Annotated in this window: 53 protein-coding genes and 1 pseudogene; 28 read left to right on the top strand and 26 right to left on the bottom strand. The window is 61.9% G+C overall.

Features of this window, described 5'->3' with window-relative positions; genetic code table 11:
* The first annotated feature begins 245 nt into the window (after positions 1–245).
* Positions 246–941: a response regulator transcription factor gene (locus ACS5Q1_RS23645; RefSeq protein ID WP_473100464.1), complete on the top strand. Its 696-nt coding sequence runs from the start codon at positions 246–248 to the stop codon at positions 939–941.
* Positions 942–1,243: 302 nt separating this feature from the next.
* Here the strand turns inward: ACS5Q1_RS23645 and ACS5Q1_RS23640 are convergent, their stop codons facing one another.
* On the bottom strand, positions 1,244–1,861 hold the full coding sequence (locus tag ACS5Q1_RS23640; protein WP_473100463.1) for an ankyrin repeat domain-containing protein: 618 nt from the start codon (positions 1,859–1,861) through the stop codon (positions 1,244–1,246).
* Positions 1,862–2,300: 439 nt separating this feature from the next.
* Here ACS5Q1_RS23640 and ACS5Q1_RS23635 point away from each other — a divergent pair, with 439 nt between their 5' ends.
* Together ACS5Q1_RS23635 and ACS5Q1_RS23630 are read left to right on the top strand one after the other, a co-directional pair.
* Positions 2,301–3,152 carry a type IV toxin-antitoxin system AbiEi family antitoxin domain-containing protein gene (locus ACS5Q1_RS23635; protein WP_473100462.1) on the top strand — a complete coding sequence of 284 codons (852 nt, stop codon included), beginning with the start codon at positions 2,301–2,303 and terminating at the stop codon, positions 3,150–3,152.
* Positions 3,139–4,086 carry a nucleotidyl transferase AbiEii/AbiGii toxin family protein gene (locus ACS5Q1_RS23630; protein ID WP_473100461.1) on the top strand — a complete coding sequence of 316 codons (948 nt, stop codon included), beginning with the start codon at positions 3,139–3,141 and terminating at the stop codon, positions 4,084–4,086. The genes ACS5Q1_RS23635 and ACS5Q1_RS23630 overlap by 14 nt, the downstream gene beginning before the upstream one ends.
* A gap of 812 nt (positions 4,087–4,898) precedes the next feature.
* Here ACS5Q1_RS23630 and ACS5Q1_RS23625 read toward each other — a convergent pair.
* From ACS5Q1_RS23625 to ACS5Q1_RS23610, 4 genes and pseudogenes are all read right to left on the bottom strand, one after another.
* Positions 4,899–5,176, bottom strand: a pseudogene (locus ACS5Q1_RS23625) (transposase); the annotation flags it as partial.
* Between the two features lie 854 nt (positions 5,177–6,030).
* The gene (locus ACS5Q1_RS23620) at positions 6,031–8,070 is read right to left on the bottom strand and encodes a relaxase/mobilization nuclease domain-containing protein (RefSeq protein WP_473100460.1); all 2,040 of its coding nucleotides are present in this window, start codon (positions 8,068–8,070) and stop codon (positions 6,031–6,033) included.
* Between the two features lies 1 nt (position 8,071).
* Entirely contained in the window at positions 8,072–8,425 is a 354-nt protein-coding gene (locus ACS5Q1_RS23615; RefSeq protein WP_473100459.1) for a plasmid mobilization protein, read from the bottom strand.
* A gap of 207 nt (positions 8,426–8,632) precedes the next feature.
* Positions 8,633–8,836 carry a hypothetical protein gene (locus ACS5Q1_RS23610; protein ID WP_473100458.1) on the bottom strand — a complete coding sequence of 68 codons (204 nt, stop codon included), beginning with the start codon at positions 8,834–8,836 and terminating at the stop codon, positions 8,633–8,635.
* A 63-nt stretch (positions 8,837–8,899) separates the two neighbouring features.
* On the opposite strand from ACS5Q1_RS23610, the gene ACS5Q1_RS23605 reads away from it, so the two are divergent.
* From ACS5Q1_RS23605 to ACS5Q1_RS23590, 4 genes are read left to right on the top strand one after another with little or no spacing between them, the layout of a single operon-like run.
* Positions 8,900–9,343: a hypothetical protein gene (locus ACS5Q1_RS23605; RefSeq protein WP_473100457.1), complete on the top strand. Its 444-nt coding sequence runs from the start codon at positions 8,900–8,902 to the stop codon at positions 9,341–9,343.
* Positions 9,343–10,068 carry a P-loop NTPase family protein gene (locus ACS5Q1_RS23600; protein ID WP_473100456.1) on the top strand — a complete coding sequence of 242 codons (726 nt, stop codon included), beginning with the start codon at positions 9,343–9,345 and terminating at the stop codon, positions 10,066–10,068. Before ACS5Q1_RS23605 ends, ACS5Q1_RS23600 begins: the two co-directional genes overlap by 1 nt.
* Before the next feature lie 26 nt (positions 10,069–10,094).
* Entirely contained in the window at positions 10,095–10,709 is a 615-nt protein-coding gene (locus ACS5Q1_RS23595) for a hypothetical protein (RefSeq protein WP_473100455.1), read from the top strand.
* Positions 10,710–10,741: 32 nt separating this feature from the next.
* Positions 10,742–11,035 (top strand): hypothetical protein, encoded by a 294-nt coding sequence (locus tag ACS5Q1_RS23590; RefSeq protein ID WP_473100454.1) that lies wholly within the window; start codon positions 10,742–10,744, stop codon positions 11,033–11,035.
* Positions 11,036–11,186: 151 nt separating this feature from the next.
* On the opposite strand, the gene xseB is transcribed toward ACS5Q1_RS23590, so the two are convergent.
* The 6 genes from xseB to ACS5Q1_RS23560 form a co-directional block, all read right to left on the bottom strand.
* Positions 11,187–11,429, bottom strand: a complete 243-nt coding sequence (gene xseB, locus ACS5Q1_RS23585; protein ID WP_473100453.1) for an exodeoxyribonuclease VII small subunit — start codon at positions 11,427–11,429, stop codon at positions 11,187–11,189.
* Positions 11,430–11,460: 31 nt separating this feature from the next.
* A complete protein-coding gene (locus ACS5Q1_RS23580; RefSeq protein WP_473100452.1) occupies positions 11,461–13,020 on the bottom strand; it encodes an exodeoxyribonuclease VII large subunit in 1,560 nt (519 codons plus the stop codon).
* A 99-nt stretch (positions 13,021–13,119) separates the two neighbouring features.
* Positions 13,120–13,380, bottom strand: a complete 261-nt coding sequence (locus ACS5Q1_RS23575; protein ID WP_473100451.1) for a hypothetical protein — start codon at positions 13,378–13,380, stop codon at positions 13,120–13,122.
* Between the two features lie 299 nt (positions 13,381–13,679).
* Positions 13,680–14,252: a transposase gene (locus ACS5Q1_RS23570; RefSeq protein WP_473100450.1), complete on the bottom strand. Its 573-nt coding sequence runs from the start codon at positions 14,250–14,252 to the stop codon at positions 13,680–13,682.
* A gap of 2 nt (positions 14,253–14,254) precedes the next feature.
* Positions 14,255–14,422 (bottom strand): winged helix-turn-helix domain-containing protein, encoded by a 168-nt coding sequence (locus tag ACS5Q1_RS23565; RefSeq protein ID WP_473100449.1) that lies wholly within the window; start codon positions 14,420–14,422, stop codon positions 14,255–14,257.
* 71 nt (positions 14,423–14,493) lie between these two features.
* Positions 14,494–14,772, bottom strand: a complete 279-nt coding sequence (locus ACS5Q1_RS23560; protein WP_473100448.1) for a helix-turn-helix domain-containing protein — start codon at positions 14,770–14,772, stop codon at positions 14,494–14,496.
* Positions 14,773–14,833: 61 nt separating this feature from the next.
* Here ACS5Q1_RS23560 and ACS5Q1_RS23555 point away from each other — a divergent pair, with 61 nt between their 5' ends.
* Positions 14,834–15,193: a hypothetical protein gene (locus tag ACS5Q1_RS23555; RefSeq protein WP_473100447.1), complete on the top strand. Its 360-nt coding sequence runs from the start codon at positions 14,834–14,836 to the stop codon at positions 15,191–15,193.
* Between the two features lie 30 nt (positions 15,194–15,223).
* On the opposite strand, the gene ACS5Q1_RS23550 is transcribed toward ACS5Q1_RS23555, so the two are convergent.
* Positions 15,224–16,315 carry an HAD family hydrolase gene (locus ACS5Q1_RS23550; protein ID WP_473100446.1) on the bottom strand — a complete coding sequence of 364 codons (1,092 nt, stop codon included), beginning with the start codon at positions 16,313–16,315 and terminating at the stop codon, positions 15,224–15,226.
* A gap of 265 nt (positions 16,316–16,580) precedes the next feature.
* On the bottom strand, positions 16,581–17,057 hold the full coding sequence (locus tag ACS5Q1_RS23545) for a hypothetical protein (protein ID WP_473100445.1): 477 nt from the start codon (positions 17,055–17,057) through the stop codon (positions 16,581–16,583).
* A gap of 118 nt (positions 17,058–17,175) precedes the next feature.
* Between ACS5Q1_RS23545 and ACS5Q1_RS23540 the strand changes: the two genes are divergently transcribed.
* The 3 genes from ACS5Q1_RS23540 (at position 17,176) to ACS5Q1_RS23530 (ending at position 19,199) form a co-directional block, all read left to right on the top strand.
* Positions 17,176–17,520, top strand: coding sequence for a hypothetical protein (locus ACS5Q1_RS23540; RefSeq protein WP_473100444.1), 345 nt, complete (start codon positions 17,176–17,178; stop codon positions 17,518–17,520).
* Positions 17,521–17,642: 122 nt separating this feature from the next.
* Positions 17,643–18,590: a tyrosine recombinase gene (locus ACS5Q1_RS23535; RefSeq protein ID WP_473100443.1), complete on the top strand. Its 948-nt coding sequence runs from the start codon at positions 17,643–17,645 to the stop codon at positions 18,588–18,590.
* Positions 18,591–18,680: 90 nt separating this feature from the next.
* Positions 18,681–19,199: a flavodoxin family protein gene (locus tag ACS5Q1_RS23530; RefSeq protein WP_473100442.1), complete on the top strand. Its 519-nt coding sequence runs from the start codon at positions 18,681–18,683 to the stop codon at positions 19,197–19,199.
* Between the two features lie 154 nt (positions 19,200–19,353).
* On the opposite strand, the gene ACS5Q1_RS23525 is transcribed toward ACS5Q1_RS23530, so the two are convergent.
* On the bottom strand, positions 19,354–19,605 hold the full coding sequence (locus tag ACS5Q1_RS23525; protein WP_473100441.1) for a WGR domain-containing protein: 252 nt from the start codon (positions 19,603–19,605) through the stop codon (positions 19,354–19,356).
* Positions 19,606–19,798: 193 nt separating this feature from the next.
* A complete protein-coding gene (locus ACS5Q1_RS23520; RefSeq protein ID WP_473100440.1) occupies positions 19,799–20,056 on the bottom strand; it encodes a DUF2171 domain-containing protein in 258 nt (85 codons plus the stop codon).
* Between the two features lie 390 nt (positions 20,057–20,446).
* On the opposite strand from ACS5Q1_RS23520, the gene ACS5Q1_RS23515 reads away from it, so the two are divergent.
* From ACS5Q1_RS23515 to ACS5Q1_RS23500, 4 genes are all read left to right on the top strand, one after another.
* Entirely contained in the window at positions 20,447–21,181 is a 735-nt protein-coding gene (locus ACS5Q1_RS23515; protein ID WP_473100439.1) for an ImuA family protein, read from the top strand.
* Positions 21,114–22,613, top strand: coding sequence for a Y-family DNA polymerase (locus tag ACS5Q1_RS23510; RefSeq protein WP_473100438.1), 1,500 nt, complete (start codon positions 21,114–21,116; stop codon positions 22,611–22,613). The genes ACS5Q1_RS23515 and ACS5Q1_RS23510 overlap by 68 nt, the downstream gene beginning before the upstream one ends.
* Positions 22,610–25,870, top strand: a complete 3,261-nt coding sequence (locus tag ACS5Q1_RS23505) for an error-prone DNA polymerase (RefSeq protein ID WP_473100437.1) — start codon at positions 22,610–22,612, stop codon at positions 25,868–25,870. The genes ACS5Q1_RS23510 and ACS5Q1_RS23505 overlap by 4 nt, the downstream gene beginning before the upstream one ends.
* 95 nt (positions 25,871–25,965) lie before the next feature.
* Positions 25,966–26,472, top strand: coding sequence for a hypothetical protein (locus ACS5Q1_RS23500; protein WP_473100436.1), 507 nt, complete (start codon positions 25,966–25,968; stop codon positions 26,470–26,472).
* A 412-nt stretch (positions 26,473–26,884) separates the two neighbouring features.
* Here the strand turns inward: ACS5Q1_RS23500 and ACS5Q1_RS23495 are convergent, their stop codons facing one another.
* Positions 26,885–27,271: a CopG family ribbon-helix-helix protein gene (locus tag ACS5Q1_RS23495; RefSeq protein ID WP_473100435.1), complete on the bottom strand. Its 387-nt coding sequence runs from the start codon at positions 27,269–27,271 to the stop codon at positions 26,885–26,887.
* A 502-nt stretch (positions 27,272–27,773) separates the two neighbouring features.
* Here ACS5Q1_RS23495 and ACS5Q1_RS23490 point away from each other — a divergent pair.
* Together ACS5Q1_RS23490 and ACS5Q1_RS23485 are read left to right on the top strand one after the other, a co-directional pair.
* Positions 27,774–29,102, top strand: a complete 1,329-nt coding sequence (locus tag ACS5Q1_RS23490; RefSeq protein WP_473100434.1) for an IS5 family transposase — start codon at positions 27,774–27,776, stop codon at positions 29,100–29,102.
* Positions 29,103–29,119: 17 nt separating this feature from the next.
* Positions 29,120–29,545, top strand: a complete 426-nt coding sequence (locus tag ACS5Q1_RS23485) for a lipoprotein N-acyltransferase Lnb domain-containing protein (protein WP_473100433.1) — start codon at positions 29,120–29,122, stop codon at positions 29,543–29,545.
* A gap of 516 nt (positions 29,546–30,061) precedes the next feature.
* Here the strand turns inward: ACS5Q1_RS23485 and ACS5Q1_RS23480 are convergent.
* Positions 30,062–30,445 carry a YybH family protein gene (locus tag ACS5Q1_RS23480; protein WP_473100432.1) on the bottom strand — a complete coding sequence of 128 codons (384 nt, stop codon included), beginning with the start codon at positions 30,443–30,445 and terminating at the stop codon, positions 30,062–30,064.
* 238 nt (positions 30,446–30,683) lie between these two features.
* Between ACS5Q1_RS23480 and typA the strand changes: the two genes are divergently transcribed.
* The gene (gene typA, locus ACS5Q1_RS23475) at positions 30,684–32,510 is read left to right on the top strand and encodes a translational GTPase TypA (protein WP_473100431.1); all 1,827 of its coding nucleotides are present in this window, start codon (positions 30,684–30,686) and stop codon (positions 32,508–32,510) included.
* Positions 32,511–32,683: 173 nt separating this feature from the next.
* Here typA and ACS5Q1_RS23470 read toward each other — a convergent pair whose 3' ends face one another.
* The 9 genes from ACS5Q1_RS23470 to ubiE all read right to left on the bottom strand — a co-directional run bounded on the left by ACS5Q1_RS23470 (position 32,684) and on the right by ubiE (position 39,106).
* Positions 32,684–32,851, bottom strand: a complete 168-nt coding sequence (locus ACS5Q1_RS23470) for a hypothetical protein (RefSeq protein WP_473100430.1) — start codon at positions 32,849–32,851, stop codon at positions 32,684–32,686.
* Between the two features lie 14 nt (positions 32,852–32,865).
* Positions 32,866–33,102, bottom strand: coding sequence for a hypothetical protein (locus tag ACS5Q1_RS23465; protein WP_473100429.1), 237 nt, complete (start codon positions 33,100–33,102; stop codon positions 32,866–32,868).
* A 12-nt stretch (positions 33,103–33,114) separates the two neighbouring features.
* Complete coding sequence (locus ACS5Q1_RS23460; RefSeq protein ID WP_473100428.1) at positions 33,115–33,450, bottom strand: hypothetical protein; 336 nt, start codon at positions 33,448–33,450, stop codon at positions 33,115–33,117.
* A gap of 154 nt (positions 33,451–33,604) precedes the next feature.
* Positions 33,605–34,579 (bottom strand): cysteine synthase A, encoded by a 975-nt coding sequence (cysK, locus tag ACS5Q1_RS23455; RefSeq protein WP_473100427.1) that lies wholly within the window; start codon positions 34,577–34,579, stop codon positions 33,605–33,607.
* A gap of 74 nt (positions 34,580–34,653) precedes the next feature.
* Entirely contained in the window at positions 34,654–35,103 is a 450-nt protein-coding gene (locus ACS5Q1_RS23450; RefSeq protein ID WP_473100426.1) for an RrF2 family transcriptional regulator, read from the bottom strand.
* A 12-nt stretch (positions 35,104–35,115) separates the two neighbouring features.
* Positions 35,116–35,571 carry a dUTP diphosphatase gene (gene dut, locus ACS5Q1_RS23445; protein WP_473100425.1) on the bottom strand — a complete coding sequence of 152 codons (456 nt, stop codon included), beginning with the start codon at positions 35,569–35,571 and terminating at the stop codon, positions 35,116–35,118.
* Positions 35,568–36,782 carry a bifunctional phosphopantothenoylcysteine decarboxylase/phosphopantothenate--cysteine ligase CoaBC gene (gene coaBC, locus ACS5Q1_RS23440; protein WP_473100424.1) on the bottom strand — a complete coding sequence of 405 codons (1,215 nt, stop codon included), beginning with the start codon at positions 36,780–36,782 and terminating at the stop codon, positions 35,568–35,570. Before coaBC ends, dut begins: the two co-directional genes overlap by 4 nt.
* Positions 36,779–38,353, bottom strand: a complete 1,575-nt coding sequence (ubiB, locus tag ACS5Q1_RS23435; RefSeq protein ID WP_473100423.1) for a 2-polyprenylphenol 6-hydroxylase — start codon at positions 38,351–38,353, stop codon at positions 36,779–36,781. The genes coaBC and ubiB overlap by 4 nt, the downstream gene beginning before the upstream one ends.
* A gap of 3 nt (positions 38,354–38,356) precedes the next feature.
* Positions 38,357–39,106, bottom strand: coding sequence for a bifunctional demethylmenaquinone methyltransferase/2-methoxy-6-polyprenyl-1,4-benzoquinol methylase UbiE (gene ubiE, locus ACS5Q1_RS23430; RefSeq protein WP_473100467.1), 750 nt, complete (start codon positions 39,104–39,106; stop codon positions 38,357–38,359).
* A 254-nt stretch (positions 39,107–39,360) separates the two neighbouring features.
* Between ubiE and mutM the strand changes: the two genes are divergently transcribed.
* From mutM to gyrB, 10 genes are all read left to right on the top strand, one after another.
* Positions 39,361–40,254 carry a bifunctional DNA-formamidopyrimidine glycosylase/DNA-(apurinic or apyrimidinic site) lyase gene (gene mutM / locus ACS5Q1_RS23425; protein WP_473100422.1) on the top strand — a complete coding sequence of 298 codons (894 nt, stop codon included), beginning with the start codon at positions 39,361–39,363 and terminating at the stop codon, positions 40,252–40,254.
* A 113-nt stretch (positions 40,255–40,367) separates the two neighbouring features.
* The gene (locus ACS5Q1_RS23420; RefSeq protein WP_473100421.1) at positions 40,368–41,141 is read left to right on the top strand and encodes an enoyl-CoA hydratase; all 774 of its coding nucleotides are present in this window, start codon (positions 40,368–40,370) and stop codon (positions 41,139–41,141) included.
* A gap of 5 nt (positions 41,142–41,146) precedes the next feature.
* Positions 41,147–41,947, top strand: a complete 801-nt coding sequence (locus ACS5Q1_RS23415) for a TSUP family transporter (RefSeq protein WP_473100466.1) — start codon at positions 41,147–41,149, stop codon at positions 41,945–41,947.
* Between the two features lie 175 nt (positions 41,948–42,122).
* Positions 42,123–42,389 carry a 30S ribosomal protein S20 gene (rpsT, locus tag ACS5Q1_RS23410; protein ID WP_203441700.1) on the top strand — a complete coding sequence of 89 codons (267 nt, stop codon included), beginning with the start codon at positions 42,123–42,125 and terminating at the stop codon, positions 42,387–42,389.
* Between the two features lie 831 nt (positions 42,390–43,220).
* Complete coding sequence (gene dnaA, locus ACS5Q1_RS23405; RefSeq protein WP_473100465.1) at positions 43,221–44,672, top strand: chromosomal replication initiator protein DnaA; 1,452 nt, start codon at positions 43,221–43,223, stop codon at positions 44,670–44,672.
* A 135-nt stretch (positions 44,673–44,807) separates the two neighbouring features.
* Complete coding sequence (gene dnaN / locus ACS5Q1_RS23400) at positions 44,808–45,926, top strand: DNA polymerase III subunit beta (protein ID WP_473100420.1); 1,119 nt, start codon at positions 44,808–44,810, stop codon at positions 45,924–45,926.
* A 292-nt stretch (positions 45,927–46,218) separates the two neighbouring features.
* Positions 46,219–47,400: a DNA replication/repair protein RecF gene (recF, locus tag ACS5Q1_RS23395; RefSeq protein WP_473100419.1), complete on the top strand. Its 1,182-nt coding sequence runs from the start codon at positions 46,219–46,221 to the stop codon at positions 47,398–47,400.
* The gene (locus ACS5Q1_RS23390) at positions 47,397–48,194 is read left to right on the top strand and encodes a CPBP family glutamic-type intramembrane protease (RefSeq protein ID WP_473100417.1); all 798 of its coding nucleotides are present in this window, start codon (positions 47,397–47,399) and stop codon (positions 48,192–48,194) included. Before recF ends, ACS5Q1_RS23390 begins: the two co-directional genes overlap by 4 nt.
* A 125-nt stretch (positions 48,195–48,319) precedes the next feature.
* Complete coding sequence (locus tag ACS5Q1_RS23385; RefSeq protein ID WP_473100415.1) at positions 48,320–48,934, top strand: LysE family translocator; 615 nt, start codon at positions 48,320–48,322, stop codon at positions 48,932–48,934.
* 196 nt (positions 48,935–49,130) lie between these two features.
* Positions 49,131–51,554 carry a DNA topoisomerase (ATP-hydrolyzing) subunit B gene (gene gyrB / locus ACS5Q1_RS23380; protein ID WP_473100414.1) on the top strand — a complete coding sequence of 808 codons (2,424 nt, stop codon included), beginning with the start codon at positions 49,131–49,133 and terminating at the stop codon, positions 51,552–51,554.
* Positions 51,555–52,305: the final 751 nt, after the last annotated feature.

Here is a 52,305-nt window from a genome sequence, read left to right as displayed (position 1 = left end):
TGATGAGTTCTCTGGACCCGAGACTGCCGGGGCTGTGCAACCCTGACCTGCTCCGCCCCGGCAGTCTCTGACCGACCACAGACCAATGACCCATCACCCGTCGCACTTCGGCTTGATTCCACAGGCTAAGTCTCTTGCCTCTTGGGACAGGATCGCCGCCGTGAAAGCGTCAACGGGCCACCGGCGTTAACTCCTCGTTGAGCATACTTCCCTCACATTAGCTGAGGTCCCTTGGAGGTGGTGAGATGCGGATGTTGCTGATTGAGGATGACATCTCTGTCACTCAGAGCATTGGGCTCATGCTCCAGCGCCTCAATGTCCAGATCTCCGTGGCCGATCGGGGCGAGCACGGCATCGATCTCGGCCGGCTCCCCGACTACGACATCATCCTGCTCGATCTCAACCTCCCGGACATGTCAGGCTATGATGTCCTGCGCCAGCTGCGGCTGGCCAAGGTGATCACGCCCGTCTTGATCCTCTCAGGCTTGGACGGTATCCAGAACAAGGTCAGAGGCCTCGGTTATGGCGCCGATGATTACCTCACCAAGCCGTTTCACAAGGACGAACTCATCGCCCGCATGCAGGCCATCAGCCGCCGCTCGTCTGATCAGACCGAGGCCGTCCTTCAATGCGGCGATCTGACGATCAAACCTCGGGCTCAACAGGCTGAGATCGCAGGACGCCCGGTGAACCTGACTGGCACGGAGTACAAGATCCTGGCGTTTCTGGCTCAACGACAGGGGAACACGCTGACCAAAGAGATGCTCCTCAATCATCTGTATAGCGGGATGGATGAACCGGAGATCAAGATCATCGACGTGTTCATCTGCAAGCTGCGCAAGAAGCTCGCGGAGGCCTCAGGCGGCAGGAACTACATCGAGACGGTCTGGGGCCGCGGCTACATGCTGCGGGAGCCGCAGCTTGTCAAGTTGGCAAGCTAAGTCTCAGGGCTAGGATTGCATCCCACATTCTCTGCCCCGCGTTCTATCAGCAGATTGCAGGTTTTCTGATTTCTATTGCCCTTGTGGAGCCAGTCCCTGCACCACCGGCGGTCATCAATGCGAGTGTGGCAAAAGCGGTCCTCATGGGATTCTCCATTGACGCGCGGGACATGTGTCCCGTTCACGCGTTCCCGTGGGATGGAGCTGCTTTCGAAAGGTTCCCGAACTCTAGCGCCGCTGCACCTGGCGCAGGATCGATGCGATGGTGCGATAGTTGCGCGACTTGGCATGCTGGAGGAATTTCACGCCGTTCGGGTCCGGGATCCCAGGATTGGCGCCGGCCTCGACGAGGGCACGCACGGTTTCCGTGTGGCGGGGCCGCCGTCGCCCAGGATCACCGCCTCAATCAAGGCGGTCCAACCGAGATTGTTGATATGATCGAGCGGTGCGCCGGCCCGGGCGAGCTCGCGGACAACACCGTCGTGGCCGAGATGAGCGGCGGCGATCAGTGCCGTGCCATCATAGATGCTGGTGATCAGCTTCGCGCTGGCGCCGACGGCGAGCAGCGCCTTCAGCGTCGGCAGGTCATCCCTCACCGCAACGATGGTCACGGCGTCATAACGCTGATTGTCGAGAAGGGCAGAATCTGCCCCAGCCGTGATCAACGCCTGGGCCGCTGACCCATGTCCCTGGAAGGCAGCTACATGCAGCGGCGTGCGGCCGTTGCTGTCGCGGGTGTTGGGGTCGGCGCCCATTTCGGCCAGGCGCCGGATGTCATCAGCAGAGCCTTGGGCCGCAGCCGCGTGCAGGCCGCGGTAGGCCGCGAGCTCGGCCCGTGTGGGCGGCGTCTGCGCGGAGGCTGCGCCTCCGGACAGGGCCAGGATCCCGAACAATCCAATCAGCGCAAGGGGGTTGGCCATGCTTCGTCTCCATGCGGCGCACTGGCGGTTACTTCAGTTTCGCCTGTACCTCAGCGATGCTGGCGGTCGCACACTCTTCGTCGAGGTGTCCGCCTGGAGCGCCGCCGACGCTCACGGCCCCGATCATCTCATCGCCGGCCTCAACCGATACGCCGCCAAGCAGCAGATTGTCCCCTCGGCGGGGACAAATCATAGCATCGTGCGAGGGACAGACTTCTTGTCAAAAACTGTCTTTTGTAAGATGCTATATCGTTAAAGTAACTCCCTTCGAGGCGTGACAATGGTCGTTCCCAGACTGGTTCACTAACGCCTCTCCTCTCCCAAGGCTTGGCAATGATCATCCTGGTTTAAAAACCGGCCAATTACCTTAGCCTGGCTTAAGGAACTGGCACAAATGCAAACTTGCGGGCTGGTTTGAATTCATGCTATTTTGCTAAGCATGGCTGAGCAGAATCAAGGGAAATTAAACCGGCTGGACAAAACCTTGCCTGAGGGGCTGCTGGTCGACGCCGCCTGGATGGAACGCCAGGGCTATTCCAGCAGCCTTCGCAGCCAGTATGTTTCGGCCGGCTGGCTCGAGCAGCCTGCTCGGGGTACCTATAAGCGGCCTTGGGGAAGCCTATCCTGGCAGCAGGTTGTCATATCGCTGCAGGTCCTTCTGCAACAGCCACTCATCGTCGGCGGCCGCACCGCACTCGATCTGCAGGGGTTCAGCCACTATGTTTCCGTCGAGGGTCCGCAGACGATTCACCTATACGGGCGCGAACCGCCGCCTGGATGGCTGAGCAAGCTTCCCCTGAAAGAGACCTTCCGGTTCCACAAGTCACAGACTCTGTTCAAGTCTGACCCGGTGACGAAAGGGCTTACCAGCTTGGACTGGAATGTCGAAACCAACGTCGGTTCCAGCAATGACAGCCTGCATGGCACCCTGAACCGATTACCTTGGGGGCACTGGAATTGGCCTTTAACAGTATCCACACCAGAACGGGCCTTGTTCGAACTCCTGGACGAGTTGCCCAATCATGAGAGCTTCCATCAGGTCGACATGTTGGTAGAGGGCCTGCACACCTTGAGCCCCCGGCGCCTTGAAAAGCTGCTTGCTGACTGCCGCAGCATCAAAGTGAAACGGCTGTTCTTTTTCTTTGCCGATCGCCATCAGCATGCCTGGGTGAAGCGGCTTGATCGCTCGAAGGTCGATCTCGGAACCGGCAAGCGCATGCTCGTCAAGGGCGGCAGGCTCGATCCCGTTTACCAAATAACCGTACCGGACGATCTCTATGCCCCCCGCTGAACAGTATCGCCGTCAGGTCGCCCTGCTGGTCTCGATCATTCCCTTTGTGGCGGAGGAGGGCTGTTTTGCCTTGAAGGGCGGGACCGCAATCAATCTCTTTGTTCGCGACCTGCCGCGGCTCTCCGTCGATATCGATCTGACCTATTTGCCGGTGGCGGGCAGGCAGGAGTCTCTGGCGGCAATCAACGCCGCCATGAAGCGGATCGCCGATCGCATCAGACAGAACCTGCCGGGTGGCCACGTCAACGAAGCGGTCAATGCCCGTGAAGGCAGCGTGACCAAGCTGACCGTGCAGGCGGCCGGCGCACAGATCAAGGTTGAGGTCACACCCGTCCTGCGGGGGTGCGTCTACGAGCCTGAGACGAGGGGAGTATCGCCAAACGTCGAGGACGGGTTCGGGTATGCCGAAATCCAGGTCGTGTCGTTCGCCGATCTCTATGCTGGCAAGCTTGTGGCCGCATTCGACCGTCAGCACCCGCGCGATCTGTTCGATGTTCGCGACCTGCTGGCGAACGAGGGCGTCACGGAGGAACTGCGTACCGCCTTCGTGGTCTATCTGCTGAGCCATGACCGACCGATGGCAGAGGTATTAGCACCGCCACGGAAGGATATCTCTCATGAATTTACTCATGGTTTCGATAGCATGACAGTGACCCCTGTAACCATTGAAGAATTGATTGAGGTACGAGAGACGATGATTGAAACCGTCGTTGGCGGCATGCCTGACGCCCACCGTCGCTTCCTTCTCTCGTTTGAGCGAGGCAAACCTGAATGGGAGTTACTTGGGGTGGACGGCGTCAATGATCTTCCTGCCGTCAAATGGCGTCAGCATAATCTGGACAAGCTGAGTGTAGAGAAGCGTGGCGCGCTTGTGACAAAGCTTGAACAGGTGTTGACCTTAGAGTCGGGCAGTACTTCTGCCGGCCAGATCTAAGAACTGGCCTGATATCGAAAGAAGCATGGGAGGTTTGAGCGCCCTTCCCAACTACCTTTCACGTGATGTTCGCAGTTGAGGTCTAGTTTTAGATATCGCCCGATACCACTCATTGGCATAGCCAAAGAGCCATTCTCATCACATCATCCTGCGAGCGGCGGATTTCCCCCATCGGATGGGTGACGCGCCTTGGCCTTTGGATTGGAATTCGTTGAGTGAGATGCTAAGTGAGGACCCTCGGTAATCATTTCGCCACATCCTGGACCACTCTGTTACAGCTGATGAAAACTCCTAGGCCAACCTCGTCTAAAACCCCCACGTTTCCTATCTACTGGCTCTCGTCCATCGGCCTTCTCGTACTTGTCAGCCTGGTTGCAGTACCGGACGCCGTGATGTGCGATGGCGATACCTCGTGCATTGAGTACAAGCAGGGTGGTTTGCTGGACGGCACCGTTCGCAAGATGGCCCCGGCCGAGGCGCTGCAGTTCTGGCAGGAAGTGGACCGAGTGCTGCCAGTGGTGCGGGGGGCACCTGCTTCTCACCTTGATGACGCTAATACGCGCTGTCCGCCTCTTGAACTCAAGATTTTGACCCTTAGGATTCGTACTCTTTCCCCTTCCCCGCTGTGCCTCTGGATGGCGTGATCGGATCCGATCTTTGTCTTTGTCCGCCCGAGGCTTGTTGGGCACGCTCGCGCCAGCTTGACCTCTCGGAAAGAGCGCCCTCTGATCCGCGAGATAATGGAGCACGGCCCAGGCCGCCGCTGCCAGGTGGCGCCCAGCACTCGCCGGATGGCGGCCTTGAGGCCATCAGGCTTCCTGGATCACCGAGACAAGCGCCTTCTCGACAGTACGCCGCAACTCGAGGAAGCTGGGGAAATACCTGCCACCGTAGCTTGGGATCTTGAGATGCACGATGCCCAGGCGCGTGCCGAGGTCCGGTCGCGGGAGCCTTGGCGGTAGGTTGCCCGCTCGCCGCTGCGCTCGTAAAGCGCGGCGCCGGTCATGCCCTCTGCATCGGATTCCATCAGGATCTGCAGTACGTTTTCCGCGACGCTACGCAGAAAGTCGCCTTCGTCGGCCTTCGCCATCAACTCGGCCAATGGTATCTTGTCGCCGCTCATCGAGGTTCTGCAGCTGGGGTCAAGTCGGGCAACTCCACCATAGCCGATCCTCCAAACGACCGCCTCATCCGGCCACCGGCTGGTCAGCAAATCTCCATCAACAGCGTGAACGTTATCGGTCATCGTGCAGCACCCCATCAGGATCAACGGCATACACCCGCATATCGAGTTCGATCCTGGGCTCGCTGGTTGCGCGCAGAAATGCCTCCCGGTGGGGGTTTCGTTTCGGCAGTCGCCATGCCGAGTGTCCGGCCTGCATAGAACACACCAAAGCTTCCATCGGTAAAAAACGGTGGCTTAGGGCGAGCAGGTGTGTAAATGCCGCCATAATCGCACCGGTGCCGGGCCGCTAAGGACCGCCGGTTTGAGTGCCCAAACTGGGTCACACGTGAGACAATTCACACATTCGACTACAGCCCGCAGGCCGAGGTGCCAGCGACGAACCCGGCGTGCTCGCAAGTCACTTGGTCTCAGCATCCCGGCCGAAAATTAATCCCGCTGCGTCTGCCGGTGATTGATGCGAGAGCAAGCTTCGGCCATGAGGAGGCTGATCGGAGGGAGGGCGTTCCAACAGGACTTCGATTCGCCCAATCTGACTTCACTGGTAGAACGCCGGAGCCTCTATACGATCCTGTCCCTCAATCCGGACCGGAACGCCACCGGGGTGATCGGCACTATGAATCCTGCGGGCCTCGGCCCGACAATTGGCCATCTTCGACCGTCGCGCACAGTGGCTCGCTATCCTTGCACAAGCGCCAACTCGGCTTGAACCTGCCGGCATCCTGCAAGCCGCCCCCTTCAAACCTCGCGCGCCGGCATGATCAGGACTCGTAGTCTTTGCCCACCCGCTCTGTCTTGCCGGAATGCTGTTGTTTGCTTGAGCCCTTCCTTCTTCGATCACTCATGTTTTCAGGTCCGGATCGCGCCGGCTCCGATAATGTGGATTGTTCAGCCGCCCCTGGAGTGCTTGCTGGCGTGTCACCAGGAGCAGAGGTGGTCAGGCCTTCGCTGGCCGATTCCTCTGGGCGCGGAACACCTACTCCCACAGCGTCACGTCTGGTGTCCATACTGTCTATCCAGGAATACTGCCGGGCCGCGACGACATCGTTTGCAGCCCGTTCGAGCAGCCATGCCTTGTAGGGGAGCGGTTCCGTTCGCGGGCGATCCTTTTTCCATTCGGAACGGGTCATGGCCCATCGTTCCGCCTGACGCACCTTCAGCCGGTCCCGCCTGATCCGAAACCGCAGTTTCAGCCCCTCCAACCAGAGCCGGCGCAGGCGACCGGGCTGCAGGTAGCTGATAATCAGCGCCCTCTTCACCTGCTCGCTCCGCCGCAGCCTGCCGTTTTCGTGTTGGCGGATCGCCTGCTCTTGGCTCCAGATCCTTTGCCACGCCTCGTCCTCGGTCGCCCTACTCGCGCGACGCTGCTCCGCTCGGTAGACGCCGTATGCTCTCTTCAGCGTGCTATGGTCGTTGATGTCCGGATCCGGAAACCGTTTCCACGCTGCTTCGGTCTCGGCCTGGGCGCGCGTAAGGCCGCGTCTCTGCTCCCCCTTCGGGCGGTCATTCGGTTTCGTCGCGATCGACCCGGCATGATCCCAACTCTGGAGGCTCGCCTGACGCCTTCCTCGCTTTGATCGCGCGGTTCTGGCGCGCAGCGCTGCCAGAATGTGCTCTGTCGCTTGCCAAGCGGATCGCAGGCTGATGATCCTGTGACCCGCATCTGGCCGCAAAATGGCCGTAGCCGCTTCAGCACGAGTTTGCACAACCGCCGCTGGATCAGCCCCAGGCTTCCACCCCTCCGGCCTGTTGCCCATCACATCTCTCGGCCCGGGTCTCGGCGCGCTAGCCTCAAGCGCGAGGGTCGAGCCCAGCGCCTTTGCCCTGCGTTGGCGGGCCGCCTCCCGACCCTGACTTGGTGTCCGCACAACCGCTCCACGCCCCGGGATCCCCGCCTTGGCCGTCAGAGCAGCCCGCGCCCTGCCCTCAGCATGATCGGGATAATCCCCCCATCGCGACGCCAGCGCACTGTAGCGGAAATCGGAACCGACCGCAGAGGCCTTGCATCCCGGTGCATCGTCATCGTGACCTTCCGCAAAAGCGAGCCCATGAAACGCTCGCCCGTTCTTCGTCGATATTCGCACCGTATGCTTGATGACGATGTTATGCTGGGCAAGGTCGACAGCGAATTCCTGCCAACTTTCTGCCTCTTTGGCCGCTTTGACGATCGCAGGCCTGGCTACTTCATACCACGGCAATCCGCCGCTGATCTCAAGCCGCACTCGATCCCGCTCGTTGAGCCGCGAGCGGATGGCTGGCGAACAAGCATCGCCAGAGGAGCGCCCCTCCACTTGCCGCTCACGCTGTGCTTCAACCATTGCCCGGTTATGCTTTCCCGGCACGATGGCAACGCCTCGCCGCTGAGCGATCTCAGCCATACATCGTTCGGAGTGGACCTTGTACCACGACATCAGTGCCGCCCGTCCATCAGGACCGACCCGATTTGCCACAACGTGAACATGGCGATTGTCGGTATCGTCATGGACCATGGCCATGTACTGGTGCCCGCCAAGCTGGATCGAGGCGAGCATCTTTTGAACATCAGCTTCGATCATCTCGTTTGTCGCCGGCTCATCCTGAACGTACGAAATAATCCAGTGAACGACCGGATCGACAGCTCGGCTCAGGTCAGCCTGAGCATCCATTTCCAGGGCGGCGGTTTCCAGGGATACCACGCCACGCGAGAACGAATGGCTCGGGCGATCACGCTCCTCGCCCTCAATATAAGCCTGACAGGCAGCAAAAGAGCCGACCCGACCTTTGAGCCCCAGCGGGGGCGGGATCGCCTTGCAGATAGGCATTTTAATCCCGGAGCCTCTTTAGAATGGCGACAATGGTACCCACGGCCTCCTGAGCCTCTTGTGCAAGGACAACCTGTCCGCCGTCGTCGGCTTGCTGTCGCAAGGCCAGCAGATCGAGACCGAGAGCGGATAAGGTGCGGACAGCCTCGCCCATCTCCGGCGCGAGCCGACGCTGACGGCCGACCTGATTCAGCGAGTGCCCGTCGTCCGTCATGAGCCGCGACCGGCAATAGTCGGATACAGTCATTCCTGCCGCATCAGCCTGCTGCGCCAGCATCGCCATCTCCATCGTGGTTAATCGCACCCGTAGAATCTCATCTCGCCGATCGCGTTCACCTTTCTGCGGACGAGGCATCTCAAACCTGCAGATGCGATGATGACCTGGGTACGCCATCAGGTGTCAAGATGACTACAATGGCAGGGCTCGTGCAGCGGCATTTCACCTCCGCATAGGTGGCATTGGCGCGATTCATAAAATGGTGTCCCTTCAAAAGGAGATGCCGGATCGAGGGTTGATAGCAGCTGACGTCGATACCCGCACTTGGTTTTTTGTAGTCACAACTCACCGCTGGCCCATTTCATAGGCTTTTGGGCTCGTCGCCCGCTTCGTGATCAAGCTGATTGCCGCCCGATAGCCGCGCGAATCGGGTCGATGCCAGAGCGAATCGGCAAAATTTCCATGCGAATCGGCAAATACCGCGATGTCGAATCGCCAAATTTGACAATGAAGAAGCACTTCCTTCATAGGCAAAATCGTGCGGCGCATCTGCCGCTCTGGCAACTCTTCCTGAACCAAAGTTGAGGTCCATCTGACTTGATAGGAGAACCAATGACCATTGAAGAACGCATCCGGCGGCTCGGCGAGTTGATCGAAGCCATGCCAATCCAGAAGAGCCCAACGCGAATGGCATTCGAGGCGAATTACGAGAAAATCGAGGGCGCCCTGGCGAATCGAAACTCATATGAAAGCATCTGCAGTTTCTTCGAGCAGCTAGAATTTGTCATCGCTCCGTCGACCCTACGTCAGTACGTGAGAGAAGAGCGCGCAAAAGGGAAAAAGGCCGCAGGCGCTGAGGTTACCGAGGAGACATCCGCATCCAAGGGCGATGAAAAAGGCAAAACGAAGCGCAAGAATAATGCCGGGGCCGCACCCAAAGCGGATAGGAAACCGCAAACCGGCGCTGAGGAAGCGCCAGCCGCCAGCACCCCTCCCGTTCAGCCCGCCTTGCCTGAAGTGCGCCAGCAGCCCGGCAAGATCCAGAAGGTGTTCTGATGCTGCTAATAGAGTCTACAGGTGAGAAGGGCGGCTGCGGCAAGAGCATTTTTGCGCAGATCCTCGCGTCATACTTCGGCATGAGGGAGTGGCGGTGGAGAGGCATCGACACCGACCCGGTTAACAAGCAACTTGAGACCCTCGGCGAAGAGCGAGTGACGGGTATAAACCTTCAAACGAGCGGCCACTGGATTGACGCAGAGGTCGAGAAATTCGGCAATCTCGTTGGCGAGGCGATGCAGTCCGGTGAGGTCGATGCGATTATCGTTGACCTCGGCGCGGCGCAACTTGGACTGGTCGACCGGGCATTGAGGGACATTGGTCTGGATAGCTGGATTGGTCGCGGTATCACACGGGTCTATGCATACTCAATCGTAGCATCCAATCAATCGCTGACGACCTTGGCGAACAACATGACCAATCTGGACGGTCGGCCCGATGAGCATTGGCTTGTCGTCCGCAATGGCAAGGACGGCGCGCTCGACTCCTACAACAACGGCTCGATCGTGCGCCCCCATCTGCTGAGCACCGGGGCCCACGAGATCGACGTGGAGGCCTTTCCGAACCCATCGATCTTCAAGCGATGGGCAGAGTCTGGTCAGCTGATTGGCGAGTTCGTTGCCAATAACCCCAGCTTTACCGCAGGCTCGATGATGACGACCTGGGCTAAGAGAATCTATGCGCAGCTCGATAGCTTTGGTCCGTTTCAGGGGGTGAATCCGTGAGCAGATCAGGAGATCATCGGACTCCGGTGACGCGGATCGATTATGTGGCGCGTGTGCTGGAAGGGCTGCAACCATCCGAGGCCGCCCAGTATCATGCAATGCTGTCGGAGGCAGCCTTGCGTCATGGGCTGCACTCGGACGTCGATCGGGACCATCCCGTCATTGGGGTGCTGGCGGAGATGACGCTTCACGGCACCAAGATGGCGAGTATTTTAGGGGAAATGAATGCGGTTGCTGCGCGGTGTGAAAACACCGTGCGGCAGAACAGGGAGATCCTGCGTGAGCTCGAAGCTCATGCGTTTCAGTTCCTAGATCGGATGAAGGCCGCTGAACAGAATGCTCTGGAGAAGATCCACGAGCCTTACAATGCCTTCAAGCAGAACGAGATCAAAGAGTTTCTTGAGGCGCAGCGGGTCCGGTCGGTGGAACTCGACAGAAGATTGACGACGATGAGGCGAACCATAGCCGAGGAACGGGCGAAAATGTATGAGGAAGTGCACGCCGCCGAGATGAAAGCCAAGCAGCGGGAGATAGCCGCGCATAAGCGCGAGGCGCTGGCCAGTCACATAATCATGAAGCCAGTAGGATGGGTGTTTGTTGGGGTTCTCATTACCTCGCTGCTGTGGAAGATCGTCGGATGAGAGAGGACATTGTGAGTGCTGACGATGATGGTATGATGGATACCAGATCTACTGACGCAGCCAATCCCAAGCTCACCTCGTCAGGGTTGTTGCACCTGACCGCAAAGATCGCCGCTGAGATCTATGTCGCTCGAGCGGGGGAACCCGTAGGTCCGCGTAATGCTCAACGAACCTATGAAATTCACGATGCTGTCAACGAGGCCGCGGCGCTTCTGACGGTGGCACTCACTCCATCCCTAGCCGCCGACAGCTATCGGATCGCGGCCGCTACCTACGGTGTGCCCTCGCTTCTGGATGCGGTTGCCGCGAACGAGACGGTGGACTAACCGCATGGGTGACGCCCAGGATTCGAGTGGCTGCCCATGAGAAAAGAGCGGGGGCGCGATGGCGCCCCTGCTCCAGAGAGTGACAAGGCGATGGTAGTCGTTTTGACGGGTGCTGCTGCCGCCTTTCGTGCGGTGAGAGATACCCCTCGGTTTAAAACAGGGCAGGCTCCGGCTGCCGACTGCGGGCGATCTCCGTGTCGAGTTCTGCCTGGATCTGCTCGATCCGGACTCGGCAATAGTCATAAGCCTTGGTGGCTCTGCGGAAATCCTCGAGCAAACCATCGATATCCTCCGGGCCGCCAGTGCGCAGGCGCTCGGCTGTCTCGCGCAGGATCTGATACTGGGTGGCGTAAGTCTGCGTCGACGCAGGTTCGTTAGTCTGGTTGCTATTCATGAGAGTGGGTCCTGTTGCTGTCGTGGCGGTGTCAGAAGAGATCCTCAGCGGTGGCGGCCACAGCGCCATCGGCAAGAATGAGGGTGAAGGTGGATGACCGGATGGCCGCTACGCTGGTCAGCATGCGGCGCTGCGGATCGAGGGCGATCGCAAATCCGCGCTCCAGCGTGCCCTGGACGCTGAGTGCCTTGGCTTCCCGGTGCAGGGCATCCAGTCGGTGCGATGCCTCAGAGCACGAGCGTCTCATGAGCTGCAGCACTTCACGGCGGAGGCTCTCGAGACTCTGCCGCTGGCGCGCCAGTAGAAGATGGCCCGCGCTACCGAGGGTGATGGCCTGAGTGCCCGTGTCATCCAGCGCAGCACAGCGTTTACGAAATTCAGTCAGAAGACGTTGGTGACGCTCGCCCAATTCCCGACGCTGCCGGCGTGGCAAGGCATCCGAGCCGTGCATCAGCTCATTGTAACACAGTTCGAGTTCACCCTGCAGGTGACTCAGCTCCAGCCGGATCATTGCCCGCCAGGTCTGCGCCACCTGATGGGCGCTTCGCGTCGTTACGCTCGCCTGAGCCACGACGGCTTGGACATCGCGGCAAAGGTCCTGCTGGATCTGCCCCAGCCTCTGAACCTGCTGGGGCAGATGTTGTTGGAGATTGTCCTGGATGTCCCAGTAATCGCGTCTGGCACGATCGGCCCGATCCCTGATCATCCGGATCACCAAGGCGGCGGCCTTGCTTGGAGTGTCCGCCGACCGCCACGCCACTTCGTCGAGGATCGAACGGTCGGTGGCGTGGCCAAGCCCCGTCACCATCGGAATCGGCAAGCGGCAAATCGCCCACGCCACGTCAGCATGGGACAACACCCGGAGACCGGCGGCGGCACCACCACCGCGCACCATCAGCACCAGATCGAGCCCGTCCCTCGCCGCGAGGTGTGCGACTTGGGCCAAAGCTGCGCATAAGGAGGCGCGGGCGCCAGCCCCCTCGAAGGTCGCAGGGATGGAGACAACCCTTAGCAGGCCATGGCGCGTCAGGCGCTCGAACTCCGGATGCACATCGGCCCAGCCATCGCTGCCTGCTGGGTGGATCACAGCGAGCCTCAGGATATCGGCGGGTGCCGCGAGCCTGGACTGGGCATCGAAGAGGCCCGCATCCTTGAGAGCCCGGCGCGTGGCTTCAAGCGCCTTGCGGAACTGGTCCTCGCTCAACGCCGGGCTGAGCCCGGTGACCTGCCCCTGCAGGTGATAATGAGGATGGAAGCTGATGGAAAGCTTCAGAAGTGCGCACGATCCCTCGAGAGTGGCAGGATCGAGCTCGAACCCGAACTCCTCCCGGATAGTCTCGAGGACTTTGCCCGACAGAAAGCATGTGAGTCGTGCACATCGCGCTGGATCGTCACAGTGTGTTTCAACGAGTTCGAGCTGGTGGCCAGCCTTGCCACGCCGGACTTTGAGGACCGTTGCCTCGATCCAGACCTCTCGAGGAAGCGCTTGGCGAATAGCCCGTCGGGTGCTGTCCAGGAGTTCCCGCAATGTCATCTGTAGGATAGGTGTTTCAGCAGTGGTGGGCAGCGACGGCTGTTCAAGAAAAAGCATTGGTATGTCGTTCGATTCAAAATGGATGACGTGGGTGAATTTGCTGCTGCTGGGTGCCGGAGACTCATCGATGGCCTCGCCAGTGTGGTGGTTCTGTGATTAATTCTTGAGGACGAGACCAGTAATTTGGGCTTGCAGGCCATAGCGGAGCTGAAACTGGCACGCGAGCGTCACGAATGCCCCATGGCCCTGCAGGCTTTGAGGGCCGAAACGGGCTCCGGATTCCGAGTTCCTGGCGGCGATAACCCTGTCCAACAGGAAGCAGAGCAGGCCGACCCGTCGTGACGGGTCCACCGTATCGCTCTCACCGAGGTCAACCCGATATCCCGCAGGCAGCCGATCGCATTCATGAGAACTCATGTGATGGTTCTTTCTCAAATGTCAGTTAGTATGAACTCGTCTGCTTGAGATTGCCGACGAGAATAGCTGGTGTTTTTACGCCTTGTTCTTCCTGGGATTTTTAGGTCCGATCCACTCGGATCTATTTTTCTATTCTGATGATGGAAAACCATTTGTCTTTCGGGAACTTGTCCAACTGTTCATTCCCTCAGATGATCTCCGAACTATCCTCATGCTGAGGAGCTTTCAGGGTGCTCGTTTGCAGAGTTCGCCCATGCTACTGGCCTCCCCTGCCCCTACCAAGACTGTATAGAGGCATACTAAGTAGGTCGCCAAAAGTTCTGCAACAGGATTCTGAGCCAGAAGTGTTTGGATGCCATGCCGGCCTTGCGACGCGCCTGTTGCGGCGTCAGCGTCAGAACCCAAGCCGCGGCGTCGGCGGCCAGAGCCTCGATGGAGGCGGTCTGTCGGTTGGCCGCTACCAGCCGCTTGAGCTCGCGCCAAAGCTGATCCATCGGGCTCAGTTCTGGCGCCTGCCGGGGCAACCACACGAACCGCATGCGCAGCCGAGCGGCCAGGGCTTGGGTTTGCGGGGCAGTGTGGGCGCTGGCCCGGTCGGTCAGCAGCCAGAGCCAGCCGGCACCGCGATACCGGCGCCGCAACGCGCGCAGGAACGCCTGGGCATCGGCCTGACCGGCGTGGCAGCGGACCAGCACCACCCGGCGAGCGGTCCGTAGGTCAATCGCCCCAAACAGCACCCGCTTGGCATTGCGGCCGGTGATCGGCACGACCGCCTGCTTGCCCTTGAGTGCCCAGGTCGCGCGCAGCGGCGGGAACAGCCGCAGCAGCGTCCAGTCGAGGCACAGCAGCCGATCCCCCCTGTGCCAACCCATCTTCAGACGTCGGGTGATCCCCCCTTTTTCTGCGCCAGATGAGCCGCGCGCGCGACATAGACATAGCGCGGGCGCTTCCAGCGATAGCCCGCCTCGTGCAGCCGGCGCCGCAGCGTCCGCGGGCTGACCGCGAGGCCCTTGGCGGCCAGGTCGTGCGCCAGCAGCGGCACCGTCCAGCTCGTGGCCTGATAGCCGCAGCGGCGGGGATCGCGCGCCAGGGCCGCCGCCAGCCGCTGCGGCGTCAGCCTCGGCTGACGGCGGGGCGCCCGCTGCGCGGCCGGTCGTGGAGCGCGCTGGCCTCATGCTCGGCCCGGTACTGCACCAGCCAGCGGTGCACGCTGGAGCGATTGACCCGGCAGCGGCGGGCCGCCTCGGCCACGGAATGCCCCTCGGCCACCAACAGCAGCGCCTCAAGGCGGCGATACACACGGGCCTCGCGGGCGCCGGCTAGCGCGGCAGCAAGCCGCTTGCGATCCGCCTCATCGAGCCATGTCTCGGGAGAGTGATCATGTCGTTGCATGCTCCCCAGGGAACACCCGCGGCTCTCGTGTTGCAAGTCTTATGGCGACCTACTTAGTCTGGTGGCTTTTGCTACCGAACGTCGAATCGATCGAGACGATTCGACGAGGCTGGCGCTCCACGACAACCGATTAGATCTCAATCGCGAACCACATGATCAAGCACGGATTCGACAGCGCTTTCATCCTACACAAGCTCGGCTACTTCTGGATCCAGAGCAGGGGGCGCCCGACCAGGATACGCTCGCCATCATCGCTCAGGTGCTGCCAATGGCCGGGTCAGCTGAACAAGCCTGGAGTTGGTACCAGACCCAGGCGCTTCCGAGCTTCGGCGACCTAACGGCTGAGGAACTCGTGAAACATGGAAAGCTCAATGCTGTGAAGAGATACTTGAGCCGTGTTGAAATCGGCGGCTTTGCCTGACACGGAGGATGTTCGTACCGCTTGAGTTGCTCACTGGAAGTCACATGCGCCTTCCGCTGCGCGGATGACCTCTTCAATATGCTTCGACCGCAGCCGGTCGATTGGAGGCTCGCCACTCGTGTAGCAATTTGCTGTAACCAACCACTCCCACGCCTCCTCTGAAGACGGGAAGTACCCGACAACCCTATCCAGCCCTTCAATCGGCTGAGAATGATCAAATTGGCGCGCTGGGTAGACGAATTCATTGGCATCCTTGCGGAAGGCTATGGCCTTCCTGTCATACCTCCACTGATCGAGTGCTGCGACCGAGACACCAAGCCTCTCCGCCATGCTGTCAATTCCGAGGAGCTCAGATTCCGCCCAGTCAGTCGAGTCATCATCGACTGTTATCTCCTCCAGTCGTGCCAGACCCTCCTCAATACTGATCAACGGTCCGAGGCCCGAACCTTTGATAACGCGAGCCCGCCTTCCGGTATCGCTGATCGGGGTATGCAAGGGGCCAGTGCCGTATTCCGCTCTCTGGATGGCGGCAAGGAGGTCCTCAGGGAGTTCTCCAATCCTATGGACTTCGCGCCTGGTATACTCTTCGAAGTCTGAGATGAGCATCGCCGGCATGCCGATTGCTCGTGGCCCATCGACGTCGGCCGACGGGGTGTCGCCCACGAACAGGACCTCCGCCGGCGGAAAGCCCAACCGATCGCAGATCAGATGGAAAATGGCCGGATCCGGTTTTACCAGTCCAACCTCGTAGGAGAGGATCACGGCATCCGGAGTGTCTGGCAGGGCGGAGAGAAGCGGTGGGCCATACGGAAGCGCCAGGTTGGAGCAGACACCGATCCGCAGGCCGCTGTCTCGCAGAGATCGCCAGATTTCGGCGATCCCGGGCCGGATGCGAACCGAGGTACATTCAGCCTGCAGGTCGGCTTCCAGTTCCGCCAGGCCACCCTCCCCGAGCTCGTGGCTAACACCTGCTGCGACTTCCCGAAGGTTGAGAGGCTTCGTGAGGACCTCCTCAGCTGTGATGCTTGTCACCCCTCCCCGCAGCAGCGCCCGAAATGGCCGGCGCTTGTCGGCGATCTCCACCAGCGTCCCGAAGGCGTCAAAACAGATGGCTTGGATCATGTGAACCTCGAGGCCATTACGGTGGAGGGTTCAATCTCGTATCGAGCGCGAGCCGCTCTCGCGATCTCAGCTGATAGGCTTCCTGCGCAGTGGTGCTGTCGAAAATCAGGTTCCAGCTGTGCATGGTATCGGAACCGGCCTCTGTGCTTCAGATGATCCGCGAAGTCCGCGACCTCGCCGGCAGGATCGGTTTCTCAGCAGAAAGCCTTCCAGCTGCACTCACATAGGATTTCCGGCTTCGCTCCCACAAGCATGTTGGCGACGCTCACACGTACACGCCGTGCTCAATCCGTCCAAGCTGCGTGAGGACACGTTCGGCCTTATCTTGCAGCACGAGATCCAAAGGTGTCGTCTGCAGGACCTGGTTATACTCAAGGAGCCACAGCAGGCCCTCATCGCCATAAACCTCCCGTGCCCTTCCGATGACTGTGGCGATCTCCGGTCCAGATCCTTTCAGAGCCCTGAGCTGCTCGATTTGCTCCTCAAGGCGGGCAATCGTCTGGTCAATGGCGTGGTCAGTGTTCGCGGCAGTGTAGGGCTTGAAGTCTCGATCAGGTTCAGTGGGCGGCATGTGGTCTCCCCCGCGAAGGAACTTCAGGAGCACGAACTGGCCTGCCTCAGTCGCCATGAGCTCGTCCGGAGAACGCCCGCCGAACCACAGGTGAGGTCTCGTCAGGAAGCCCTCAGGATCATCGTAAAGATCTGCCATGAGGGTGCGGATCTCGTCGGCCATCTGTGTCATGGTCGAGAGTCTAGCATCACGTCTGATTGCGGCCAATTCTGTCGGAGGTCGCGATTGCCATCGAGCTGACGTGAACGATAATTCCTATCGAGCGTATGGGGTTTTCCGACGAGCGGTCATGACCTCCACCGCGTCTCATCCGGACATCATGGCGGCGATCGAACGCCGCTGGACGATCCATGCACTTCGGCGATTCCGTGAGTGGTACAATCCCGATGATTATGAGCCGGATTCCTTGATTGACCTCGTCGATCGGATCGAACTCAAATATCGGGCTGCCTTCGCGAACCCCTGCTGGGATCCGCATTCCAGGGTCATGGTCATCGCAAAGCTGACGCTCCGCAATCGCGCCGTCTCCCCGAAGGTGAGGATCGTCTACCAGCGACGAGAGCGCATGATTGTGACCGCACTGCCGCTGAAGCTGGACCCGAACCGGCCCAACAAGAAGACGCTGACGGTCTGAATCACCTCCCTTTGGATCGGGCTAACGTCGAGAATTGAGACCGTGGCAGGCGATCGACCATGGAGTTTTGACAAGAAGTCGGTAACCGGTGCCGTGGCAGGGTCCTCTGACAGGAGGATTGCATGCGGACCAATCAGCGGCTGGCCGAGCTCTGGCTCGACGCCCTGGCAACAGAGCTCGGGGCCTCGGCCGGCACTATCGACACCTACACCGACGATCTCAGCTGCTATCTCGCCTGGCTCGACGAGAACAGCCTCGGCCTGGACGAAGTCGGCCTGGAGCAGATCCGAGATTACATCGCTTTTCTCGACCAGCGCGGCTATGCCGGCTCGACCATCGCCCGAAGGATCACGGTGGCGCGTGGCTTGCACAAGTTCCTGATCGCCGAGGATCTCGGCGCGCGCGATCCCACCTCGCATCTGTCGGCCATGAAGCAGGCTCGGAAACTGCCCTTCGTCCTGTCCGTTGCCGAGACGGAAGCGCTCCTGGAGACCGCGCACACTCTCGCCGCCGATCCCTCGGTCGGCCTCTACCGGCAGGCCGGCTATGCCCGCAGGGCTGCCCTGTTCGAGACCCTCTATGCCTCCGGCATGCGCATCAGCGAGGCCCTGTCCCTGCCCTCCGATGCTGCGCCGCCCGGCACCCGCATGTTGCTCGTGCGCGGCAAGGGCGACAAGCAGCGCCTCGTGCCACTGCACGAGCGGGCGATTATGGCCATCGCCCAGTGGCAGAAGCTGGCCAGCGCCTACTCCGGTGGAGCGCCCTCCCCTTGGCTGTTCCATTCGGTCCGCAACGGTAGCAAAGCGCTGACCCGCCAGGCGGCCCTGCTCGAGATCAAGGAGGCGGCGGTGGCGGCAGGGCTGGCGAGCCCGGAGCGGGTCTCACCGCATGTGCTGCGCCATGCCTTCGCCACTCATATGCATTCCGGTGGCACCGACCTGCGCGTGCTGCAGGAGCTGCTCGGCCATGCCGGCATCGAGACCACCCAGATCTACACCCACTTGGATACCTCGCGCCTCCACCAGATGGTCCGCGACCTCCACCCGCTCAATGAGGAACTGGAAATTTGAGGAACCGGGCAGCCGAACTCACAAGTCAGGTGTTGGAATTTGGGAGTTCGTACCGATTCGGACCTGCCACCGGGTTCAGGATCTTAGCCAATGGATGACCTATTGCACCCAGGCACGACCAAGACGTTGCTGATCGTGTGTCATTCGATGACTGGCGGCACCCGTCAGATGGTTGATGCTGCTGCCCGTGGGGCAGCTTCAGAGTCGACCGTTCGCGTCCGCCTGCTTCCGGCACCGGTTGCTCAGGCTGCAGATCTTCTGGAAGCGGACGGCTATCTCTTCGGCACTCCCGAGAATTTGGCGGCCATAGCCGGGCTGATAAAGGACTTCTTCGACCGAACCTACTATCCAGCGCTTGATCGGATCAGCGGGCGTCCTTACGCGACGCTGATCTGCGCCGGCAGTGAGGGTCACAACGCAGCCCGTCAGATTGAGCGCATTGCGACCGGATGGCGGCTCAGGGCTATTGCTGATCCGCTGATCGTCTGCACCCACGCGCAGACGCCGGAAGCGATCTTAGCTCCCAAAGTCATCAGCTCAGACGATCTGAAGCGCTGCGAAGAGCTCGGGGCCGCGCTCGCGGCAGGAATGGCTATTGGGATGTTCTAGACCGCAAGATGGCTCGTAACGAGCATGATCGGATTGAAGAGGCCCTTTGTCAGCGAACAGGCTCAACGCTGCCATGGCATGATCGGTCAGCCTCCGCATCTTCTACTTCAGCATTCGGGATGGCGCACACCACCGCGTCTGTCACAGCCATCTCCTATCCATCTCTGAGCGCGTAGCCACGTCGGCGCTTTCGCCGGAGCCAAGTCTCAAGAGCTTCCACAGCCTTCGACTGGGTTTCATAAATCTCGATCCGCGTCTGACCAGGTTGGCCAATGCGGCCCCACGCGCGGATTAGCGTGGGGTCACCAAACAGGCTGGGCTCGATCGCCAGGACATAGTAGCGGGCCATGTTGCAGCTGGGATCGCACCTGTGAAGCACCAGGTACTGGATCGTGTCTTGGGACATGCCCTCATGTTGAGCAAGCCACGTGGCGAGGTCCAATCAAAGTCATGAATCCATTGCGGCGCAACGATTCACAACAGTCATGGACCCTGCTGACACACCAAATTTTGCCCTGTTTCTACACTCTGTTTCTACATCGGGTATGAGCCTGGTTTGAGACGGCCTCAGTTAAGCCTTGAATTCAGGCGGCCGAGCATCAGGCCTGGCTGCCGTCGCTCTCCTCCTCGAAGGTAACCGCAACATCGGCGTTGGCCGAGAGTCGGACCTGATTACCCTCGATGTCCGCGACCAAAGCCGTCGAGATGTAGTGGTGATGGCCCTTGTGCGTCCCCTCCCCGCTGTCCTTCCTGGTCAGCTTGATGCGGTCTCCGTCGAGATGATCGACCGTGCCGACGTGGGCGCCGTCAGCGCCGATGACTTCCATATGTTCCTTGATCTGGCTGATGTCTGTCACGGCTTCCTCCCTTATCGCCCAGGTTGGAATAACGCACCGAATGCCAATAGGATGCATGTTCTGGCCGCTTAGCTTTTCCTGGCGGAGAGCGACGCGAGAAGGATGACGATCCTCTCAGGGGAGGCAGCCAGCTGGCTTGCCATTTCGGCTTCGAGCTTGTCGAGAAACTGTGGGAAACTATGGGATTCTGGGGTCACCGGCGCCGCCGTCGAGGCCGAGGGCCAGTGCCAAAAGGATCAACACTCGGCGCCAAACACATCGACCCGGCCCTTGCAACACTCTCCTCCCCGATATCCACAGGCGCTTGGGCGAACATCACATTGACTCTGCGCAGCGGCATATGTTCTTGTTTTGTTCCATTTGGTTGTAGGAGGGAGGTGAGCTTGACCGATGGCCACCCGGCGCGAAGTCATCGACGACTTGCGGCGCCAGATCGAGAGGCTCGGCGGGGCTCATGGCTCACGCAAGCCCCTGCCCTTTGGCGTCTCGGCGCTCGACCGGCATTTGCCGGGAAGAGGGCTTACCCTCGGATCTCTGCACGAGGTGATCGAGGAGGGGCCCGCGTCGGAGTTTGCCGGAACCGCCACGTTCTTCGCGGCCGGGATTGCCGCCCGTCTCAAGGGGCCGGTGCTCTGGTGCCTGACCCGGCGCGATCTGTTTGCGCCCGGCCTGATGAAGGTTGGCCTTCATCCGGATCGTGTCATTTACGCCGAGACCTGCCGTGATGCCGACGTCCTGCCTCTCATCGAAGAGGGCCTCCATCAGAAAGGCCTCGGCGCGGTCATCGGCGAAGTCTCCCGGCTCGGCCTCACCGCCTCCCGTCGCCTGCAAGTTGCCGCGGAGGCTTCAGGCGTTCCCGCCCTAGTCATCCGGCGTTGGTGGACGGTCGCCCAGAAGGACCTGACCCAGCTTCCCACCGCTGCCTCGACGCGATGGCGCGTGTCGCCGGCCCCGTCAGAGGTTGTTCCTGCCTCTGGCCTCAGACGCGGCCGCTGGCAGGTCGAACTCGTGCGCTGCCGGGGTGCACAACCCCATTCCTGGATTTTGGAGGCCTGCGATGCGCAGGGTCGTCTCGCTCTACCTGCCAACCTGGCCGACCGACAGGATCAGGCGCAAGTTCGGTGATCCCCCGCGCGAGAAGCCGCTTGTGACCGTGATCAAGCAGGGCTCGCGCCGCCTGATTGCGTCTGCCTGTCCGGTCGCTCAAAAGGTCGGATTGATCGAGGGGATGGCAGTTGCCAAAGCACAGGCCATGGTCCCGGATCTGCATATCATCGATGCCGATCCGGACGGTGAAAGGGCATCGCTGCGTCAACTCGCAGAATGGCTGATCCGCTTTTCGCCCGTCGTCGCATCTGATCCTCCAGACGGCATCTGGATCGACATCGCGGGAGTGGAGCATCTGTTTGGAGGCGAGGAAGCGCTGCTCAAGAAGCTGATTGATCGTGTCGAGAACAACGGTATTCATGCCCACGCAGCGATCGCCGATGTGCCAGGTGCGGCATGGGCCCTTGCGCGGTATGGCAGGGGCGGAATTATTCCGGCAGGCCGGACGGTCGATACCGTTTCGACCTTGCCCGTGCAAGCCCTCAGGCTCTCTCATGAGACAGTGAGTACCATGCATCGCTTGGGTGTCGAGCGTATTGGTCAGCTCGCCGCCATGCCACGGGCCCCGATGGTGCGCCGCTTCGGCCGCGAAGCAAGTCTGCGCCTGGACCAGGCGCTGGGGCATGCCTTCGAGCCGATCACGCCGATCATTCCGGAGGAGGCGGTTCTTGCATCCCGCGCCTTTGCGGAGCCGATCGGCCGTTTGGAGGACCTACAGCTTGTGGTGCGACGGCTCTCAGAGGAGTTGTGTCAGACATTGGAAAAGCGCGGCGAGGGTGTCCGTCGGCTGGACCTGATCGTTCGCCGGGTGGATCAGAAAGGGGCGTCACTCCGCGTCGGGACAGCCAAGGCCACCCGGGACCATGTTCACTTGGCAAAGCTGTTCGATGAGAAAATTGAGACGGTCGACCCGGGATTTGGCATCGAGGAAATCGTCCTCGTCGCCAACCGCGTCGATCCGCTTTCCGAGAAGCAGACGGTCGCAAGAGGGATCGAGGCCGAGGACGAAGCCGTCGACCTGAGCCAACTCGTTAACCGGCTGACCGCTCGCATTGGGGAGGACCGCGTCTATCGGCTCGCTCCGGTCCAGTCCCTGGTGCCAGAGCGCATGACAAGGAGGATTTCCCCTCTCGCGCCGCCGTCGGAATCTACCTGGCCGGAGAACCTGGAGCGTCCCACCCGCCTCCTCGATCCGCCGGAATCGATCATGACGACAGCCTTGCTGCCGGATCACCCGCCGGTGTCGTTCATCTGGCGTCGGGTCCGCTACAAGGTCATGAAGGCCGATGGGCCGGAGCGGATCACCTCCGAGTGGTGGCTCGGCGATGAGCAGAAGAGAATCCGGGATTATTACCGGCTTGAGACTATCGAAGGCTCTCGCTTCTGGATCTTCCGTGACGCACCGATGACCGGGGGCGGCCGCTGGTGGATGCACGGGTTCTTTGCATGACCGTGTATGCCGACCTGCAGGTCACCACTCATTTCTCGTTTCTGCGTGGCACATCGAGCCCGGCCGAATTGTTCGAGCAGGCCAAACTGCTCGGGATATCTACGCTGGGCATTACCGACCGGAACTCTCTGGCCGGCATCGTCCGGGCCTACGAGGCTGCGAAGGAAACCGGTGTGCGCCTGGTGGTCGGATGCCGCTTGGATCTGACCGACGGCACGTCGCTCCTGGTCTATCCGACGGATCGTCCGGCCTATTCCCGGCTGTGCCGCCTGCTGAGCATCGGGAAAAGCCGCGGCGGAAAGGGAAAATGCTTTCTGACATGGGAGGACGTCGTTGCCTGGAATGAAGGATTGCTAGCGATCCTCCTTGGCGATGAAGCAAACGCCCCACTCAAAGCCAACCTGTCGCGCCTGAAGTCCACCTTCGGCAACCACTCCTATATGGCTCTGATCCGCCGGTTCTCGCAGAACGATCACCTGCGCCTCCATGAGCTTGAAGAAGCCGCCCGGATCGCCCGCGTCCCGACGGTCGCATTGGGTGACGTCCTCTATCACCATTCGGATCGGCGCCGGCTGCAGGATGTGGTCACGTGCATCCGGGAGGGCTGCACGATTGACACCGCGGGCTACCGGCTGGAGCGCAATTCGGATCGGCATCTGAAGGATCCTACGGAGATGCAGCGTCTGTTCGAGCGACACCCCGGAGCCTTCCAGCGGATCCAGGAAGTCCTTGATCGCTGCACGTTTTCGCTCGACGAGCTGCGCTATCAGTATCCGACCGAGACCGATCCGGGTGAGACCGCTCAGGAGAAGCTGGAGCGCCTGACTTGGGAGGGCGCGAACAGGCGCTATGCGGACGGTATCCCTGATACGGTGGCCGGAACCATCCGGCATGAGCTCCATCTGATCGAGAAGCTGGACTACGCGCCGTACTTCCTGACGGTCAATGCCATCGTCCAGTTTGCGCGAACGCGAGGCATTCTGTGTCAGGGGCGCGGCTCGGCCGCCAACTCCGCTGTCTGCTACGTCTTGGGCATCACCTCGATCAACCCGATCGAGCACGATCTCCTGTTCGAGCGGTTCGTGTCTGAGGAGAGGCGCGAGCCGCCCGATATTGATGTGGACTTCGAGCATGAGCGTCGTGAGGAAGTGATCCAATGGATCTACGACACCTATGGCCGCCATCGTGCCGCTCTGACTGGAGTGGTGATTACCTATCGCGCGCGTGGCGCCGTGCGGGAAGTTGGCAAGGTCATGGGCCTGCCGGAGGACGTGACCGCCGGCCTGTCCGGCCTCGTCTGGGGCTGGGGCAACGATGGCGTGACGGAGAAGGAGGCCCAAGAGCTCGACCTCAATCTCAAGGATCCGCGGCTGCGGATGACGCTTGAACTGGCGTCCGAGCTGATCGGAGCACCCCGTCATCTCTCGCAGCATCCGGGTGGCTTTGTGTTGACCCAGGACCGTCTCGACGATCTTGTGCCGATCGAGCCTGCCGCCATGGAGAACCGGCAGGTGATCGAGTGGGACAAGAACGATATCGATACCCTGAAATTCATGAAGATGGATGTGCTGGGTCTCGGCATGCTCGGCTGCATGCGCCGGGCCTTCGATCTCCTGCGGGAGCATAAGGGCGAGGAGCGGGAGATCGCCACGATTCCGCTGAATGACCGCCCGACCTACCGCATGATCCAGAAGGCGGACACGGTTGGCGTTTTCCAGATCGAGAGCCGCGCCCAGATGGCGATGCTGCCGCGGATTAAGCCGGCCAAATTCTATGACATTGTGATCCAGGTGGCGATTGTCCGGCCCGGACCGATCCAGGGCGATATGGTGCATCCCTATCTCCGGCGCAGGGAAGGTCATGAGAAGCCGGAATATCCCCGGGCCGAGTTGCAGCGGGTTCTGGAAAAGACCCTCGGCGTGCCGCTCTTTCAGGAGCAGGCCATGAGGGTGGCCATCGAATGCGCCGGGTTTACGCCATCCGAGGCGGACCAACTCAGGCGGGCGATGGCGACATTCAAGCTGACGGCGGGTGTCACCAAGTTCCGGGACAAGCTCGTGAGTGGCATGACCGCTCGTGGCTATGACGCTGAGTTCGCGGAGAGGACCTTCAAGCAACTTGAAGGGTTCGGATCCTACGGATTCCCGGAGAGCCATGCGGCGAGCTTCGCCAAGATCGCCTATGCCTCGTCCTGGATGAAATGCCACCATCCTGACGTCTTCTGCTGTGCCATCCTGAACGCCCAGCCGATGGGGTTCTATGCCCCCGCACAACTGGTTCGGGACGCGCGAAATCACGGCGTCGAAATCCGGCCGGTGGATATCAACCACTCCCGTTGGGATTGCACACTCGAGCCGACGCGAAACCCGAAGCGGTTCGCGGTCCGCCTCGGGTTAAGGCTCGTTGCAGGATTGAAGAACTCCGAGGCGGCCATGATCCCATTGGCCCAGGCGGACTATCCTTTCACATCGGTCGAGGATCTCTGGTGTCGGGCTGGAATTTCTGTCGCGGCTCTCGAGCGACTGGCGGACGCGGACGCCTACGGATCTATCGCTGTTAGTAGACGCGACGCTCTCTGGACCATCAGAGGTCTTTCGGATGAGCCCCTCCCCCTCTTTGCAGCAGCCGATGAGCGGGACAGTCAGATCCGGCCGGAAGGCTATGAGCCGCATGTCGAGTTCACGCCCATGACCGAGGGCCGAGAGGTCGTTGAAGATTATCGATCAAAGGGGCTGACGCTTCGGGAACACCCGATTTCCTTTCTCCGGGAGGAATTACGGCGCCAGCGAATTCATCGCTGCTCGGCAATCCGCATGATGAGGGATGGCCGCCGGCTGACAGTCGCTGGGATGGTTCTGGTACGGCAGAAGCCGGGGTCCGCAAAGGGAGTGATGTTCATGACGATTGAGGATGAGACCGACATGGCGAACCTCGTCGTCTGGCCATCGCTGTTTGAGAAACAGCGCCGGCTGATCCTCTCCGCAGGAATGATTGGGTGTCGTGGACGCCTCCAGAAGGAGGGCGGGGTGATCCATGTTGTCGCCGAGCACATCGTCGATCTATCGCACCTGCTGCGCTCCGTCGGCGACCGGAATCAACCATTCCAGGTGGAATACGGTCGAGGAGACGAGGCGAAGCTCGGAACGCGTGAAATCCTCAGGCAGGGCGCGCGGGATCCCAATGGGGAACTTCCGGTGGCGCAAACCAATCCGGCATCAGCCATTGAGATCAGATTTACCGCTCGTAATTTCCACTGAGCTTTTGCGCCCCTACTCTCTTCCTTCGGTAAGGGATCGGTACGATTGCAGGCTTGGAGGATAATGCAACGAGGGCCTTCTACATGGAGCACGAGATGGGAGCAGGAACAGGTCGATCCACGTCCGACCTTGTGGGTGACATCGAGGATCTGAAATCCAAGATCGAGATGATTCACGGTCGGATTTCGGAGCATCAAAGAGAAATGACGGCCCTGCAAGGTGAGGTCGCGCAGATGGAAGCGACGCGTCGTTCCCTCCTCGCCGAGGTCGAGCGACGCTCGCGTCCGACAGAGGATGTCCGTATCACTGACCATGCCTTACTGCGATATATCGAACGGGTGTTCGGGATCGACGTCGATGCTTTGAGGCGGGAAATCCTAACCGATGGCGTCGCGAAGGGCATTGAGCACGGCGCATCGACGATTACGGTCAATGGTATCCAGTTCCGCGTGAAGGATCGGAGTATCGTGACTGTGATCGGGGGCGATCAGAAGACCCATCGGAAGAAGTCAAAGGCTCATCACCGCAGCCGGCGCCCCGAACAGGATGACATCAACACACAACTCGCGGATTACTATAATCCAGACGGTGCCAGCGATTAGCGGAAGGCCTGAGGCTACGTACACTGCATCCGTCAGACCGGTTCGCGTCACTTTTCTGTTTGTTATCATCCTCGCGATCATGCACCCCGCCCGCCGTCCTTCACTTTTGCCTTCCAGAGGTGAAGAGCCTCCTGCATGCGGATGAAAATCTTAGGGCCATTACCGCACAATTCATCTATTCGAGATGCCATCTCGGGAGAAACATCAACCTCCTCTGAGAGAAGGCTATGCACCTGCTGAGCAGCCTTTGACAGAAGGCTGATGGCCGGCAAGACATCCGCGCGAAGAATTGCGCCGGAATGGGTTAGGCTCCCATATTCTGACAATGAGTTGGGAACTCCTTAGTCATCGTCTGTAAGTCCAGACGTCCCTCGAAGAACTCCGCTACTGGTGCTCGCTGATCGGGCGTTGATTAAGGACGGTCAAGATCCGCAATGTCATCTGCAAGAAGAGCTCTTAGTTCATGAGGCGTCTCCTTTGCCAATAATACTCGCCTCGGATCATTGCCGCCATGGCCTCCAACGATGCCCGATAGCTCATCATGTCGTTCGCCGTTGACGATGATTTCAATCTCGTTGAGAACGTCATCCATGTCGTGAGAGTGGCTACTGGCGATCTGCTTGCGTCCCTCGACGGCAGCGAGAATGTCCTTCCCCTCGCCAGCGAGATACAGCTTGAGGGCTCGGACCATGATCCACGATCTCGTCCGGTCCGTAGCTTCTGCGATCCTCTCGATTTCGCGCAGAACTCCAAGGGGTAGCCGTAGAGTGATTGGGTCCGACAGTTCCTGCTGCGGCATGAGGATCTCCTCTTTGCAATACCGTGTATTAGAAATCTGCTGACAGGTCATGTTCCGACGCCGAGTATCGGAGCGACAAAGTGGCGGGGCTCCTGGATTGCATCACTCGGCACCCTGCCCCCGAGCGACGTCCACCACTTCCTCAATGCGCCCTTCTCGGAGAGCATCAAGGGGAGAATGCCGTTCCAGCGCATTGTCTGGAACCAGGAGCCACTCCAACCGCATCCATCGGCCCGGAGCGGCATGACGGCCAAAGCCTCCGCGAGACCAGGGACTATTCCATCCAGCCCAAACTGGCAGGCCGGGCACCCGTGGTCGTCCCCTGCCCTTATAGCGATGATCGTTCCGGCCTTGCGCCGCTCCTCGATCAATTGCTCTGGGACCTTAAGGAGTCGGCCCTGAATAACCCACAACTTCTTGGGGCAGAAGGATTCTTCGCCCTCGCGAAGCATCGTAAAATGCTGGTTCCTGGGTGCTGACCCGCACAAAGCTGGTGTATTTCATGGGACCCAAACCGACGCTGCCGAGCTCCGGCGATCTCTACCGCAGCCGGCTCGATCAGATCCTCGATTCCCGGCACGAGCTCTTTCGCCTGGCCGGTCTGATCGACTGGAGCAGGTTCGATCACGAGTTTGGCCGCTTCTATCGCCCGCTCGGACGGCCTGCCAAACCGACCCGGCTGATGGTTGGGCTGTCGTATCTTCAGCACACCTTCAACCTGTCCGATGAGGCGGTGGTGCAGCGTTGGATCGAGAACCCGTACTGGCAATGGTTCTGCGGCTGCGAGTACTTCCAGCATCATTTGCCCTGCGATCCCAGCTCGCTCACCCGCTGGCGCAAACGGCTCGGACCCGACGGACTGGAGAAACTGCTGGCTGAAACGATCCAGGCCGGGTTGGAAAGCGGCGCGGTGCGGCCCTCCAGTTTGGAGCGGATCAGCGTCGACACCACCGTGCAGCCCAAGGCCATCACTCATCCGACCGACGCGAAGCTCTATCTCAAGGCGTTGCAGGCTCTGGTACGGCAGGCCAAACGGCATGGTCTCCGGCTGCGCCAGGCCCACACGCGTCTGGCCAAACGGGCGGCCGTGCAGGCCGGCCGCTATGCCCATGCGCGGCAGATGCGGCGCATGCGGCGCGAACTGAAGCGGCTGAAGACCTATCTCGGGCGGGTCTACCGCGATGTCGCCCGCAAAGTCACAGGCGATGAGGTTCTCTCACGCCGATTTGCTCCTCTGCTCGGCCTGACGGAGCGCCTCCTGATGCAGGAGCGCACGAGCAAGAACAAGGTGTACAGCCTGCATGCGCCCGAGGTGGTGTGCATCGCCAAAGGCAAGGCGCATCGGCCGTACGAATTTGGCTCCAAGGTGGCTGTGGCGGTGACCAACCGGGAGGGCTTCGTGCTCGCGTCCAAGGCGCTGGAGGGCAATCCGTATGATGGCCATACGCTCAGCGCTACCGTGGATCAGGTGACGGCCTTGAGTGGGGCTGAGCCGGATCGCATTTACGTCGACCAGGGCTATCGCGGGCATGACTACGCCAAGGCGGAGCGCGTGTTCATCACGCGACAGCGGCGCGGCCTCACACCAACGATCAGACGGGAGCTGAGACGACGCTCAGCCATCGAGCCGATGATTGGGCACATGAAACAGGATGGGCGACTTGGACGCAATCACCTGCTCGGAGCTGCGGGCGATGCGGTGAATGCGCTGCTCGTGGCCGCCGGACATAACCTGCGGCTGATCCTGAACTGGCTCAGGCTTATTATGGCCTGGATCATTGCAGCTCTGATGAGCTCAATCGCGCAACCGGATACTTCTCAGGTTGCCTGAAACCCAGCACCGGCCTTGTGCTTCCGCATTATTCAGGGCCGACCAATTATCGCCCCGAGAATGTGTATCTCTACCGCCTGAATACTTCAGCCGAGGACGCGCGCCGGCTCCTGCTGGTCTATCTCGAACGCATCAACGAGCTCGCCGACCGTCCGGAATGGTACCATCTGCTGAGCAACAATTGCACGATCAACATCATCCGCTATGCCAACGCCGCGGGCCGGAAGGGCCGGTTCGACATCCGGCATCTCCTCAATGGTCTGATCGACAGTTACCTCTATCACTCGGGCCGGGTGAACACGGCGCTGCCGTTCGACGAATTGCGGCGGCGCTCCCTCATCAACGAGGCCGCTCGGGTCGCCGATGATGCGCCCGACTTCTCGCAACGCATCCGCGCAGCCCTGCCGACGATGCGCTCTTCCAAGAGCGAAGCATCGGACTGAATCCCACACCCTCCGCCGTCATCCCCGGGCTTGTCCCGGGGATCCACGCCTTGGGAACCGCAACGCTGCAAAGACGGGGATGGCCGGAACAAGTCCGGGGATGGATGACGCGATAGGCGCTTGGATAATGTTCTCATTTTGTTCTTGACAATGATCCTAGCATTAGCTATATCATTGCCTCAGATCTGCTCCTGCGAGGGGTGCGCTCGCGAGGCGTCGCAGTGTGGGAGCAGGCACGGTCCCGTGCACGCACTGAACGCAGGTGCGGGTGACGGGAGGCCCAGGATGCTGGGTTGGTCGTCGGGATCGGTCGCAGGCCGCCGTCGCGCAGACGGTCACCGCCTGCGGCGGTTGACTGAGCCGGCCTCGCCTGTCCGCCTCAACAAGCCGTGCGCGAAGAGGCAGTTCGGCTCTTCCCTTCACCATCAGACATCGAGCCGGGCTGCCTGTCGCGCCACCCTCGATCAACCGTCAGGCTCGCAGCGCAGGCTGCGGGCCCCACGGTGCTGGTCTCCGTCAGGGAAGCGTTACTTCCTGCGGCGTGGTCCCGCCGCCGTCGAGGACGAATTTCCAGGTCCCGTCCGCTTGCTTCTTCCAGATGCTCACATAGACCCCATGGGCCTTGGTTTCGCCGCCCTCGCGGATCCGATAGCGCCCGAAGGTATAGCCGAGGTCCTGGCTTGCCGCGATCTCCGCCGTGAGAGGCTCCCAGGACAGGGCCGATCCGGTGACCTGCGAGAAGGCCTCGACGAAGGCGGATCGGCCGAGAAGCGGCATGTTCCCAGGTCGGATCAGGACCGGGGCATCGGCCGCAAAGGCGATGAAGGCCTTTCCGGTGCCCTCCCGTTGCGCCATGGCATTGAAGGCCAGATCGACCTCGATCAGTTGTTGAGCAGTCATGGGTCCCGACGGAAACGAAGGTGGGGGCAAGCCCGGCCATACCGACTGGTTCTTGCCGACAATTAAGATACGTTGTAACAAATATTCCTGTCCGGCCCAGCTTGCAATCCTGTTTCCCGCCCTATTGCGGCCTCACCTTTCTCCCTATATTGCAGTGCAATCATTTTTCGCCCGGTACGAGCCAGGGGCGCGGCCAAGCTTGCCGCGTGCCGGGCCGCTTTGCTTTGAAAGACCCCGTATGAAATTACGCAATATCGCCATCATCGCCCACGTCGACCACGGCAAGACGACCCTCGTCGACAAGCTGCTCCAGCAATCCGGCGCGTTCCGCGAGAACCAGCGCGTGGAAGAGCGCGCCATGGACTCGAACGACCTCGAGAAGGAGCGCGGCATCACCATTCTGGCGAAGGCGACCTCGGTGGTCTGGAAGGACACCCGGATCAACATCGTCGACACCCCCGGCCACGCCGATTTCGGCGGCGAGGTGGAGCGCATCCTCAGCATGGTCGACGGCGCCATCGTACTGGTCGACGCAGCCGAGGGTCCGATGCCGCAGACCAAGTTCGTGGTCTCCAAGGCCCTCAAGATCGGCCTCAAGCCCATCGTGGCGATCAACAAGATCGACCGCCCCGATGGCCGTCACCAGGAGGTCATCAACGAGGTGTTCGACCTGTTCGCGGCGCTCGACGCCACCGACGAGCAGCTCGACTTCCCGATCCTTTACGGATCCGGCCGCAACGGCTGGATGGCCAAGTCGCCGGAAGGCCCGCAGGATCAGGGCCTCGCGCCCCTGTTCGACCTCGTGCTCGAGCACGTGCCCCCGGCCAAGACCGAGGAAGGCCCGTTCCGCATGCTCGGAACGCTGCTTGAATCCAACCCCTTCCTGGGCCGCATCGTCACGGGCCGCATCAGCTCCGGCTCGGTGAAGCCGAACCAGTCGATCAAGGTGCTCGACCGCGAGGGCAACGTGGTCGAGACCGGCCGCGTCTCCAAGATCCTGGCCTTCCGCGGTCTTGAGCGCCAGCCGATCGACGTCGGCGAGGCCGGCGACATCGTCTCCATCGCGGGCCTCGTGAAGGGCTCGGTGGCAGACACCTTCTCGGCTCCTGAGAACGACATTCCGATCCAGGCTCAGCCGATCGATCCGCCGACCGTGACCATGTCGTTCATCGTCAACGACAGCCCGCTTGCCGGCACCGAGGGCGACAAGGTGACGAGCCGCATGATCCGCGACCGCCTATTCAAGGAAGCGGAAGGCAACGTGACGCTGAAGATCGAGGAAGCCGCCGACAAGGATTCGTTCTACGTTTCGGGCCGTGGCGAATTGCAGCTCGCGATCCTGATCGAGACCATGCGCCGCGAGGGCTTCGAGCTCGCCGTGTCGCGTCCCCGCGTGGTGTTCGAGAAGGATGACAACGGCCAGCTCCTCGAGCCCATCGAGGAAGTGGTGATCGACGTGGACGAGGAGCATTCCGGCGTCGTGGTGCAGAAGATGTCCGAGCGCCGCGCCGAGATGGTCGAGATGAAGCCGTCCGGCGGCAACCGTCAGCGCCTCGTGTTCTACGCTCCGACCCGCGGTCTCATCGGCTACCAGAGCGAGCTTCTGACCGACACCCGCGGCACAGCGATCATGAACCGCCTGTTCCACGCCTACGAGCCCTACAAGGGCGAGATCGCGGGACGGCGCAACGGCGTGCTGATCTCCAACGACGCGGGCGAGGCCGTGGCCTATGCGCTGTGGAACCTGGAAGATCGCGGCCCGATGATGATCGAGCCCGGCTGGAAGGTCTATCAGGGCATGATCGTCGGCGAGCACAACCGCGAGAACGATCTCGAGGTCAACGTGCTCAAGGGCAAGAAGCTCACCAACATCCGCACGACCTCCAAGGACGAAGCGGTGCGCCTGACGCCCCCGATCCGCATGACGCTCGAGCGCTCGCTGGCCTGGATCGAAGACGACGAGCTCGTCGAGGTGACGCCGAAATCGATCCGCATCCGCAAGGCGATCCTCGACCCGAACGACCGCAAGCGCGCCGAGAAGCAGAAGGAAGCGCTGAGCGCTTAAAGGCAGCGCCTTAGGCGGATACTGAAAGGCCGCCCACCGGGCGGCCTTTTTTCATGATCCACTCCTGTCATCCCGGACGGCGCAGCCGATCCGGGATCGTGTGCAGGATAAGCCCCCTCTCGTCCAGCGATCCCGGATCTCCGCTTCGCTACGTCCGGGATGACGAAACCAAGCTATCCCTCAGCCTTGCTGCTTTGACCTTTCTTCGCGCCCTCCCCCATCGGATTCGTCGAATCCTCGCCGGAAGCCTCGGGGTTCTCGCGGCCTTGAGGGGTCAGCCGGGGCGCATCGATATCCTTGTCGGTTGCTTGACCGGACTTCTTGTTGTCGGGTTGAGCCATTCTGATCTCCTTCATCAGGAACTCGTCGAATCCGTTGCGTCGTGATCGCCCGATTCCGGCAATGAGCCTGTCCCGGGCGTCGCATCCGGATTGGTCAGGTGCGGCTTGTCGTGCGGGCCTGCCGCCGGCATCTTGCCGGTGCGATCCTTGTCAGGCGACGCCTTGGAACCCGGCCGCTGCGGGTTCAACCGCTCGGATTCGGCATCCTTCTTCGTGTCTTCGGTGGAATTGCCGTAGCCTGCATTGCCCATGATCCGCTCCTGTCAGCCTTTGCCCTTGTCCGCCTTCATCCGCTCGACAGCCTCGGCCGTCGCGTCCTTGTCCTTGGGCGAGAGACTCGCATCGCTCAGGTGCTTGGTGGCTTCCGGCGTTTCGGCTGCGGTCAGATCGGAATGGTCTTCATCCCGGTTGCCGGCACCGCCCATGGACTGGCGATAGGCATAGGCCTCGCCGCCGGGTTCGTCCCAGACCTTGCGCATGGTGTCGTTGGCCTCGGGGCCCGCGTTCGATGAATTTGCAACATCGCCGCCGCGCTGCTGGTTGCGGATCTGGTCCGCCGTTTGCTTCTGCAATGAGTGGGGAGCCTTGCGTTCCGCCATGATGAACTCCATCAAATCCTCTTGGAAACCTTGCTTGAATTCGGATGCAGCAAAGAGAACCCGACCGGCGAGGTGAAGTTCTGGCCACGCTTGGAGCGCGCAAACAAAAAGGGCGGCCGTGAAGCCGCCCCTCGTTGATCGTGCGATGAGACGATCAGAGGCCTTCGAACAGAGCGCTCGAAATGTAGCGCTCGGCGAAGGAGGGCGCGACGGTGACGATACGCTTGCCTTTGAACTCGGGGCGCGCTGCCACTTCGAGTGCTGCCGCCACATTGGCGCCGGTCGAGATGCCGCCGGGAATGCCTTCGAGCTTGGCAAGCCTGCGCGCGGTGTCGAACGCTGTCTGGTTGCCGACCGTCACCACGTCGTCGATGAGCGCGCGGTCGAGCACATCCGGCACGAAGCCGGCCCCGATGCCCTGGATCTTGTGCGGACCTGGCTGGCCACCGGAAAGCACCGGGGAATCTTCCGGCTCCACGGCGATCACCTTCATGTTCGGCAGACGCGGCTTGATCACCTGGGCGACACCGGTGATCGTGCCGCCGGTGCCCACGCCTGCCACGAAAGCGTCTAACTGACCGTTGGTGTCGTTCCAGATCTCCTCGGCGGTCGTCTTGCGATGGATCTCCGGATTGGCCGGGTTCTTGAACTGCTGCGGGATGACCGAGTTCGGAATTTCGTTGAGAAGCTCCTCGGCCTTGGCGATGGAGCCCTTCATGCCCATGGGACCGGGGGTGAGAACGAGTTCTGCACCGAGATAGGCCAGCATCTTGCGCCGCTCGATCGACATGGTCTCGGGCATCACCAGGATCAGGCGATAGCCCCGCGCCGCCGCCACGAAGGCGAGCGCGATGCCGGTATTGCCCGAGGTCGGCTCGATCAGGGTCGTGTCGGCATTGATCCTGCCGGCGGCCTCCATCGCCTCGATCATGCTGACGCCGATGCGGTCCTTCACGCTTGAAATCGGGTTGAAGAACTCCAGCTTGACCAGGATTTCGGCGTCGATCCCACGCTCCTTGGGCAGCCGGTTCAGGCGCACGAGTGGGGTGCTGCCGATGGTTTCCGTGATGGAACCGTAGATGCGGCCGCGTCCGGGCTTGGCGTCCGACAGGTTGAGAGTGTCAGCCATGAATTTCCTCCTTCAAGAGGAAGGAAACTTAACCTTTCCCGCACGAAGTGTCGATATTTACCTAAATTCACATATCAAATCGTGAAATCGACAGTGGGCATGGTTTCGACAGCCGCTTCGTCCTGCGCCTTCTGGCACAGGTCCTCCACCGTCACCTTGTCGAGTTCGGCCAGGAACGCCTCGGTTCCATGCTGGACCAGGGGCGAAACGACGGCCTCGGCGAGACGCGATTCCGGCACCGGCGAGGAGCCGTCCTCCTCCAGGGCCGACATGGCGATGCGCACGATGTCGCCCGCCGTGATCCGCCGCCGTTCGCGGGCGAGCTCGTAGCCTCCGCGGGGGCCACGCACGCCCTTCAGGATGCCTTGGCGGACCAGGGCCTGCAGGACAGGTTCCAGATAGCGCGGGGGCAGATTGTGGCGGGCGGCAAGCGCCTTGGCCGAGACCGGCATGGGCCGGGCATGGAGCGCGATGTCGGTGACGGCAGCGATGGCGAGAAGCGAGCGGCGCGAGAGAAAGTTCATGCGAATGCTCCCTTATCCCAGCCCCGTCGATCCGAAACCGCCCGCGGCGCGGCCGGTCTCATCGACCTGTCCGACCTCAACGGGTTCTACCATGGTTACGGGTGCGATCACCATTTGAGCGATGCGCATGCCGCGAGCGATGGTGAAGGGCTCGGAGCCGAGATTGATGAGAAGCACCTGCACTTCGCCACGGTAATCCGCATCGATGGTGCCCGGGGCATTGAGCACGGTGACGCCATGTTTGAAGGCAAGTCCCGAGCGAGGCCGCACCTGCGCCTCGAAGCCGGGCTCGAGCTGGAACACGAGGCCGGTGGGAACGAGCACACGCTGCATCGGCAGAAGGATAATCGGCGCATCGGCCGGATTGGCCGCGACGAGATCCATTCCCGCCGCTCCGGACGTCTCGTAACGCGGCAAAGGCAGATCGGCAGCGTGGGCGAGGCGCTGGATGCGTAAGGAGCGGCTCATGGTTTTGCGCCTCCCGCCATCGCGCTCAGGCGCTCGACGAGCTTTTTCGCGACGTCGGTTTTCGACAGGGTTGGCCAGGTCTCCACGTTCGAGGCGGCAACGAGATGCACGGTGTTGCTGTCGCCGCCCATGACACCGCTTTCCGTCGACACGTCATTGGCGACGATGAGATCGCAGCCCTTCTTCGCGAGCTTCTGCTTGGCGTGCTCGATCACATGCTCGGTCTCAGCCGCGAAGCCCACCATGAGCGGCGGGCGTTTGCCGGTGCGGCGCGAGACGGTGGCGAGAATGTCGGGGTTTTCCGTGAGCGACAGGTTCGGCAGCGCACCGTCCTTCTTCTTGATCTTCTGCTCGCCGGCATTGGCCACACGCCAATCGGCAACGGCGGCTGCGAAGATGCCGATGTCAGCAGGCAGAGCGTTTTCCACGGCCTGCAGCATCTCGCGGGCGCTTTCCACATGCACTGTGGTGACCCCTGCCGGATCGGGCAGGGTCACCGGACCCGAGATCAGCGTCACACGCGCGCCAGCTTCGGCGGCGGCTTTCGCAATCGCATGACCTTGCTTACCGGAGGAACGGTTGGCGATGTAGCGCACCGGATCGATGGGCTCGTGCGTCGGACCGGACGTAACGATCACATGCCTGCCGGCGAGCGGTCCCGACGGCGCAAGCAGATGTTCGACCGCCGCCGCGATTTCCAGAGGCTCGGCCATGCGGCCGGGGCCGAACTCGGCCTCCGCCATGGCGCCTTCGTTGGGTCCGACCAGATGAACGCCATCGGCCTGCAGCGTCTCCAAGTTGCGTCGCGTTGCCGGATGAAGCCACATGCGCACATTCATGGCCGGCGCCATCAGGATCGGCAGCGTAGTGGCGAGCAGCACCGTCGAGGCGAGATCGTCCGCATGGCCGCCTGCCATCTTCGCCATCAGATTGGCAGTAGCAGGGGCGACGACCACGAGATCCGCATCACGGGCGAGCTTGATGTGCCCGATATCGGCCTCGTCCTCCCGGTCGAAGAGATCCGTATGCGAGCGCTGGCCTGTGAGTGCAGAGACGGCAAGCGGCGTGATGAACTGTTGCGCGCCAGCGGTGAGTACACATCGGACGGAAGCGCCGCGCTCGCGCAGGCGGCGAATGAGATCGAGCGACTTGTAGGCCGCAATACCGCCGCCGATGACGAGGAGGATGCGTTTGCCGGAAAGTGCCGTCATGCGAAGCCCCTGAACAGCATGATCATCAGCGAGGCGGCGATAATCCACAAGGCCGCCACACCCCAGCGGTTGCCCCGCGCCTCGGCCCGGCCGATGGCAGCAACGCTGTCCTGGTCGAGCGCCACGCCCTTGGCCGTCACGTCCTCGAGCTGATTGAGAACCCGCTCGGCGCGCAGCGCCAGCTCCGGCAGATCGCCAATGACGCCGGCGAGCGTCCACAAGCCCTTGCCGGCCTGCTCGACGCGGCCGAGGGGGCCGAGATTGCGCTCGATCCAGTCGCGCACCACGGGCTCGGACGTGGTCCACATGTCGAGCTTCGGATCGAGATTGCGGGCGACGCCCTCCACCACGACCATGGTCTTCTGCAGCATGACGAGCTCGATGCGGGTCGCCATGTCGAACAGGGCCGTGATCTCGAAGAGAAGCGTCAACAGCTTCGCCATCGAAATCTCGTCGGCGCGACGGTCGTGGATCGGCTCGCCGATGGCGCGGATCGCCTGTGCGAAATCCTCCACCGAATGGTGCGGCGGCACATAGCCGGCCTCGAAATGCACCTGCGCCACGCGCAGGTAATCGCGGCGGATGAAGCCCAGGAGAATTTCGGCGAGGAAGCGCCGCTCCTTCATGCCGAGCCGGCCCATGATGCCGAAATCGACGGCGACCAGACGGCCCTCCGCATCCACGAACAGATTGCCGGGATGCATGTCGGCGTGGAAATAGCCGTCGCGGATGGCATGGCGCAGGAAGGACTGGATCACCGCCCGCCCAAGCGCCACCCGGTCGAAGCCGGCCGCGTCGATGGCCGCCAGATCGTTGAGACGAATGCCCTCGATCCAGGTGGTGGTGAGCACGTCGCGGGCGGTGAGATCCCATTCGGGCTTCGGCACGCGGAAATCCGGATCGTCCTTCGTGTTCTCGGCCAGCTCCGACACGGCGGCGGCTTCGAGCCGCAGATCCATCTCGACGGCGACGGAGCGGGCCAACGCCTCCACGATCTCCAGCGGCTTGAGACGGCGCGCATCGGGAACCACGCGCTCGAAGAGACGGGCTGCAGCGCGCATGGCCTGGAGATCGCGGGCGAAGCCTTCGCGCACACCAGGCCGCACCACCTTCACGGCCACGATTTCCTCGCCCTCCGCGGTGCGGATGCGTGCCTTGTGCACCTGCGCGATGGAAGCAGCCGCAATCGGCTCGCTGAATTCGAGAAAGAGTTCGTCGATGGGACGACCCAGCGCAACCTCGACCATGCGCACCGCTTCCGCACGCGGGAAGGGCGGCATGCGATCCTGCAGGCGCTCCAGATCGCGCGCCGCCGCCACGCCGACGATGTCGGGACGGGTTGCGAGAAACTGGCCGAATTTCACATAAGAAGGCCCAAGCCGCGTCAGCGCCTTGGAGAGCCGCGCCGCGCCATCGCCGGCCTGCGGCCGCTCGATGAGCCGCGCGAGCTTCAGCCCCAAACGTGCGGCGGGCGGCAGGGCGCTGGGATCGACGAGCGCGAGCGCGCCTTCGCGGGCCAGGACGAAACCGGCGCGCAGGTTGCGGGTCAGATGAACGAGACTGCCGATCACGCTTTAGATCTTCCAGCCTGAGTGAATGGCGACCACACCGGCCGTGAGCGTCCGGTGCGTCACACGCTTGAAGCCGGCCTCCTCGATCATGCGCGCAAAGGCGGCGGGCGGCGGGAAGCGTCGGATCGACTCCACCAGATACTGGTAGGATTCCGCATCGCCCGTCACCATGCCCCCGAGCTTCGGGATGACGTTGAAGGAATAAGCGTCGTAGATCTTGTCGAGGACCGGCACGTCGACCTTCGAGAATTCGAGGCAGAGGAAGCGTCCGCCGGGTTTGAGCACCCGGTGCGCCTCGCGCAAAGCCGCATCGATGCGCGGCACGTTCCGGATGCCGAAGGCGATGGTATAGGCGTCGTAGGTCTTGGATTCGAGCGGCGGTTCCTCGGCATTGGCCTCGACGAAATCGATGCGGCCCTCATAACGGTGGCCGGCCCGCTCGGCGCCGACTTTGAGCATCTCGCCGTTGATGTCGAGCACGGTCACGTGGGTCTGCGGGCCGCTCTCGTCCAGGATGCGGAAGGCAACGTCGCCGGTGCCGCCAGCCACGTCAAGATGGCGGAACGGCCGGTCGCGGGGTGGACGCAGCGTCGAGACGAGGGCGTCCTTCCAGAGGCGGTGGAGGCCGGCCGACATGAGGTCGTTCATGACGTCATAGCGGCTCGCCACCGAGCGGAAGACCTCGTTGACCTTGCCCTGCTTCTCGCCGAGCGGCACGGACTGGAACCCGAAATGGGTGTTCTCGTCGGTCATGATCGTCACCAAAGCTCTCGTCACCTGGAGCATCGGACCCAAAAGTGGACTTGCACTTTTCGGATCCATCCGATGCTCGACCCTTTGAAGGGCGCATCGTTGGTGCGGACCCAGAGGTTCGCGTCAGCGACCCGAAGGGCCACGTCAGTGAAAACCGGATCCACTTCTCCGCACGATGCGCTAGTGTCGCGATCCATAGCGGAAGCGGGACCGGATGGCTATGTAAGAGGTCTCAAGAAGCCGAGAGATGGTTGATGCCTGAACTGCCCGAAGTCGAAACCGTGCGCCGTGGCCTGGAGCCCACCATGGTCGGCGCCCGCTTCACCAAGATCGCCCAGCGCCGGCCCGACCTGCGCTTTCCCTTTCCGGAGCGGTTTCCCGAGCGCCTGGAAGGCCAGGAAATCAAGGCTTTGGGACGCCGGGCCAAGTACCTCCTCGCCGATCTTGCCTCCGGTGAGGTGCTCGTCATGCACCTAGGCATGTCGGGGCGCTTTCTCGTGACCCAGGGCGGCGCCACCCGGATGCCGGGCGAGTTCCATCACGAGCATGGCGGCCTGGGGGCTCACGACCACGTGGTGTTCCAGCTCTCCAACGGGGCGACTGTCACTTATAACGATACCCGCCGCTTCGGTTTCATGGATCTGGTGCCCCGGTCCGCTATCGAGACCTCGAAGCATTTCGCCGGCATGGGCATCGAGCCTCTCGGCAACGAGCTCTCGGGCGAGACCATCGCCCGGCTTTTCGAAGGCAAGCGCACGCCCCTGAAGGCAGCGCTCCTCGACCAGCGTCTGATCGCGGGTCTCGGCAATATCTATGTCTGCGAAGCCCTGTTCCGCACCGGCCTTCATCCGGAGGCCCCGGCCGGTTCGCTCGTCACGAAGAAGGGAAAGCCGACGGAGAAGGCCCACCACTTGGCCGATGTCATCCGGGACGTGCTTGGCGAAGCCGTCGAGGCCGGCGGCTCGACCTTGCGCGATCACGCGCAGGTCGACGGCTCCCTCGGCTATTTCCAGCACTCGTTCCAGGTCTACGACCGGGAGGGCGAGACCTGCGTGACCCCTCAATGCACGGGAACAGTGACGCGGCTCGTGCAGTCAGGTCGCTCGACCTTCTATTGCCCGGTCTGCCAGAAGCGATCGCGCGCCTGAAAACGGAATGGCATCCCTGCCGAAAGGTGGAGGTAGGGCTTCCGGATTTGCTCTTGCCGCATCGTCCGCCCTCGCCTACCGGTGTCTCATCTGAGCGATGAGGAGATGCCGGCATGGCTTTTGAGACGATTCTCGTTGAGACGCGTGGCAAGGTGGGGCTGATCACCCTCAACCGGCCCCAGGCCCTGAACGCCCTCAATACGGCACTGCTGAACGAGGTGAACCAGGCGCTCGATGCCTTCGAGGCGGATCAGACTATCGGCTGCATCGTCATCACCGGCTCGGAAAAGGCCTTTGCGGCCGGCGCCGACATCAAGGAGATGTCGGAACTCACCTATCCGCACACCTACATGGCCGATTTCTTCTCCGGCTGGGAGAAGGTGTCGGGACGGCGCAAGCCGATGATCGCCGCGGTGGCAGGCTTTGCGCTCGGCGGCGGCTGCGAGTTCGCCATGATGTGCGATTTCATCATCGCGGCCGACAACGCCAAGTTCGGCCAGCCCGAGATCAAGCTCGGCGTCATGCCGGGCATGGGCGGCACGCAGCGTCTCACGCGCCTCATCGGCAAGGCCAAGGCCATGGAGATGTGCCTGACCGGCCGCATGATGGGGGCCGAGGAGGCCGAGCGCTCCGGTCTCGTCGCCCGGGTGGTGCCGCTCGCCGATCTCCTCGGCGAGACCATGAAGACGGCCGAGACCATCGCGTCCATGTCGCTGCCCATCGCCATGATGACGAAGGAAACCATCAACCGCGCCGACGAGGTTTCTCTCGCCGAGGGCATCCGCTTCGAGCGGCGCCTGTTCCACGCCATGTTCGCCACCGCCGACCAGAAGGAGGGCATGGCGGCCTTCGTGGCCAAGCGCCCGGCCGAGTTCAAGAACCAGTAAACGTGATCGATATCGGCTTCGACATGATCGCGGCATTGGCCGCGATCTCCTTTCTTGCGGGCTTCGTGGATTCCATTGCCGGCGGCGGCGGGCTTCTGACCGTGCCCGCCCTCCTGCTCGCCGGTCTCGATCCGGCCCAGGCGATTGCCACCAACAAGGTGCAGGGCTCGGTCGCGGCGGCGTCTGCCACCTACACCTTCGGCCGCAAGGGACTGATCGAGTGGAAGAAGGCCTGGGGCTTCACCCTGACGGCCTTCGTGAGCAGCATCGCGGGAGCACTCTGCGTGCAGTTCCTGCCCCGCTCCGTGCTTGAGGTGCTGATCCCCCTGCTGCTCATCGCGATGGCGATCTATTTCGCCCTCTCGCGCAAGATGAAGGACGAGGATGCGCATGCCCGGATGACGGCTCTCGCCTTCGGCCTCACGGCGCCGGTCGCCATCGGCTTCTACGACGGCATCTTCGGGCCAGGTGCGGGCTCCTTCTATATGCTCGCCTTCGTGACCCTCCTCGGCTACGGGGTGGTCAAGGCGACCGCTCATACCAAGCTTGTCAATTTCGCGAGCAATTTCGGCAGTCTTCTTCTCTACGCCTCAACCGGTGCGGTGGTCTGGCCAATCGGGCTCGTGATGGCCGGAGCCTTCTTTCTCGGGGCCCAGGCCGGATCGCGGCTTGCCATGCAGCTGGGCTCCCGGATCATCCGCCCGCTCCTGGTTCTGGTGTCGAGCCTCATGGCGCTCCGGCTTCTTCTCGACCCGGCCAACCCGTGGCGTCAGGCCCTGCAGAAGATCTCCCTGGCGCTTTTTTGACGCGCAAAGGCCCACAGACGTTGACGTTCGCAGGCATCGCGTCTATAAGCCGCCTCACATGAGCCCGCGCGTCCCGCGGGCTCTTCGGTTTCCATGCAATCAACCGATCGCTGCCGGAGCTCGCGAAGGGCTCGAGCTTGGCGCATCGGGATTTTGAAAAGAACGAGGATGGGCCATGGCCAACACCGTGTCCGCCAAGAAGATGACCCGCAAGATCGCGAAGCGCACCGCGATCAACAAGTCGCGTCGCAGCCGGATGCGGACCTTCGTCCGCAAGGTTGAAGAGGCGATCGCGGCTGGCAACCAGAATGAGGCTGCGGCCGCTCTGCGCGCCGCCGAGCCTGAGATGATGCGCGCTGCCCAGAAGGGCATCGTGCATAAGAACACCGCGTCGCGGAAGGTCTCGCGCCTCGCGAGCCGCATCAAGACGCTGAGCGCTTAAAAGCAGCCTCCATAGCTGTCTTTTCATCGTCGATCAGACCCGGCCTCGCGGCCGGGTTTTTTCGTCTCTGAAGGTCGGATTCAGCCCCTGAATTTTATCCACACGGGAGCTTGACTTTATCCCCGACTGACCGGGTGAACGCTCCACAGCCCGGATTCAAACCGCACATAAAACACTTAGCTTCTTCAACAGCTTAGCAGGCAAAGCATCGCGAAGCATCAGAATCACCTCCGGAGTCGGGGCGAATCGGTTCTGAATCAGGGTTACGGAAAGACTCTTTTTTCAGGCCTGCGGACAGGCTGTGATGGAACAGTGAATCGGTTGAAGAGTCAGGACTTTAATGCCGAGATTCAAAACCTGTGGACGAGCCTGTGAACCCGATAAAGGGCTTGCACGCAGTTGTGACTCGACTCGGCCGTATTGCACGCCGTCCCGCACCCTGTGTAAGGTCAATTTGCTTCAACGGCTCGCCGTGAAGTCATTCACTCAAATCTAGAACTAAAGACACCATGTGCGGGGATCAGTCGTTGTTTCATTCTCTCAAGAAGCAAGCGAAGACTCGTCCTTTACCGAGGGGTAAACTCGATAGACCTTGAGTGAAGACAAAGGAGACGGCAGTCAGTGATCGTCTCCACTTAAAAGCGTTCAGATAATCTTTAGTACAATTGGGGGCGCCACGTTTTGAATAACCTGTGAGGCCTTTGTGTCTTGGTGTTCAAAACGGGTCATGCGTGGGGGTTTCCGACCTTAAAGGAGGCGGGACCTCGTGGAGGGACATTGATGTATCGCAGCGAAGATCACCGCACCTTTGCCGCTCCGAGCGAGAACGGCATGGAGGCTCCGGGCGAACAAACGGCATCGGATGTATGGGCGCGGGTCAAGCGCCGTCTCCGGGCCGAGCTGGGGGAGGACATCTTCGCGAGCTGGTTCGGCCGCCTGGAACTGGATTCGGTGATCGAGGGCTGCGCCTATCTCACCGTTCCCACCCGCTTCCTGAAGAGCTGGATCGAATCCCATTATGCCGACCGGGTATTGGCGATTTACCGCTCCGAGTCCGGCGATGTGGAGCGCGTCTCCATCGGTGTGCGCAACACGCTTGGGCGTGATCCTGCAGCCCAGCGCCGGGTGAGCGAAGCGCCCCGTCCGGCACCGGCCGCATCCATGGCCCTCCCGAGCAATCCGGGAGAGTTCAAGACTCCTTCCATCGCAGCGCCCCAGGAGGAGCGCGGCGAGAACGGCGATCTCGGCGGCGCGCCGCTCGATTCCCGCCTCACCTTCGAGAGCTTCATCGTCGGACGCTCCAATGCGCTCGCCCATGCGGCAGCGGACCGGGTCGCCCACGCACAGAACGGTCAGGCGATCTACAACCCGCTTTATCTCCATGCGGGCGTGGGTCTCGGCAAGACGCATCTTCTCCATGCCATCGGCCATGAGGTGCGCGCGCAGGGCCGTCGCGTCATTTATCTTACGGCCGACCGCTTCATGTACGGTTTCGTCGCGTCCCTGAAGGCGCAGACATCGCTCGCCTTCAAGGAACGCCTGCGCGGTATCGACCTGCTCATCATCGACGACGTGCAGTTCATCCAGGGCAAGCAGATCCAGCAGGAATTCGGCCATACGCTCAACGCCCTCATCGATGCGGGCCGCCAGATCGTGATCGCCGCGGATCGTCCGCCGGCCGATCTGGAAAATCTCGACGAGCGTGTGCGCTCGCGCCTTGCCGGCGGTCTCGTGGTCGAGGTCAGCGCTCTCGACGAAGCACTGCGCACCTCGATCCTGACCACCCGCATCGAAGCGCTGAAGACGATCCATCCCACCTTCGATGTCGGCCCAAGCGTGATTGCCTATGTGGCCCGGGCGATCACCGCCAACGGGCGCGATCTCGAAGGTGCCGTGAACCGCCTGCTCGCCCATGCGACACTCACCGGTTCCGCCATCACCCTGGAAACCGCCGAGACGGCGATCCGCGATCTCGTGCGCAACCGCGAGCCCAAGCGGGTGAAGATCGAGGACATCCAGAAGCTGGTCGCCTCGCGCTACAACGTCTCCCGTTCCGACATCCTTTCGGAGCGCCGCACCGCCGCCGTGGTCCGCCCGCGCCAGATCGCCATGTACCTGTCCAAGGTGCTCACCCTTCGCTCCCTGCCGGAAATCGGCCGCCGCTTCGGCGGACGCGACCACACCACGGTGCTCCACGCGGTGCGCAAGATCGAGAAGGCCTTGGGCGAGGATCACGCCCTCTCCGACGAGGTCGAACTCCTCAAGCGGATGCTGCAGGAGTAAGCCTTCCGGGCCGGGACACCCCCGGCCTTGCTTTCTCGGGCGACAAAAGCCAACATTGCTGCCCTGCTTGTCCCGCTCGAGGCCAGTCCTTCGCGGGATTGGGCCAAGAATTTCACCGAAACCAGGTGCTAGGTTATGAGAGTTACCGTTGAGCGCGCCGCTCTGCTGAAGGCGCTGGGGCATGTGCACCGCGTCGTCGAGCGCCGCAACACCATTCCGATCCTGTCGAATGTCCTGCTGCGCGCGGATGAGGGATCGCTTCGCCTCAAGGCCACCGACCTCGATATCGAGGTGACGGAGACGATCCCCGCCGAGATCACCGAAGCCGGCTCGACCACGGTTCCGGCCTACATGATCTACGACATCGTGCGCAAGCTCGCGGACGGCGCGCAGGTCTCGCTCGAAATGACCGCCGATATGGGCCAGATGCAGATCCGCTCCGGGCGCTCGCGCTTCATGCTGCAGGCCCTGCCGGAAAGCGACTTCCCGGATCTCGCTGCCGGCGACCTGCCGCACCGCTTCACGCTGGCCGCAAGCGATCTCAAGCGCCTGATCGAGAAGACGCAGTTCGCGATCTCGACGGAAGAGACACGCTACTATCTCAACGGCATCTATCTCCACACGATCGATGCGGGCGGCTCTGTCGTCATGCGCGCGGTTGCCACCGACGGCCACCGTCTCGCCCGGGTTGAGATCCCGGCACCGAACGGTTCGGAAGGCATGCCCGGCGTGATCGTGCCGCGCAAGGCCGTGGCCGAGATCGTTAAGCTCGTCGAGGACGGCTCCGAGAACGTCACCGTCGAACTCTCCTCCGCCAAGGTGCGGCTGACCTTTGACGGCGTGGTGCTGACCTCGAAGCTCATCGACGGCACCTTCCCCGATTACCAGCGCGTCATTCCGGCCGGGAACGACAAGGTTCTGGTGGTCGAGCGCAGCGATTTCTCCAAGGCCGTGGATCGCGTCTCCACCATCTCGTCCGAGCGTGGTCGTGCGGTGAAACTGGCGCTCAACGATGGCCGCCTGACGCTCACCGTCAACAATCCGGATTCGGGCAGCGCGACGGAAGAGATCGAGGTCGATTACGATGCGACGCCGATCGATATCGGCTTCAACGCCCGCTATCTCCTCGACATCACCGCCCAGCTCGACGGCGACACCGCCCTGTTCAAGCTCGCCGATCCCGGCTCCCCCACCATCGTCCAGGACCGCGAAGGCGCCTCCGCGCTTTACGTCCTGATGCCGATGCGGGTGTGAGCCACTTCAGTGTCGGTCATCCCGGACGGCGCGCCGCGACGATCCGGGATCGCAAGACCAGTAAAGCACTGTCATTCCGGGGCCGCGCAGCGGAACCCGGAATCCATAATCACGACCTATGACCAGTCCGGCATCCTCAGCGGTTATGGATCCCCGCCTTCGCGGGGATGACAGTCGAGGTTCAGCGTTACTTTCTGCCTGAAATCCCGGGCTCTGCTACATGGCCCTGGGATACACCACGGTTAATGCCAACGCTTGATCTTTCGCGCCTGCTCCTCAATGAAGGAGCCGCATGTCCTTCTCGCCTGTTGCCGCTTCCCGAATCGCCCGTTTGATCCTTCAGGATTTCCGCACCTATGCGAGCCTGGACCTCGCCGTCTCGCGCCCGCTCGTGGCGCTCGTAGGCGAGAACGGGGCCGGCAAGACCAATGTGCTGGAGGCGATCTCGCTCTTCATGCCCGGTCGGGGCTTGAGACGCGCGGAATTGGCCGAGATGGCGCGCAACGAGGGGCCGGGCTCCTTTGCCATTTCCGTGACGCTCGATGCTCCTTACGGCGAGCATCGCCTTGGCACCGGAATCGAGCATCAGAATGAAGGCGCCCGCGCCTCGCGGGAAGGGTCCCGTGCCTCACGGGTCTGCCGCATCGACGGCATGTCCGCTTCCTCGCCGACCGCCTTTGCTGAGTACCTGCGCATCGTCTGGCTCACGCCTGATCTCGACGCATTATTTCGTGGGCCCGCCGGCGACCGGCGACGCTTTCTCGACCGTCTCGTGCTCGCGGTCGATGCGGAGCACGGCACGCGGGTGAATGCGCTGGAGCGGGCGCTGCGCTCGCGCAACCGCGTGCTGGAGGAAAACCCGGACGACCGCCTGTGGCTCGATGCGCTCGAGCGCGAGGTGGCGGAACTTGCCATCGCGGTCGCTGCCGCGCGGCGCGAGACCGTGGAGCGGCTCGCTTCCCTCATCCTAGAAACCCGCGAGGAGGAATCCCCCTTCCCCTTCGCCACGATGGGTCTGGAAGGCGATCTCGACATGCTGGTGGCAACTCTGCCCGCCGTCGATGCGGAGGACCGCTACCGCGCCATCCTGCGCGACTACCGCGCCCGCGACCGGGCGGCCGGACGCACCCTCGTCGGCCCCCAGGCATCCGACCTTCTCGTGCGCCATGGCCCCAAGGACATCCCGGCCAACACGGCCTCCACCGGCGAGCAGAAGGCGCTGCTGATCGGTCTCGTGCTCGCCCATGCGCGGCTCGTCGCCAGCATGAGCGGCATTGCCCCCTTCGTGCTCCTCGATGAGGTCGCCGCCCATCTCGATCCCCGCCGCCGCGCCGGCCTGTATGACGCGCTGGAAACGCTCGGCGGTCAGGTCTGGATGACCGGGGCGGATCCGGGCCTCTTTGCCGAGTTGCAAGGTCGGGCGGACGTGCTCCAGGTGCTGCCGGGACAGATTGAGCCGCTCACGACGCCATGACCTTCTCGACGCGCTTCCTGAAACCTTTCTTTGCCCTCAGCGGCCTCGGACTCCTTGGCATCCTGTCGCTCGTACCGCTCATCGAGGCCACCATCGAGCAGGCCAGCCGGCTGCCTGGCGCGCCACCGCTGTCGGACGCCGTCTTCGCCCTTCTCATCCTCGGTCAGCCGACCCTGCTTCTGCTCGTCGCCGTTGCCTTGGGCGTTGGGCTTACCGAGAAGGCGGACCTGACTTCCCTGATCCTGCGCCTCCTGCGGGGACAGGCGGTCAAGCGTGGCAAGGCAGGCTGGGGATCCACACTCCTCCTGGCCTTCATCTTCGCGTCCGCCGTCGCAGCCGCTGACCTCGCCCTCCGGCAAGTTGTCCCGGGGGCCTTCGATCGTGTGCCCCGGCTGGATGACGTCACGCTTGCCGGACGTCTGCTCGGTCTTCTCTATGGCGGCATCACGGAAGAGCTGATGCTGCGCTTCGGTCTGACGACGCTCCTGCTCTGGCTCGGCTTGCGCCTGACCCGAGGCCGGGGGCGGGCTGTTCTGGTCTGGATCGCCGTGGGGCTCGCAGCCCTGGCCTTTGCGGCAGGCCATCTCGGCGCGTTGGCCGGGATGCAGCAGATGGACAATCAGGTTTTGGTCGCCCGGACCCTGGTCCTCAACTTTGTCCTGGGCCTGCTGTTCGGCTGGCTCTATGCCTCCCGCAGCCTGGAACATGCGATGCTGGCTCATGGCGTAACCCATGTCACCTTCTGGGTCGTGACGCCTCTTCTCGTGCTGCTCGTCCAAAGTTTCGCAGCGTGAAAGCCCGGCCGTTCGTATTTGCCCGTAGGCCAGCACTCGTGATGAAATTCATCACAACTCCTTGATGGTTTGGAAAGCCGCTTCGCCTTATGCTGGCGGGCAGTGCTGTCTTCCGGTTGAAAGCCATGGATCTCGCAGGCCTGCTGCTCTTTTCCTCCGCCCTTTTCATCGCCGCCGCCGCGCCGGGTCCCGGCATCGCCGCCATCGTGGCGCGGGTGCTGGGGCGCGGGCCCAAGGAGGCCATCGCGTTCAGCATCGGCGTGGCGCTCGGTGACGTGGTCTGGCTGACCTTCGCGATCCTCGGCCTCGCCGCCCTTGCCCAGGCCTTCCACGAGGTGTTCCTGGTCATCAAATATGCCGGTGCGGCCTATCTTCTGTATATCGCCTACAAGATCTGGACGGCACCCGCACTGGCGAAGGACGTGAAGGCGGACAGACGAGCCGAGCATCCGGCCAAGCTTCTGCTCGGCGGGCTCGCCCTCACCCTGGGCAACCCGAAGACCATCGTCTTCTACCTCGCCCTCCTGCCGACCATCCTCGACCTCACCCGGATCACGGTGCTGGGCTATGCGGAGCTGGTGGCGGCGACCCTGGTCGTGCTGGGGGTGGTCTTCGCCGGTTATATCGTGCTCGCCGCCCGCGCCCGGCAGCTGTTCACGACCCCGAAGGCGATCCGGATCCTCAACCGCACCACGGGCGCTCTGCTGGCCGGTGCGGCAGCGGCCGTAGCGTCACGTTGAGGCCTTGGCCTCCTGAGGCAAAGAACCGCCCCTTAAAGGCTCCGATTCGGCAGTTTTTGGTGGATTTTTCCGCCCCTTTCCACGCGCGCGTATACGCGCGGGGGTGAAATTTCAACCATTCGTCACTAAATATCTGATCTGACGAATCAAAACCCTGGCGCGCCTGTTCCTTTCCGCGCGTCTTGAAGGATCCCAAATGGCCGAACCTGCTATCAACGTGAATGCCGACGCCTATGGCGCGGAATCGATCAAGGTGCTCAAGGGCCTTGATGCGGTACGCAAGCGGCCGGGCATGTATATCGGCGATACCGATGACGGCTCGGGCCTGCACCACATGGTCTACGAGGTGGTGGACAACGCCATCGACGAGGCGCTCGCCGGTCACGCAACGGAAGTCACCGTCACGCTCAACGCGGACGGCTCGGTGACCGTCACCGATAACGGCCGCGGCATTCCCACCGACATCCACCCGGGCGAAGGCGTCTCGGCCGCCGAGGTCATCATGACCCAGCTGCACGCGGGCGGTAAGTTCGACCAGAATTCCTACAAGGTCTCCGGCGGCCTGCACGGCGTGGGCGTCTCCGTGGTGAACGCGCTCTCCACCTCGCTGAAACTCCGCATCTATCGCAGCGGCAAGGAACACTTCATGGAGTTCCACCACGGCGATGCGGTGGCCCCGCTCGCCATCGTGGGCGATGCGCCGGATAAGCGCGGCACGGAAGTGACCTTCACGCCTTCGCCTCAAACCTTCACCATGGTGGAGTTCGATTACGCGACGCTGGAGCATCGCCTGCGCGAGCTCGCGTTCCTGAACTCGGGCGTGCGCATCATCCTCACCGACAAGCGACATGCGGAACACAAGCGCGAGGAGCTGATGTATGAGGGCGGCGTCGAGGCCTTCGTGCGCTACCTCGACCGCGCCAAGACCCCGCTGATCCAGCAGCCCGTGATGATTCGTTCCGAGAAGGACAGCATCGGCGTCGAGGTCGCTCTGTGGTGGAACGACTCGTACCACGAGAACGTGCTCTGCTTCACCAACAACATCCCGCAGCGCGACGGCGGCACGCACCTCGCGGGCTTCCGCGCGGCGCTGACGCGTCAGGTGAACGGCTATGCCGAATCCTCCGGCCTCACGAAGAAGGAAAAGGTTTCGCTTACCGGCGACGATTGCCGCGAGGGCCTGACCGCCGTCGTGTCCGTGAAAGTGCCCGATCCGAAATTCTCGTCGCAGACGAAGGACAAGCTCGTCTCATCCGAAGTACGCCCCGCCGTCGAGAACGTGATGAACGAGGCTCTCAACAACTGGCTCGAGGAGCATCCGCAGGAAGCCCGCACCCTCGTCGGCAAGGTGGTGGAAGCCGCCGCCGCCCGCGAGGCCGCCCGCAAGGCGCGCGAGCTCACGCGCCGTAAAGGAGCGCTCGACATCGCGTCCCTTCCCGGCAAGCTCGCCGATTGTCAGGAGCGCGATCCTTCGAAATGCGAATTGCTGCTCGTCGAGGGCGATTCCGCCGGCGGCTCCGCCAAGCAGGGCCGCGACCGCGCCTTCCAGGCGGTTCTGCCGCTGCGCGGCAAGATCCTGAACGTCGAGCGCGCGCGCTTCGACAAGATGCTGTCGAGCCAAGAAATCGGCACGCTGATCACCGCGCTCGGCACCGGCATCGGTCGCGAGGAGTTCAACCTCGACAAGCTGCGCTACCACCGCATCATCATCATGACGGACGCGGACGTGGACGGCTCGCACATCCGCACGCTGCTGCTCACCTTCTTCTTCCGGCAGATGCCGGAGCTGATCGAGCGCGGGCACCTCTACATCGCGCAGCCGCCGCTCTACAAGGCGACCCGCGGCAAGTCCTCGATCTACCTGAAGGACGAGCGCGCGCTGGAAGATTACCTCATCGGCGAAGGCATCGAGTCCGCTGCGCTGCAGCTCGAAACTGGTCTGTCGTTCCAGGGCGATCAGCTCAAAGGCCTGATCGACGAGGCTCGTCTCGTGCGCCAGGTGCTGAACAGCCTGCACACGCGCTATGACCGCAAGGTGGTGGAGCAGGCGGCGATTGCCGGTGCGCTGCGTCCCGATGTGGTGGAGGATCCCCAGAAGGGTCCTGCGGCTGCGGCCTATATAGCCCAGCGTCTCGATGCGATTTCCGAAGAACTCGAGCGCGGATGGACCGGCGAGGTCCGCGAGGGCGGCTATGTCTTCTCGCGCACCGTGCGCGGCGTGACGCAGACCGCGACCCTCGATCAGGCGCTCATCGCAAGCCAGGAAGCGAAGAAGCTCGACGAACGCGCCAGCACACTTGACGTCTACGCGAAGCCTGCAAAGCTCGTGCGCAAGAACGACGAGATGCAGATCGACGGTCCGCTCTCCCTGTTCCAGTCGGTGTTGTCCACCGGACGCAAGGGCCTGCAGCTCCAGCGCTACAAGGGCCTCGGCGAGATGACCGCGCAGCAACTCTGGGAGACGACGCTCAACCGCGACGTGCGCTCGCTCCTGCAGGTGAAGGTGAAGGACACCACCGACGCCGACGACCTCTTCGTCAAGCTCATGGGCGACGTGGTGGAGCCCCGCCGTGAGTTCATTCAGGAAAACGCCCTCTCGGTGGCGAACCTGGACGTCTGATTTGTTGTGTCCCAACAAGCATATAGACCCTAAAAACAGGCATATAGACTGCTTTCGACAGGCAATTAGACTGACTTTTTGCATTTTTTGGCCCCACAGCTCACCCCTGTGGGGCCTTTTCCGTTGTTGGCGTGCCCCTCAAGAGCTGGTGTGATAGGCGACGTGGTTGAGCCAGATCGTGAGTTTATCTGTGCCAATGGTCTTTCATTTGCCTGAAAGGAGCGCGTTGGCGGGCTGGATGGACAGTCGCTCAAATAGTGCGAAACATTCCACCAAATCCAATCTGGGCCTCACAGCCTCTGCTGTGGGGCCTTTCCATTGATGGATAACCGTCACAAGGACGGGTTAATGGGCGCTGTCATAAAGCCTGATCGCGAGTTAATCCCGGAGACACGCACTCACTGGCGAAGCAGTAGGCAGGCGGCTTCGCTCATTCAGCTTGTTGGCGACAATTGCATGTGTTGGCAGGCGCTATGATTGTACCGTGGGATCAATGTGCAGACCTCAAAGCGTGAAGACGGACCTGCGAGACGGACTCCACCGACAACCCGATCCGCCACGAGCTGGTTTTCTAAACGAAAGGGCATAAGAATATAGAATTGGCCGTGCGTGGTTTCGCCCAGCTACGCAGTTGCGGACTGAACTGATGCTGTTTTCGGGAGGCCGCATCATGCACCGAAGCCTGCGCCCCTCAGTTCTGATCTCACCTGGCCTGATCGTGGATCAGATCCACGCTGATCCACAGCAAGTG

The sequence above is a fragment of the Microvirga sp. GN3 genome (genome assembly GCF_055792825.1).
Note: the sequence above shows the minus strand (reverse complement) of the source record. Positions and strands in the feature narration are given on the sequence as shown.

What these genes read in the sequence shown, in the direction of transcription:
- ACS5Q1_RS23645 (WP_473100464.1), top strand. Translation starts at nt 246, where the DNA reads ATGCGGATGTTGCTGATTGAGGATGACATCTCTGTCACTCAGAGCATT.
- ACS5Q1_RS23640 (WP_473100463.1), bottom strand. Translation starts at nt 1,861, where the DNA reads ATGGCCAACCCCCTTGCGCTGATTGGATTGTTCGGGATCCTGGCCCTG.
- ACS5Q1_RS23635 (WP_473100462.1), top strand. Translation starts at nt 2,301, where the DNA reads ATGGCTGAGCAGAATCAAGGGAAATTAAACCGGCTGGACAAAACCTTG.
- ACS5Q1_RS23630 (WP_473100461.1), top strand. Translation starts at nt 3,139, where the DNA reads ATGCCCCCCGCTGAACAGTATCGCCGTCAGGTCGCCCTGCTGGTCTCG.
- ACS5Q1_RS23620 (WP_473100460.1), bottom strand. Translation starts at nt 8,070, where the DNA reads ATGCCTATCTGCAAGGCGATCCCGCCCCCGCTGGGGCTCAAAGGTCGG.
- ACS5Q1_RS23615 (WP_473100459.1), bottom strand. Translation starts at nt 8,425, where the DNA reads ATGCCTCGTCCGCAGAAAGGTGAACGCGATCGGCGAGATGAGATTCTA.
- ACS5Q1_RS23610 (WP_473100458.1), bottom strand. Translation starts at nt 8,836, where the DNA reads ATGCGCCGCACGATTTTGCCTATGAAGGAAGTGCTTCTTCATTGTCAA.
- ACS5Q1_RS23605 (WP_473100457.1), top strand. Translation starts at nt 8,900, where the DNA reads ATGACCATTGAAGAACGCATCCGGCGGCTCGGCGAGTTGATCGAAGCC.
- ACS5Q1_RS23600 (WP_473100456.1), top strand. Translation starts at nt 9,343, where the DNA reads ATGCTGCTAATAGAGTCTACAGGTGAGAAGGGCGGCTGCGGCAAGAGC.
- ACS5Q1_RS23590 (WP_473100454.1), top strand. Translation starts at nt 10,742, where the DNA reads ATGATGGATACCAGATCTACTGACGCAGCCAATCCCAAGCTCACCTCG.
- xseB (WP_473100453.1), bottom strand. Translation starts at nt 11,429, where the DNA reads ATGAATAGCAACCAGACTAACGAACCTGCGTCGACGCAGACTTACGCC.
- ACS5Q1_RS23580 (WP_473100452.1), bottom strand. Translation starts at nt 13,020, where the DNA reads ATGCTTTTTCTTGAACAGCCGTCGCTGCCCACCACTGCTGAAACACCT.
- ACS5Q1_RS23575 (WP_473100451.1), bottom strand. Translation starts at nt 13,380, where the DNA reads ATGAGTTCTCATGAATGCGATCGGCTGCCTGCGGGATATCGGGTTGAC.
- ACS5Q1_RS23570 (WP_473100450.1), bottom strand. Translation starts at nt 14,252, where the DNA reads ATGGGTTGGCACAGGGGGGATCGGCTGCTGTGCCTCGACTGGACGCTG.
- ACS5Q1_RS23560 (WP_473100448.1), bottom strand. Translation starts at nt 14,772, where the DNA reads ATGCAACGACATGATCACTCTCCCGAGACATGGCTCGATGAGGCGGAT.
- ACS5Q1_RS23550 (WP_473100446.1), bottom strand. Translation starts at nt 16,315, where the DNA reads ATGATCCAAGCCATCTGTTTTGACGCCTTCGGGACGCTGGTGGAGATC.
- ACS5Q1_RS23545 (WP_473100445.1), bottom strand. Translation starts at nt 17,057, where the DNA reads ATGACACAGATGGCCGACGAGATCCGCACCCTCATGGCAGATCTTTAC.
- ACS5Q1_RS23540 (WP_473100444.1), top strand. Translation starts at nt 17,176, where the DNA reads ATGACCTCCACCGCGTCTCATCCGGACATCATGGCGGCGATCGAACGC.
- ACS5Q1_RS23535 (WP_473100443.1), top strand. Translation starts at nt 17,643, where the DNA reads ATGCGGACCAATCAGCGGCTGGCCGAGCTCTGGCTCGACGCCCTGGCA.
- ACS5Q1_RS23530 (WP_473100442.1), top strand. Translation starts at nt 18,681, where the DNA reads ATGGATGACCTATTGCACCCAGGCACGACCAAGACGTTGCTGATCGTG.
- ACS5Q1_RS23525 (WP_473100441.1), bottom strand. Translation starts at nt 19,605, where the DNA reads ATGTCCCAAGACACGATCCAGTACCTGGTGCTTCACAGGTGCGATCCC.
- ACS5Q1_RS23515 (WP_473100439.1), top strand. Translation starts at nt 20,447, where the DNA reads ATGGCCACCCGGCGCGAAGTCATCGACGACTTGCGGCGCCAGATCGAG.
- ACS5Q1_RS23510 (WP_473100438.1), top strand. Translation starts at nt 21,114, where the DNA reads ATGCGCAGGGTCGTCTCGCTCTACCTGCCAACCTGGCCGACCGACAGG.
- ACS5Q1_RS23505 (WP_473100437.1), top strand. Translation starts at nt 22,610, where the DNA reads ATGACCGTGTATGCCGACCTGCAGGTCACCACTCATTTCTCGTTTCTG.
- ACS5Q1_RS23500 (WP_473100436.1), top strand. Translation starts at nt 25,966, where the DNA reads ATGGGAGCAGGAACAGGTCGATCCACGTCCGACCTTGTGGGTGACATC.
- ACS5Q1_RS23495 (WP_473100435.1), bottom strand. Translation starts at nt 27,271, where the DNA reads ATGCCGCAGCAGGAACTGTCGGACCCAATCACTCTACGGCTACCCCTT.
- ACS5Q1_RS23490 (WP_473100434.1), top strand. Translation starts at nt 27,774, where the DNA reads ATGGGACCCAAACCGACGCTGCCGAGCTCCGGCGATCTCTACCGCAGC.
- ACS5Q1_RS23480 (WP_473100432.1), bottom strand. Translation starts at nt 30,445, where the DNA reads ATGACTGCTCAACAACTGATCGAGGTCGATCTGGCCTTCAATGCCATG.
- typA (WP_473100431.1), top strand. Translation starts at nt 30,684, where the DNA reads ATGAAATTACGCAATATCGCCATCATCGCCCACGTCGACCACGGCAAG.
- ACS5Q1_RS23470 (WP_473100430.1), bottom strand. Translation starts at nt 32,851, where the DNA reads ATGGCTCAACCCGACAACAAGAAGTCCGGTCAAGCAACCGACAAGGAT.
- ACS5Q1_RS23465 (WP_473100429.1), bottom strand. Translation starts at nt 33,102, where the DNA reads ATGGGCAATGCAGGCTACGGCAATTCCACCGAAGACACGAAGAAGGAT.
- ACS5Q1_RS23460 (WP_473100428.1), bottom strand. Translation starts at nt 33,450, where the DNA reads ATGGCGGAACGCAAGGCTCCCCACTCATTGCAGAAGCAAACGGCGGAC.
- cysK (WP_473100427.1), bottom strand. Translation starts at nt 34,579, where the DNA reads ATGGCTGACACTCTCAACCTGTCGGACGCCAAGCCCGGACGCGGCCGC.
- ACS5Q1_RS23450 (WP_473100426.1), bottom strand. Translation starts at nt 35,103, where the DNA reads ATGAACTTTCTCTCGCGCCGCTCGCTTCTCGCCATCGCTGCCGTCACC.
- dut (WP_473100425.1), bottom strand. Translation starts at nt 35,571, where the DNA reads ATGAGCCGCTCCTTACGCATCCAGCGCCTCGCCCACGCTGCCGATCTG.
- coaBC (WP_473100424.1), bottom strand. Translation starts at nt 36,782, where the DNA reads ATGACGGCACTTTCCGGCAAACGCATCCTCCTCGTCATCGGCGGCGGT.
- ubiE (WP_473100467.1), bottom strand. Translation starts at nt 39,106, where the DNA reads ATGACCGACGAGAACACCCATTTCGGGTTCCAGTCCGTGCCGCTCGGC.
- mutM (WP_473100422.1), top strand. Translation starts at nt 39,361, where the DNA reads ATGCCTGAACTGCCCGAAGTCGAAACCGTGCGCCGTGGCCTGGAGCCC.
- ACS5Q1_RS23420 (WP_473100421.1), top strand. Translation starts at nt 40,368, where the DNA reads ATGGCTTTTGAGACGATTCTCGTTGAGACGCGTGGCAAGGTGGGGCTG.
- rpsT (WP_203441700.1), top strand. Translation starts at nt 42,123, where the DNA reads ATGGCCAACACCGTGTCCGCCAAGAAGATGACCCGCAAGATCGCGAAG.
- dnaA (WP_473100465.1), top strand. Translation starts at nt 43,221, where the DNA reads ATGGAGGCTCCGGGCGAACAAACGGCATCGGATGTATGGGCGCGGGTC.
- dnaN (WP_473100420.1), top strand. Translation starts at nt 44,808, where the DNA reads ATGAGAGTTACCGTTGAGCGCGCCGCTCTGCTGAAGGCGCTGGGGCAT.
- recF (WP_473100419.1), top strand. Translation starts at nt 46,219, where the DNA reads ATGTCCTTCTCGCCTGTTGCCGCTTCCCGAATCGCCCGTTTGATCCTT.
- ACS5Q1_RS23390 (WP_473100417.1), top strand. Translation starts at nt 47,397, where the DNA reads ATGACCTTCTCGACGCGCTTCCTGAAACCTTTCTTTGCCCTCAGCGGC.
- ACS5Q1_RS23385 (WP_473100415.1), top strand. Translation starts at nt 48,320, where the DNA reads ATGGATCTCGCAGGCCTGCTGCTCTTTTCCTCCGCCCTTTTCATCGCC.
- gyrB (WP_473100414.1), top strand. Translation starts at nt 49,131, where the DNA reads ATGGCCGAACCTGCTATCAACGTGAATGCCGACGCCTATGGCGCGGAA.